The organism is Hydrogenophaga soli, assembly GCF_054777695.1.
On the sequence record NZ_BAAHAK010000008.1, the window covers coordinates 1 to 57,292 of the forward strand.

Below are 57,292 nucleotides of genomic sequence, written 5' to 3' on the forward strand. Positions count from 1 at the left end.
ACGCCGATTGGGGGCATCCCTCCGGCAGAAGCTGAGGCAAACTACTGGGGGCAACTCGCCGCCAGCGACACCTCGCCAGAGGTGTCAACTTAAACCAACCGGCCTCCTTGAAACCCGGGGCGGTTCAGGGCGTCTGTCCTGTGGCGGTTGTTTAGACGGTCCATCGCCGTCTGGTAACCGGTGGTTGAAAGTTGTGTCCGATCCGCTATCGAGCGGCTCAAGGCGTTGAGCTGTGCCACCGTCTGTTCCTTTCCGGTGTGCACCGCGGAAGCCCGACTCACGCTGGAGAGTCCGAGGCTCGCGGTCCGGGGTGCGCTGGAACTCGCAACTTGTGAAGCATCGCCAAGGCCAGCCGCCGCACGTGACCTCAGCCCTTCAATGCCTTGGGTAGAACCAGAACTGCTTGTTTACGCGCTGCTGGTCCTCGCGGAGTTTGCGGTTGCGCCGACGTAGTAGCTTGGCGTTGGATACGACCGATCCATTGGCTTAAGGCAATTTCCCATTTGGCTCTCCTTTTATCCACGCAAGAAACGTTTCTGATCCACCTTGAGATTGATTCAGTCGGGTCGTACTCGTCGCCGTCAGGCCTCGGCCACCTGCGCCAGCGTGCCCACCGAGCGGTTGAAGTCCCACAGGTCGTCGGTGGATTGGCAGAGGAAGTCGCGGATCAGGGCTTGCTTTTGCACGGCCTCGTCGGCCAGCGCGTCGTTGCCGGGCTTGTATTCGCCCATTTGCATCAGCGGTTCGATCTCGTCGAACTTGGCCATGAGTTTTCGCAGCTTGCCCGCCGCCGCCTGGTGGGGCTTGGGCACGATCTGCGACATCACCCGCGACAGGCTGCCCAGCACGTCGATGGCCGGGTACTGGTTGCGGGCGGCGATCTTGCGCGACAGGATCATGTGCCCGTCCAGGATGCCTCGCACCTCTTCGGAAATGGGGTCGTTGCCGCTTTCGTCCTCGTACAGCACCGTGTAGAGCGCGGTGATGGAGCCCTTGGCCCCCATGCCCGCCCGCTCCAGCAAGCGCGGGATTTCGGCAAACACCGACGGCGGGAAACCCCGCCGTGCCGGGGGTTCCCCGGCGGCCAGGCCAATCTCGCGCTGGGCACGGGCAAAGCGGGTGAGCGAGTCCATCATCAGCAGCACCTTCAGGCCCTGGTCACGGTAGTACTCGGCCACGGCGGTGGCCACGTGGGCGGCCTTGGCGCGTTCGCTGGACGAACGGTCGGACGTGGCGCACACCACCACCGAGCGGGCCATGCCGTCTTCACCCATGATGATTTCGATGAACTCGCGCACCTCGCGCCCGCGTTCGCCAATCAGCGCAATGACGCTGATGTCGCACTGCGTGCCCCGGGCCAGCATGCCCATGAGCGTGGATTTGCCCACACCCGCCGGGGCAAAAATGCCCATGCGCTGGCCTTCGCCCAGGGTGATGAGGCCGTCGATGATCTTCACCCCGGTGGGCAAGGGGCGTTCGATCATTTCCCTTTCCATGGGGGTGGGCGGCAGCGCAAACACGGGGCGGGATTCGGTGGTGTTGACCGGGCCCTTGCCGTCGATGGGGCGGCCCAGGCTGTCGATGACGCGGCCCAGCAAGGCCTCGCCCACCGGCACGGACAGCACCTGGCCCAGCCCCATCACGCGGGTGCCGCCGCGCACCCCCAGGATGGAGCCAAAGGGCGACAGGATGCTGCGCCCGCCGGAAAAGCCCACCACCTCGGCGGTTTGCAGCACGGTGCCGTCTTCGTCCAGCACTTCGCACAGCTCGCCCAGGCGGGCGTCCAGGCCACTGACCCGCATGAGCGTGCCAATGACTTCGGTGACCTTGCCGATGCGGCCCACCATGGAGGCCGAGGCCAGCTCGGCTTCCATCAGCTCGGTGAATTGGTGCATGTCGCTCATGGCGTGTGTCAGGGGTTTCTTGTTTGGGGGGTCAAGCCGGGGTGTGCGCGTCTTCGTGCATGCCCAGGCCCAGGCTGTCGCCCTCGCCTTCGGTGATGGCTTTGCGCACGGCGCGGTCCATGGCGGCGCGCAGGCCGTCCAGCTGGGTTTGCAGGCTGGCATCCAGGATGCCCACCTCGGACTCGAACACACAGCCGCCGGGTTTGAGGGCGGGGTCCACCTTCACCTCGATGTTCAGCCCATGCATCTGCAGGGCCTTGAGCGAGTTGATGGCGGCCTGTGCATGTTCGTAATCGCCGGCATTCACCCGCAGCGCCAGGGCCGAGGCCCCCTGGGCCAGGCCCTGCACACTGCGCAAGGCCCGTTGGTACAGCGCCCCACGTTCTTCGGTGTGCACGATGCGTTCCACCGCCGCGGTGACGATGGTGGCCAGCTTCTCGTGCATGCCGCGCACCATTTGCGCCTTGTCGATCACCCGCCCGGTTTGCTGTTCGTGCCATTCGAGCGCGGCTTTTCGGAGGCCATCTTCGTACGCCTCCTGGCGCAGGCGTTCGGCATCGGCCTGGGCCTGGGCCCGCAGCTGCTCGGCCTCCTGGCGGGCCTGGGCCAACAAGGCCTGAGCCTCGTCGTGTGCGGTTTGCACGATGTGGTCGTGGCGTTCTTCCAGGGCGTGGCGCAGCCGGTCGAATTCGGCCAGATCGCCCACATGGGCGGCGGGCACGATGCCGTCTTCCACGCCCACGTCGCCGGTGCGTCCGTGCAACCAGATCACCATGAGGTTTCTCCTTCAAACAGCGGGTGCAAACGCCTGAGCGCCTCGGGCGTGGGCAGGTGGGGGCTGGGCACGGCACTCAAGGACAGGGGCCAGCGCACGGGCAACACCAGGCGCACCATGCGGCGCAGGCTGCGGTGCGACCACACGCCCGCACGCCACAGGTCGGTGTAGCCCACGCAGGCCCATTGGATGGGCATCCACGCCGCCACGGGGGCGGGCACCACCGGGCCTTCGTGGGCCACGGCGCGCAAGGCCCCCAGGGCCGGGCCCAAGGCAGATTCAATGGCCAGGCGGGTGCGGCGTTCAATGCAGCAGCGCATTACCCCGGGCCGACTCAACAGCGCCAGCGCACACAGGCGCGACAACAGGGCATGCCGCTCCAGCAGCGCCAGCCGCCCGCCCGGGGTGGCCAGCTCGGGCAGTTCGGGCAGCGGGCCGCAGCGGCGGGCAAACAGCGTGGTCACGGCGCACCTGCGGGCCGCGCTGGGCTGCAGGGGCTCAAACGCCGACTGCACGTCCGCCCACGAGGTCCAGCTGGGATCCGTGCTGTGGGGCAACTGCTCCAGCCGGTGCTGAAAGGCCAGGGCCAGCTGCGCCAGGCGCAGGGGGTCGGGCGGAGCCCCTGGTGACAGGGAGGGGAGGAAGGCGTCACGAGCGCTCATGCAGCCACCTCAAGCCGCCGTGGCGGCGCTGGCCGCTGACGGGGCGGTCAGGGCGGAAGGGGTTGGGGTGGCCACGGGCGGGGGCACCGGACGCGCCAGGCCCGCGGGCAGCCACGCCGGACGACGCCATGCCACCCAGCCCACACCACCCAACAGCAGCACCAGCACGGCCAGACCCACCCACACCCAGACCGACGTGGACTCGGGCGGCGGCGCCTGCGCCACCATGGCGCCGGGCACCAGGGTGACGGACACGTTGGCGTAGGACAGGCCTTCCACGCTGCGGGCCACCATGTTCTTGATGGCGGGGGTCAGCGCGGTGAGGTTGGCCTGGGGACGGTATTTCACAAACACCGAGGCGCTGGAGGGTTTGACCTCGGGTGCCAGCGGGTCGTTGTTGGGCAGCACGATGTGCACCCGGGCGGTCACCACCCCGTCAATTTGGGCCAGCGTGGCCGACAGTTCCTGTGACACGCCGTGGATGAAGCGCACACGCTCTTCGGTGGGGGTGGAGATCAGGCCTTCCTTCTTGAACATGTCGCCCAGGTTGACGTGTTTGTCCTGTGGCAACCCTTGGGCACGCAGCACGGCCAGGGCACGGACCACATCGTCCTGCTCGACCTTGACGCTCCAGGTCTTGCCACCGTCGGGCGATTCCTTTGTGGCGGGCGTGCCGTTTTCCAGCAGCGCCGAGACCATGCTGTTGGCATCGGCCTCGGTCTGTTTGGTGTACAGGTCGGTCTTGCAGGCGGTCAGGGCCACGGCCATGCACAGGGCCAGGGCGCCGTGCAGCAAACGCAGGAAGGGGGGTCGAATGTTCATGTCGTCTCTCCAGGTCGGGGCACACGTGTCGCAAAGGCCACGCTGGGGCCGTCCATCACTGGTTTTTCATCAGCGTTTGCAGGCCGCTCTTGCTGCTTTGCGAGATGTAGACGCCCGCGTTGAATTGCACCTGAACCATGGAGAGCTGGTAGGTCAGCTCAATCTGGTGCGACGCCAGTTCGCTGGGGTTCATGGCCGGGGCTTGCAGCGAGAACGCACGCACCTTGTCGAAGGTCTGGCGCATCACGCCTTCCTGCGCCTGGATGAAGTGCGACACCACCGACTGCGAACCCACCGCGGTTTCGTTGGGCACCTGGGGAGTCGGCTGCTGCTGCACCATGCGACTGAATTGGTCTGCCAGGTTGTTCAGGGTGTCGGGGCGGGTGGCGGCCTGGTCCAGAACCTGCGAGGCGGATACCCCGCCAACGGCGGAAACGGTCATGGTCAACTCCTTGGGTAAGGGGCGCGAGGGAGCCGGTCAGGCCCTCAGGAACGCCGAGTGATGCATGGCGCGCGGGTCGTAGTCGGCAAAGCCCGTGGCCATGGCCGCGGCGGTGTCTTCGTCGTCGTTGAGGTCGTTGGCGCCAGGACCCATCAGCAGCTTCACCAGGCCGCGGGCTTCCGCGGTGGATTCACCTTCCAGCACCTCGTTGGCACTGATGCTCCAGGCGGAATCCCCCACCGCGAACTGGCAGAAGGCCATCAGGGCCTTGCCCAGGCTCCAGTTCTGCGCCGAGGCGTCGAGTTTGTGCAGGGTGCGGATCGCGTCTTGCCAATGCCCGCGCTTGATGGCGATCCAGGCTTCGAACGTGTCCAGCTCGGCCAGGCGGGGGCGCAGCACACGCACCCCGGCCAGCACGGCTTCGGCATCGTCCAGGCGGTTGTGCGAGATGGCGCTGCTGATGACTTCGATCAGCGCGGCAATGAAGGGCTTGCGGGTGAAGAACGGATCCATTGTGGGGACTCCAGTTGGGAGGGAAATGACCTGTCCTCAACGGAACACGTTCCGCTGAGGACAGGCATACAGCGCATCCGCTGCATGCCTTCCACAGGCGTTGTTCAAAACACTTTGTTGCTGCCGGTGTTGAAGATGCTGTAGAGCTGCACGCCTTGCTGCACGTCTTTATTGGTCATGTTGTCGCCACCGTTGGCCAGGGCCCATTGGCGTGCGGCTTCGGGGGTCATGTTGCCCAGGGTTGCCGACGTGTTCACGGCGTTGGTGACCATGCCGGTGGCCGGGGTGCCTGCACCGGTGGCGGCGCCCAGCAGCGTGCCCGCAGCACCGCCGACAGCTCCGCCCACTTGCGCACCCGGTGCACCACCGATGGCCCCGCCGATGGCAGAACCGATCTGGCTGCCGGCATTGCCCAGGGGGTTGGCGCCCAGACCGCCACCCAGACCACCACCCAAACCGTGGGCCAGCGAAGAGGCAGGGCCGTTGGCGCCCATGCCGCCACCGCTCAGGGCTTTCAGCAGCGGGGTCAGGGATTGCAGCAGCTCGGCAAAGCTGGCCAGCAGTCCGCCCAGGCCACCAGCACCGCCAGCACCGCCAGCACCGCCAGCACCGCCAGCGCCACCCAGGCCACCAGCACCACCCAGACCACCCATTGCGGGGCTGTGCGAAGGAGCACCACCCATGCCGCCCATGCCTTGGTTGGCTTGCTGGGCCGAGCGCAGCAGGTTCATCAGCAGCGCATTCATCAGCTGCGTCATTTGCGATGCGACATCCAGCCCCGTGGAGATGGCGTTCATCGCCGGAGATTGGTTGCCAATGTTGAGGACTTGAGGTTGGTTGGAAACAGCGGAGATGGACATGATGATTCCTTGAAGAAAGAAGAAAAAACGATGTGAAGTGAAGAAAGGTGCCCCTTCTGGCGGTGCGCTGACGCCCGCCGCGAGGGGATTGCGATCAGGCCAGACCCTTGATGGCTTCGCCGATGGCCTTGAACATCTTGGCCAGGGCTTCATTCATCTTGACGATCATCTGGATGAGGCCCATTTCGGTCTGGAACTTCATCTGCATGGCGGCCGTTTGCTGGATCTGGCCCATCATGTCGGTGCCGTCTTGGGCGGCAGCCTTGGTGCCTGCGGCGCTGAGCTGGGCTCCGCCGTTTTGCAGCATGTTCAGGCCGGAAGACATACCGACGCCGGAGCTCGAACCGACGTTGCTAGAGGTGAGGTTAGACAAAGACATGGTGATCTCCTAAAAGTGCGGTTGACCGCGTTGACATGCCACCGGGATTGGTGGCGGGTTGTTTGGGATGCCCGCCCATCGGGCACCCCAGAAAAAACTCAGTGCGCCTGTTGCAATGCCGACAGGAAGGTCAGCACGCCGTTGGCGGCTTCGCGTGCGCTTTGCTCGGAACTGGTGGCCATCACGTTGTCCAGCCAGTGCTTCCACTCCGCGTCGCCTGCAAACATCAGCGAGACGGCCATGGCCACCTTCGCGTTGTCGTCGTGGGGGTTTTGCTCCACATAACTGCCCAGTTGTTCGCGGGCGTAGCCCACTTCGCCCCCCATGCCCACGGCAATGGCGCGGCACATGCGGTAGAAGGCGGGGTCGTCGAGGGTGGCTTCCACCGCGGTGTTGACCACCTCGGCGTCGTCCATGCAGCGGTAGACCGCCCCCAGGAGTCCCACCGTCATCAAGCGGCGGTAGACCTCGGGGTAGCCACTGGCGGGCACCCCCATCGGGGTGAAGTCGGTGGCCTGATGGGCATAGGCGTGGTACATGTCGGATCTCCTGGGCTCGTGCGGTGAGGTTCAGACCACCAGCGTGGTGCTGTGCAGGGTTTCCCACACATGGCGCACGATGCGTTGTGATGCGTGGAAGCCTTCGATCAGTTGCGTGACCAATTGGCGTTCGGTGGCTGCTGCGCTGAGCAGCATGTTTTCGGCGGACTTGGCCACTTCGGTGAAGTAGCCCAGCAGGGCACGGGCGCGCTCGCCGCTGGTGTCTTCGGCCAGGGACTTCTCCAGATCGGTCAGGTCGCCGAAGACGGTTTGTTCAAGTTGTTCGTTCATGATGGTTGGGCTCCGTGTGGGTTGGGGGTTCAGCGGGAAAAAGCGGTCCGCATTTCGCCGATGCCCCTGGGCGGATCGGCCGACAGCGAGAGGTGTTTGGCCCCGTCGCGGGTTTGCACATACTTCAGCCCGTCGGTGGACAACATCGCGCCCACGGGCACGGTGTCGGGGGCGGGTGACTCGGCGGCGGCCACTTCGATGGCCCGCACCAGCGGTGCCAGGTCGGTGGCGATGCGGCTGGCGGCGCTGCGCACCTTGTCCAGGTGCATGGCGCGGCCACTCACCTCAAACACGCCCTGGCCGCGGTAGGTCACCACCAGGCCCGGGGTGCCCAGGGCGTCTGAAATGCTTTGGGCGATTTCCGATGCCGCGGCGTATTTGTGTTCGATGAGCTCTGCCGGAAAGCGGGCCAGTTGTTGGCGCAGGACCAGGGCCTCGGCGCTGTCCCGAAGCAGGCCTTCCACCCGCACACGCTCACCCACGGCCTGGACCGACACATCCTCCACGCCCACTTCGGACACCGCACGGGTCACTTGGCTGGGCAGGGGTTCGGGAACCACATTCACCTTGGGGGTCAGCTTCTGCTGCAGGGCCACCGCGGCAAACGCACCGCCAGTGGCCAGTGCTGCGGCAGCGGCCAGCACCGAGGCGGCACGTGCCCAGCTCCAGGCGGCAGCACCTTGCACCACTTGGACGGCTTTCACGGCGGGGCGCATCAGGCGCTCCAGCAGCTCCACGTCGGTGGGCCATGCCGTCCCCACCGGGCCGACGCACAGCACCACGTCGCCGAAGCGGCGGGGTTCGAAGTCGGCAAACGACGGGGTCGTGCCTTCTGCGATGTCTGCCAGCGATGAGGTGATGGTCAACACGTTGTCCTCTTCCAGTAGTTCAATGTCCAGGGGCTGCACCTGCCAGTCGACGAGTTGGATGTCTGCCTGTTCGTCTGCTGCGATGCGGTACTTCGATGGACTTAAGGTTATTTGCACACCTGCGTGGCGACCGGTCAAAACACGAAGCTGTTTCATGATTTGCGAACCTCTCAGGGGTTGGAGTGGCGGTTTGCGTACTGCACGCCACGTTCCTGGTCTGCAGCAGCCCCTTCACCCTGCAAATCCGCCGCAGAAATGCGGGTGGACATCAGGTTCATGGACCACTTCAGACGCGAAGATTCGGGGGCAGGAACAGGCACTGGCACAGGCACTGCCTCAAGCACCGGCGCAGGGGTGACCGCACCCACGTTGACAGGGGCTGGCGCAGAGCGACTGCCCACCACCTTGGGCGTGATGAGGAACATGCGTTCGGTGCGCATGCTGGTCTTGCCATTCCAGCGGAACAGCCCCCCCACCAACGGCACGTTGCGCAGGCCCGGCACACCGGATTCCTGCTCGGTCTGCGCCTCCACCATCAGGCCGCCAATGAGCAGGCTCTCGCCCTCGCGCACATGGGCCTCGGTGCGGATTTCGGTCTTCTTGACCACCGGCACCTGGTCCACCGAGCTGGCCTCAAAGTTGCCGTCCTCGATGTAGAGGGACAGCTTGATCTGGTTGCCCCCCTCATCGGCGATCACCTGGGGTGTGACCTGCATCAGCGTGCCCGCTTCGATCTGAAACAGGCGCGCGTCGAGGTTGCCCGCCACACGCACCGTGGCCACCCGCTTTTCCTTCATCATGGCGGGTCGGTTGGCCACGCCCAGCACGGACGGCTTGGACACCACCCGGGCCTTGCCTTCGCCTTGCAAGGCGTTGATGCGCATCAGCAGTTGGCGCCCGGCATCGGCCACCACGGTGCCGATGGTGTAGGTGCCCGTGCTGGTGAGCCCGGAACCGCCCCCCGACTGCGGTGCGGCACCGCCCGGCGAGGTCATGGAGAACGAGCCCTTGGAGCCTTGCAACGACCAGTCAATGCCGAGCGAGCGGGCGTTGTCCTCACTCACGTCGATGATCATGGCCTCCAGCTCCACCAGCACGGGTTTCTGGTCAAGGCGCTGGATCAGCGCCTCGTACTCTCGCATGCGGTGGGCTCGGCCCTGGACGATGACGGAGTTGGTGCCCTCATCAGCCTCGAAGGCCGGCTGGTCTTCTTCGAAATTGACCGGGCTGCGCAGGGTGCGTGTGCTGGGCGGCGTTCCCGACTTGTCGGGCGTCGGCATGCCCTCCTGGGACACCGCAGGCAGGTCCGGCATCATCTTGCCGCTGCCGTACAGCGACTGCATGGACTTGATCTTCTGGCTCACGGGCCGGGAGCCCTGCGACTCTCCGGCCCCCGCCTCGGTCCCCGTGCGGGCGTACAGCCCCCGCAGGATGGACGCGATGCCGGGCAGGTTCACGTCGCCCAGGCCGCGGTCTCCCGCGGACGCAAAACGCAGCGGGAACACACGCACCACGCGCTCGTTGCCTTCGGTGGCACCCTGGTCCAGCGATTCCAGCGCCTGCGCCACCAGTTCCACATGGCGCGGCGGCCCGTAGACCAGCAGCGTGTGCTGCGCGTCGTCAAACCGCAGCGCAAACCGCTTGTCCCCCAGGCCCAGCGACTCCAGCAGACCCAACACCTCTTCCCGGCTGTAACCCTTGAGGCGGAACAGGCGGCTCTGGATGGCGCTGGGCGGATAGAAGTACAGGGCCGTGCCGTCGTGGTACCACAGCACGCCGTAGGCCTTGGAGATGGCGTTGAGGAAGCCCTCGGCGGTGGTGTCAAAGCTGGCGCTGACCACCCCTTCCACCCCATCACCGATCACGACGGGCAAGCCCTGGCTGGCCGCAAAGTCTTGCAGCACGTCGGCCAGACGCTTGCTTTCCGCACGGTAGACAAAACGCTTGGCCCCCAGACCGCGCGGCGCGGTGGCGGCCACTCGGTCGGGTGTGTTGGCCTGGCGTGACGCCCGGACCGGCTCCGCGGCCTGGCAGCACGCGGCCACAGCCAGACAGGCGGCCACCAGCGTCCGCTGGCGAAGGGTGAATGCCGTGCGCATCACAGCGGCTCCGCGTCCGGATCGTCCTCGTCGGGCTCTTCTTCCTTGAAGAAGTTCTCCATGGCCTCTTTCATCATGCCCTGCCCGGCTTGGAGGGTGTTGGCGGCAAACTGCCCCAGCACCTTCTTCAAATCGCCACCGCCGGCGCCGGAGCTGCCGCCGACGTCGCCCAGGCCACCCGCGCCGGATGAGGGCAGGGTTTGCGACGGGGACAGGCTGCCTCCGCCGGGTTGGTTCATCGCCGAGGTGATGAAGTCAAACAGCTGCTGCGGCGACATGCCGTAGCTGCTGGCCAACTGATTGAGCAGTTGCGAGAACGTGTCTGCATCGCTGCTCTGCGGTTGCGGGGATGGCGTGAAGCCCACGGGGCTCGCGCCGGTGACGGACATGGACATGGTCAGGTCCTCCAGGAGTTGATGACCGCCTAAGGGTAGGAAGCCCCACCCGAATGCCGGTCCACCAAGGCGAAGCGGCGTGCGTCACTGCGAAGCTTTCGCCCCGAGCGACGGCGTTCCTGTTTTGCGCTTCGCATGCCTGCGCCTGGCTTCGCTTCATGCCGTGTGGGAAGAAGGGGCCTTTGCCAACATGCCTGCCATGCGCAAACAGACAGCCCATCACGGGGTTTGCGCAAAGGGTCTTTGATCGGCCGCCACGCGGTCACCACTCACAGGAGCATTTCCATGCAAGCAGCCCCCTCCATCGCCGGTTACGTCGACCTCTTTTCTTCGCTGCAATCGGTGCAAGCCACGGTCCAGGTGCAGATCGAACGGTTTCAACAGCTGATGGCCGACATCAAGGTCATCGCCGTCGCCCACCCGGACGAAGAGGGTGCTCGCGCCGTGGGCAACGTGGCGCTGAAGCTGCACCGGGCCCATGCGCTGCTGTACGGCGGTGCCCAGGCCATCCCGTCCGCCCCGACCGCTGCGGCCACCAACGCGCCTGCGGGTGAGGAGCTGGACCTGCAAAACGCCATCAACGAGTTCTCCACGCTGCTGTCCAACAGCCAGGGCACCTCACGCGAGGTGACGGAACTGCTGGACGCGGCCGAGCAAGAGCTGGCACCGCTGCGCGTCACCGCCAACTGACCGCACCCCGTGATACCGCGTCGCCCATGGCTGTGGGCCGCCGCCATGGCGGCGCTGTACACGTTCCCCAGCGAGGCCGCGCTGCGCTACCGCTGCGAAATGCCCGACGGCAGTGAACGTGTGGCCCAGTTGGACCTGTCGGTGCGGTTTGGCGGCGCAGTGCGCCAGTGCACCGCGTTTGAAACCCCCGACCCCGAGGCGGCCCCCGCCGTGTTGCGTCCCGATGGACTCTTGCCCGGCATGGAAGACAGGCCTCCTCCCTCGCCCCCGCGGTCTGCGCCGCGCGTCTTCCCCCTCACCCCGCCCTTGCCCGTCCCCGCCCCGGTGGAGCTGGCCCACTTGCAGTGGTGGCCCATGGTGACGGCGGCCAGTGTCCGCCAGGGTCTGGACCCTCGGCTGGTGGGCGCGGTCATGCACGTGGAGTCGGCGGCGCAGCCGCATGCACGCTCCCCCAAGGGGGCCTTGGGGCTGATGCAGATCATGCCCGCCACCGGGGCGCGTTACGGGGTGGACACACCGCAGGATCTGCTGGACCCCGCCACCAACATCGAGGTGGGCACACGCTATCTGCGCGACCTGCATCAGCAGTTCGATGGCCAGGTGGAACTCGTGCTGGCGGCCTACAACGCCGGAGAAGGGGCCGTCAAACGGCACGGCAACCGCATTCCCCCGTACCGCGAAACGCAAGACTACGTTCGCAAAATTTTGCGGTTGTACGCGGGGCGCTGATCAAGCCCAATGCATCAGAGGCCGGGCCGTCGGGAATGTGGATGCCGGGGGAATGAGAAATTGGGGCCATTGACCCAGCTGTGAAAGCTGGTTGTTCTCTGAAGGCATGACTTTGAAGACCGTGGGCCATGTGAAACCCACGTCAGTCATTGATTTTGGTGCGGCTGGCGGGGATCGAACCCACGACCCTTGGCTTCGGAGGCCAATACTCTATCCACTGAGCTACAGCCGCGTGGTGTGTTGCACACGCGAACCCAGGAGTTTACCCGACGCGGTGGGCCTGAACCAGGCACTGCTGAAAGAGGCGCGTGGTGCGGTCCGGCTCGGGCGAGCGGCGGGCAATGGCCGAAAAGCGGCAGGGGTAGCGAAATTCGTCGGGGCGCACCGCCCGCATCTGGCCCGCAGCCACAAAACCCTGTGCGTAGTGGTCGGGCAAAAAGCCCAGGAAGTCGCCCGACAGCACGAAGGTGGCCACCGATTCCTGGTCATAGGCCGTGGCGGTGCGCTGCAGGCGCTCGCGGTGGCTCACCTCCATGTTGGGGGAGTGGTAGCCCAGCCCGGCAAAGGCGTGCTGGCGCACCTCGGCCCAGCCCAGCGCCGCATCGTCCACCGCAAACAGCGCATGGCCCGCGCCGGCGTACAGCAGCATGGTTTCGCCAAACAGGTCGTCGTACATCAGCCGATCGCTGCGGCGATGCTCGGGAATGATGCCCAGGTGGAACTGCCCCTCCATCACCCCGCGCTCGATGGCCTGGATGGGCGCCACATGCAGGTTGAGCACCACCTCGGGGGCCTGGCGGCGAAACAGCGCCACCGCCTGCGCAATGTGGGCCTGCGGGTTGCTGGCCGTCTTGTCGAACACCGCCACATGGATGGCCCCGCCCAGGCGCTGGTGCAGCTCGTCCACGCTGGCCCGAAAACTCTGCGTGGCCGCCAGCAGCTGGCGGGTTTCGGCGTGGATGCGCTCGCCCTCGGGCGTGAGGGCAAAGCCCCCCCGGCCCCGGCGGCACAGCGTGAGGCCCAGGCGGGTTTCCAGGTCTTTGACGTGGCGGCTGATGGTGGAGGTGCTGATGTTCAGCTCCAGCTCGGCGGCGGTCATGCCGCCACAGTCGGCCACGGCCTGGAACACGCGCAGCAGGCGCAAATCGGCATCGCTGATCTGGCCCAGCACGGCGCGACGCGGCGAGCGGGGGGCTACGGCAGGGTGGGGTGAGGCGGGCTGGGGCATGGCAGGCATTGAAACTTGCAGATCCATGCAAGTGAATCTGTATTGATTTCACTTTACCGCATGCAAGTGCCCTTCCCACAATGCAACGCATGCCCGCCCTGCGCGTAACGCCTGGGCCCCGGGCTTTTCCCTGTTCCGCCCCCACCGCTTTTGGAGCCCCTCCATGGACATGACCGACCGCCAGCACCTGGCCACCCTGACGCCCGACGGCAAGCCCCGCACCGACGCCGAATGGCTGGCCGCGCACTGGATGCCCTTCACCGGCAACCGCAACTTCAAGGCCAACCCCCGCATGATCGTGGGCGCCAAGGGGGCCTACCTGACGGACGCCGACGGCAAGCAGGTGTTTGACGGCCTCTCCGGCCTGTGGACCTGCGGCCTGGGCCATGGCCGCGAGGACATCAGCCGCGCGGTGGCGCAGCAGGTGGCCACACTGGACTATTCGCCCGCCTTCCAGTTCGGGCACCCGCTGTCGTTCGAGCTGGCCAACAAGATCGTGGAGCGCATGCCCGCGGGACTCAACCGCGTGTTCTTCACCGGCTCGGGTTCTGAATCGGCCGACACCTCGCTCAAGCTGGCCCGGGCCTACTGGCGTGCCAAGGGCCAGGCCAGCAAGACGCGGCTGATCGGGCGCGTCAAGGGCTACCACGGCGTGAACTTTGGCGGCATTTCGGTGGGCGGCATCGTGGGCAACCGCAAGGTCTACGGCCAAGGCATCGACGCCGACCACCTGCCCCACACCCAGCCGCCCATGGGCAGCTTCTTCAAGGGCATGCCCCCTGCCGAAGCGCAGGCCAGCGGCTACCGGGGCGCGGCCCTGGCCGACGAGCTGCTGGACCTGATTGCCCTGCACGACGCCAGCAACATCGCCGCCGTGATCGTGGAGCCCATGTCCGGCTCGGCGGGGGTGGTCATCCCGCCCCAGGGCTACCTGAAGCGCCTGCGCGACATCTGCACCGCCCACAACATCCTGCTGATTTTTGACGAGGTCATCACCGGCTTTGGCCGCATGGGCGCCTGGACCGGGGCCGAGGCCTTTGGCGTGACGCCCGACATCCTGAACTTTGCCAAGCAGGTCACCAACGGCGCGCAGCCGCTGGGCGGCGTGGTGGCCACCCAGGAGATTTACGACACCTTCATGGCCACCGGCGGCCCCGACTACATGCTGGAGTTCGCCCACGGCTACACCTACAGCGCCCACCCCGTGGCCTGCGCCGCCGGTGTGGCCGCCATGGACCTGCTGGCCCGCGAGAACGCCCCGCAGCGCGTGGCCGAGCTGGCCCCACATTTCGAGAAAGCCGTGCACAGCCTGCAAGGGGCCAAACACGTGCTGGACATCCGCAACTACGGGCTGGCCGCGGGCTTCACCATCGCCCCCGCACCCGGCGAACCCGCCAAGCGCCCCTACGAAGTGGCCATGGCCATGCTGGCCAAGGGCTACTACGTGCGCTACGGCGGCGACACCATCCAGTTGGCCCCGCCCTTCATCAGCACCCCGGCGCAAATCGACAGCCTGCTGGCGGCCCTGGGCGACACGCTGCAAGAAACTGCATGATTTTTTGGACTCTAGCGCTTTATTTGTAAGCGCAAGCAGCTATCAAAACAGGACTGATTTGTGCACATCGCCATCCTGACGTTCGACGGCTTCAACGAGCTGGATTCGCTCATCGCCTACGGCCTGCTGGGCCGCGTGCGCCTGCTGGGCGATGCCAACTGGCGCGTGAGCATTGCCAGCCCCACGCCCCGCGTCACCTCCATGAACGGGCTGACGCTGGACGCCCACATCGGCCTGGCCGAAGCCTGCACCGCCGACGCCGTGCTGGTGGGCAGTGGCATGAAGACGCGCGACGTGGCCGCCAACGCCGACCTCATGGCCCAGCTCCGGCTGGACCCGGCGCGGCAACTGGTGGGGGCGCAGTGCTCGGGCACCTTTTTGCTGGCCCAGTTGGGCCTGCTGGGCAGCCTGCCCGCGTGCACCGACAACACCAGCAAGCCCTGGGTGCTGGCGGCGGGGGTGAACGTCAGCGCACAGCCCTTTGTGGCCCACGGCAACGTGGCCACCGCAGGCGGCTGCCTGTCGGCCCAGTACCTCAGCGCCTGGGTGCTGGCCCGGCTGAAAGGCGAAGCCACTGCCCGCGAGGTGCTGCACTACTTTGCCCCCGTGGGCGAGAAAGACCTGTTTGTGGACCGCGCCATGGGTCACATCACGCCCACGCTGCCCGCCCGGGCCACGCCCACCCCCGTTCCTGATATCGCCTGATTCATTAACCATTTTAGCCCCTGGCGCTTTATTCATAAGCGCAAGCAGCTATCAAAAACAGAGAGACTCACCGCATGACCACCATTCAGCACCTCATCAACGGCCAGATCGTTTCCGGCGGCAGCCGCACCCAGCCCGTGTTCAACCCCGCCACCGGCGCCAGCAGCAAGCAGGTGCAGTTGGCCGACAAGGCCACGGTGCAGCAGGCCATTGCCAACGCCGAAGCCGCCTTCCCCGCCTGGCGCAACACCCCGCCGCTCAAGCGCGCCCGGGTGATGAGCAAGCTCAAGGAACTGCTGGAAGCCAATGCCCAGCAGATTTGCGCCCTCATCACCGACGAGCACGGCAAGGTGCTGGCCGACAGCCTGGGCGAGTTGCAACGCGGCATCGAAAACGTGGAATACGCCAGCTACGCGCCCGAGCTGCTCAAGGGTGAACACAGCCGCAACGTGGGCCCCGGCATCGACAGCTGGAGCGAGTTCCAGCCCCTGGGCGTGACGGCGGGCATCACCCCCTTCAACTTCCCCGCCATGGTGCCGCTGTGGATGTGGCCCATGGCCGTGGCCTGCGGCAACACCTTTGTGCTCAAGCCCTCCGAGCGCGACCCGTCCAGCGCCATGCTGATTGCCGAACTGGCCCTGGCCGCCGGTCTGCCCCCCGGCGTGCTCAACGTGGTCAACGGCGACAAGGAAGCCGTGGACACGCTGCTGACCGACCCGCGCGTCAAGGCCGTGAGCTTCGTGGGCTCCACCCCCATTGCCGAATACATCTACGCCACCGGCACCGCCCACGGCAAGCGTGTGCAGGCCCTGGGCGGCGCCAAGAACCACGCCGTGGTGATGCCCGATGCCGACATCGGCAACGCCGTCAACGCGCTGATGGGTGCCGCCTTTGGCAGCTGTGGTGAACGCTGCATGGCCGTGCCCCTGGCCGTGTGTGTGGGCGACGACACCGCCAACCAGGTGGTGGAGGCGCTGAAGGTCGAAATCGCCAAGATGAAGGTCGGCCCCGGCACCGACGCTGCCTGCGACATGGGCCCGCTGGTCACCCAGCCCCACTTCGAGAAGGTGAAGGGTTATGTGGACCAGGGCGTGAAGGAAGGTGCCACCCTGGTGGTGGATGGCCGCGGCCTCAAGGTGCCCGGCCATGAAGACGGCTACTACCTGGGCCCCTGCCTGTTCGACCACGTCAAGCCCGGCATGGTGACGTACCAGGAAGAAATCTTCGGCCCCGTGCTGGGCGTGGTGCGTGTGCAAAGCCTGCAAGAGGCCATGGCCATGATCGACGCGCACGAGTACGGCAACGGCACCTGCATCTTCACCCGCGACGGCGAGGCCGCCCGCTACTTCACCGACCACATCCAGGTGGGCATGGTGGGCGTGAACGTGCCGCTGCCCGTGCCCGTGGCCTACCACTCGTTCGGCGGCTGGAAGCGCAGCCTGTTCGGCGACCTGCACGCCTACGGCCCCGACGCCGTGCGCTTCTACACCAAGCGCAAGACCATCACCCAGCGCTGGCCCAGCGCCGGGGTGCGCGAAGGCACGGTGTTCAGCTTCCCCAGCAGCCGCTGACCCGCGGGCCACGGGCGCAAAACCCACGCGGGCGGCCAATCTGTCACGGCAGCCGCCCCCGGGGTGTTCATGCCGCGGGGGGCTTGATGCATGATGGCGGCTCTTGTCCGAGCCCCTCTCACCATGACTTTCTTTCGACTCTTTCCCGCGCTGTGCCTGAGTGCCTGCCTGACCGCCGGGCTCACCGCTTGCGGCGGTGGTTACGAAGGCACGCCCAACCCCATCGACACCAGCGCCAGCGCCTTGCGGGTGGCGGGCGCCGCCTCGCTCACCCTGGTGCCCTCCGAGCTGTCCCGCCTGGACGTGACCGGCGGCACCCGCCCCTACAGCGCCGCCAGCAGCAACAGCGCGGTGGCCCTGGCCTCGGTGGCCGACGGCACCCTCAGCATTGCCGCGGTGCGAGGGGACACCACCCCGGTCAACGTGACCGTGACCGACGCCAAGGGCGCCAAGGCCACGGTCAGCGTCACCGTGACCAACAGCCCGCAGCAGGGCAGCTTCAGCATCAGCGCACGCGACATTGCCCTGCAACCCGGCGCCACCCGCACGCTGACCCTCAGCGGCGGCACCGCCCCGTTCAGCACCACCTCGCTCAGCCCCGGCATTGCCACCGCCTCGGTCAGCGGCACCAGCCTGACCATCACCGGCGTGTCGGAAGGCAGCAACGCCGAAATCCGCGTGATCGACAGCAAAGGCGTGACCCAATCGGTGCTGGTCACCGTGGCCGCGCCCATCCCGTCGGCATCGGGGCTGGCCTTCACCGTCAACATGCCCGCCAACCTGGCGCTGCGCCCCCGCAACAGCGTGACCTACACGCTGGGCGGAGGCACGCCGCCGTACAGCGTGGCCTCCAGCAACACGGCCATCGTCAACCCCACGGTGCGCGGTGCGGCGCTCATCCTGGCCACCGGCTTGGCGGGCAACGCTACCGTCACGCTCACCGATGCGGTCGGGGCCACGCTCACCCAACGGGTGTACGTGCAGACCACCTCGGCCCCGCTGGCGCTGACCCAGACCGCCGTGACGGGCACCCAGTTCACCACCGCCGACATCGGCATCACCGGCGGCATGCCGCCTTACAGCGTGGTGGCCACCAACGCCACCGCGGCGGTGGCCAGTGGGGTGCTGGTCAGTGGCGATGTGCTGCGCATCAGCCTGCAGGAGGTGGGCGGGCCCGCCTCGGTGTCGGTGCGCGACTCGGAAGGGGCCACGGCCACGGTGTCGGTCGCGGTGACGGCGGTGCTGTCCCGCATGTCGGTCTCGCCCACGGCCCTCACCATTTCGGAGCGGCTGGCGGCGGGCACGGCCATTCCGGTGCGCATCATCGGGGGCAAGGCCCCTTACCTGGTGTTCATCAGCCGCCCCAACCTGCTCACCGCCACCGTCAGCGGCGATGTGCTCACCCTCACCCCGCCCGTCACCCCGTGTGTGGACGGGGCCACGCAGGTGTTTGTCACGGTGATCGACGCCACCGGGGCCACCGCCACCATGCAGATCACGGTGGCCGACAACGGTGCATGCGGCACCTGAGTAATTTGATAAATTGAAAATTGCGCTTGTTTCATTTTTATCAAATAGGTAGAATCCCGGGCAACATTCAGACAAAGGCACACCCGCACGAAAGGCGGGGTCGCAAAGCCACCGGCCTTCGCCCTCCTGGGGCATGGCAGCGGGGTTGCCCCACCAGGCCCTGCCGCCTCCACGGCACCAGGGCCTGACGCAATCCCTGTGGTCTTGAGGCTCCTTCCGGCGCACATCGGGTCCCGATGTCCCACCTGGAGCCTCTTGATGACCGCAGTCCCCTCTCCCGCCTTCCGTCGGCCCGGCACCCCCGCCCTGCAGCGGCTGACCACGGTCTCCCTGGCCTGCCTGCTGGTGGCATGCGGCGGTGGTGGCGACACCCCCTCCAGCGTGACCCCGGCGGCGGAAATCGCCACGGCCACCACCACGTTGACCGTGGGCCACGACGGTGCCGAGCTGTCCGACACCGTGGCGCGGCCCACCTTCCACCTGGCACCGGTGCTGCTGGACGAGCCCAGTGATGTGGATGCCCTCAACCCCGGGCAGTCGGCCCACGAGCAGGCGCATGCCCAGCACATCCCCGCGGTCAACCGCAACCTGTCCACCGAGCAACTCACCCCCCAGCGCCTGCGCGACGCGGCCCAGAACCCCTTGGGCGGTGTGCAATGGCTGGACACCCCCGAGCGTGAAACCGCCCAGGCCGCCGGCACCCCGGTGGTGACCTACACCCCGGCCCAGGTGCGTGCGGCCTATGGCTTCCCGACCCTGCCTGCGTCCACCACCGGGCTGACCGCAGCGCAGGCTGCCGACCTGGGGGCGGGGCAGACCATCTACGTCATCGGGGCGAAGCACAACCCCAACATTGCCGCGGAGCTGGCGGCGTTCAACCAGAAGTTCGGGCTGCCCACCTGCACCACCAAGGCCATTGCCGCCAATGCCACCCTGCCTTTGGCGGCAGCCAATGCCAAGGCGTGTGAGGTGTCGGTGGTGTTCAGCACCCCCACCGGGGGCATGACCACCGTGGCCCCGGCCTACGACTCGGGCTGGGCCACCGAAATGGCGCTGGACGTGCAATGGGCCCACGCCACCGCCCCGCTGGCGCGGCTGGTGGTGGTGGAGGCGGCCGACCCCAGCCTCAACGCGCTGTTGGGTGCCATCAAACTGGCCAACGCCATGGGGCCGGGCATCGTGTCCATGAGCCTGGGGGCCAATGAGGGCAGCTGGACGTCCTCTGTGGAATCGGTGTTCACGGGCAACAACATGACTTACCTGGCCGCCACGGGCGATTCGGGCGCAGGCGTGTCCTGGCCCGCCGTGTCGCCCAAGGTGCTGGCTGTCAGCGGCACCTCGCTCACCTACAGCAGCGGCACACCCCGCAGCGAGGTGGTGTGGAGCGGCACCGGCGGCGGCGTTTCCGCCTACACGGCAGTGCCGTCGTACCAGACCAGCGCCGTGCCGGGCATGGGCAGCCTCAGCAAGCGGGCGGTGGCCGACGTGGCCTTCAACGCCAACCCGTCCACAGGGCAGTACGTGGCCGTGATGACGCCGGGCAGCAGCACCGTCAACTGGGTCAGCGCCGGGGGCACCAGCCTGTCCACCCCACAGTGGGCCGGCATCCTGGCCGTGACCCACGCCAAACGTGCCGCCGCAGGCAAGGCCGCGTTGGGCGCACCGCACAGCCCGCTGTACGGCCAGATTTCCACCGCCCCCACCACCTACGCCGCTGCGTTCAAGGACATCACCCAGGGCAGCAACGGCGCCTGCGCCACCTGCGTGGGCAAAACCGCCTACGACACCCCCACCGGCCTGGGCACACCCAACGTGTCGGCCCTGGTGTCCACGTTGTCGGGCGTGACGGTGGCCGTGCCTGCGCCCGTGGTCACCGCTGCCACCGTGACTGGCACCGCTGGCACGGCACTCACCTTCACCGCATCGGTCACCGCCGCCAACCCCGTGACCTACACCCTGAGCGGCGCACCGTCGGGCATGGGCGTGGCCTCCACGGGTGTGGTCAGCTGGGCCAGCCCCGTGGCGGGCACCTACGCCGTGACCCTCACCGCCAAGGACACCGTCACCGGCCAGAGCGGGCAGGGCGTGTACACCGTGAAGGTCAACCCCGCCGCCGCCCCGGTGGGGGCCGACACCACCGTCTCCGGCAAGCCCGGCGTGGGCTTGAACTTCACCGCCGCGTTCAAGTCGGCCAACGCCATGACCTTCAGCATGACCGGCGCGCCCAAAGGCATGACGATCCACAGCACCACCGGCGTGGTCAGCTGGCCCAGCCCGGTTGTGGGCACCCACACGCTCAAAATCAGTGCAAAGGACACCAAAACGGGGCTCACCGGCACCGCCACCTACACCGTCAAGATCCAGACGGCCACCACCCCAGGGCCTGTGATTGCGGTCACCCCCATCACCGGCGTGGCGGGCAAGGCGGTCAGCGGCACCATCACCATCACCGACCCCGGGGCCCTGGCCTACCAGATCTCCATCACCGGCATTCCGCTGGGCATGACCTTCTCGGTCAACGGCCCCACCATCACGGCCTCCTGGGCCAAGCCGGTGGCCGGCTCGTACATCCTGGCCATCACCGTGGTGGACAACCTGGGGCTGACGGCCAAGGCGTCTTTGCCCATCACCATTTCCAAGTGAGCTGAGTTTTTCCTCCAGCGCCTACCAGGGCTTTGGGGGCTGACCTGCGGGTCAGCCCCCTTTTCTTTTGGCACAGGTGTTGCTAGTCTGTTTGCATGTTGACCAAACGGTCAACATGCAAACATTCCAGGAGCCCCACCCGTGTCCACCCCTTCCTCGTCCGATGTGCGCGCTGGCCGACTGAGCGCCCCCCTCAGCCCCGAGGCCTGTGCCGCGGGCTTTGCCGCGGCCGCCACGCCCCCCCTTACCGCCTCCGAAGCCCTGCTGGAAGCCGAGCGCTGCCTGTACTGCTTTGACGCCCCTTGCGCCGACGCCTGCCCCACGGGCATCGACATCCCCTCGTTCATCCGCCGCATTGCCGAGGGCAACGAACGGGGTGCGGCCCGCCAGATCCTGGAAGCCAACCCCCTGGGCGGCCTGTGCGCCCGCGTGTGCCCCACCGAAGACCTGTGCGAAAAGGTCTGTGTCCGCAACACCCAGACTGGCGTGCCCGTGGCCATTGGCCGCCTGCAACGCCACGCCACCGACGCGCTGATGGCCAGCAGCCGCCCGCAGCTGTTCACCCGCGCCGCACCCACGGGCAAACGCGTGGCCGTGCTGGGGGCCGGGCCTGCCGGGTTGGCTTGCGCCCACACCCTGGCCCGCCACGGGCACGAGGTGACGGTGTTCGACGCCCGCGCCAAGGGCGGCGGCCTGAACGAATACGGTCTGGCCAGTTACAAGGTGGCCGACGACTACGCGCAGCGCGAGCTGAAGTGGCTGCTGGACATTGGCGGCATCACCCTGCAAACCGGTCACGCCGTGACCAGCGCCGCCGAACTGCACGCCCTGAAGCAGGGCTTTGACGCCCTGTTCCTGGGCGTGGGCCTGGCCAGCACCCACCAACTGGGCGTTCCGGGCGAAACGCTGGCGGGCGTGCAGGACGCGGTGGACTTCATCGCCACCCTGCGCCAGGCCGCCGACAAGTCCACCGTGCGCGTGGGCCAACGGGTGGTGGTGATTGGTGGCGGCATGACCGCCGTGGACGCCGCCGTGCAAAGCAAGCTGCTGGGGGCCGAGTCGGTCACGCTGGTGTACCGGCGCGGGCAGGCCAGCATGTCGGCCTCCAAGGACGAGCAGGACTGGGCGCTGAAACACGGCGTGGTCATCCAGCACTGGCTGGCCCCGACCGAGCTGACCGGGGCCGACGGCGCGGTGACCGGGGTGCGCTTCGCCCGCCAGCACATCAGCGGCGGCAAGCTGACCCCCACGGGCGACACGGTGGAGCTGCCCGCCGACCTGGTGCTGAAGGCCATTGGCCAGACCCTGGGCAACGCCTGGCTGGCCGACACCGGCCTGGCCCTGACCGAGGGCCGCCTGGCCACCGACGACGATGGCCGCACCAGCCTGCCGGGCGTGTGGGCCGGAGGCGACTGCCGCGCTGGCGGGCTGGACCTGACGGTGGAAGCCGTGGAACACGGCAAACGCGCCGCCCTGGCCATGCACCAGGCGCTGACCGCCTGAGCGTGCGGCCCGGAAAACTTCAAGCATTTTTGGCACCCAGCGCTTATTTAGAAAGCGCAAGCAGCTACACATTTCGGAGCAAGCACCATGGCTGACCTGAGCACCAACTTCGTGGGCATCCACAGCCCCAACCCCTTCTGGCTGGCCAGCGCGCCGCCCACCGACAAGGCCTACAACGTCAACCGCGCCTTCGAGGCGGGCTGGGGCGGTGTGGTCTGGAAAACCCTGGGCGAGGCCGGGCCGCCGGTGGTCAACGTGCACGGCCCGCGCTACGGCGCGCTGCTGTCCAACGACCGGCGGCTGCTGGGCTTCAACAACATCGAGCTCATCACCGACCGCGACCTGGAAACCAACTTGCGCGAAATTGCCGAGGTCAAACGCCTGTGGCCCGACCGTGCGCTGGTGGTCTCCCTCATGGTGCCCTGCAACGAAGACGCCTGGAAAGCCATCCTCCCCCGCGTGGAAGACACCGGCTGCGACGGCATCGAACTCAACTTCGGCTGCCCCCACGGCATGAGCGAGCGCGGCATGGGCGCCGCCGTGGGCCAGGTGCCCGAGTACATCCAGATGGTGACGGCCTGGTGCAAGCAGTACAGCAAGCTGCCGGTCATCGTGAAGCTCACGCCCAACATCACCGACGTGCGTTACCCCGCCCGCGCCGCCAAGGCCGGTGGGGCCGATGCGGTCAGCCTCATCAACACCATCAACAGCATCGTGGGCGTGGACCCCTACAGCCTGACCATGGTGCCCAGCACCGGGGGCAAGGGCAGCCACGGCGGCTACTGCGGCCCGGCGGTCAAACCCATTGCGCTCAACATGGTGGCCGAAATCGCCCGCGACCCGCAAACCGCCGGGCTGCCCATCAGCGGCATTGGCGGCGTGGGCACCTGGCGCGACGCGCTGGACTTCATCGCCCTGGGCGCGGGCAACGTGCAGGTGTGCACCGCCGCCATGGTCTACGGCTTCAAGATCGTGCAGGACATGGCCAGCGGCCTGTCCGACTACATGGACGAGGTGGGCTTCAAGAGCGTGAGCGAGATCGTGGGCCGCGCCGTGCCCACCGTGAGCGACTGGCGCTACCTCAACCTGAACCACGTCAGCAAGGCGGTGATTGACCAGGACAAGTGCATCGAGTGCGGGCGCTGTCACATCGCCTGCGAGGACACCAGTCACCAGGCCATCACTTTCGAGAAAGATGGTGTGCGCCACTTCGAGGTGAAGGAAGAGGAATGCGTGGGCTGCAACCTGTGCGTCAACGTCTGCCCCGTGCCGGAGTGCATCACCATGCGCGACCTGGTGCCCGGCGAGGTGGATCAACGCACCGGCCAGCCCGTGAGCGCCACGCCCCTGAACTGGACGCAACACCCCAACAACCCCATGCGGGGCTAAAGTGATCCCCTCCATCCCCGCACCCTTTTCCAGGAGACCTTCATGAGCACCGTGCTGATTCAGGGCGGAACCGTGGTCAATGCCGACCGCGAATTCAAAGCCGACGTGTTGTGTGTGGACGGCCAGATCGTGGCCGTGGGCAGCGGGTTGGACGCCCAGACCCTGCCTTCTGGAGCCACCAAGCTGGACGCCAGCGGCCAGTACGTGCTGCCCGGCGGCATTGACCCGCACACGCACATGCAGCTGCCCTTCATGGGCACGGTCACCATGGACGACTTCTACAGCGGCACGGCGGCGGCCATGGCGGGCGGCACCACCACCATCATCGACTTCGTCATTCCCAACCCGCAGCAGCCGCTGATGGAGGCCTACCAGACCTGGCGTGGCTGGGCTGAAAAGGCGGCATCCGACTACACCTTCCACGTCGCCATCACCTGGTGGGACGAGAGCGTGAAGCGCGACATGGGCACCCTGGTGCAGGAAGAAGGCGTCAACAGCTTCAAGCACTTCATGGCCTACAAGAACGCCATCATGTGCGACGACGAAACGCTGGTGAACAGCTTCCGCCGCTGCCTGGAGCTGGGGGCCATGCCCACCGTGCACGCCGAAAACGGCGAACTGGTGTTTCTGCTGCAACAGGAAATGAAGAACCTGGGCGTGCTCGGCCCCGAGGGCCACCCCCTGAGCCGACCGCCCGCCGTGGAGGGCGAAGCCGCCCAGCGCGCCATTGCCATTGCCAACGTGCTCAACGTGCCCATTTACGTGGTGCACGTGTCGTGTGAAGAGGCCGCCAGTGCCATCGCCCGCGCCCGCGCCGCCGGGCAGCGCGTGTATGGCGAGGTGCTGGCCGGGCACCTGGTGGTGGACGACAGCGTGTACCGCCACGCCGACTTTGCCACCGCCGCCGCCCACGTCATGAGCCCGCCTTTCCGCGAAAAAACCCACCAGGAGGCGCTGTGGCGCGGCCTGCAATCGGGCAGCCTGCACACCACCGCCACCGACCACTGCACCTTCTGCGCCGAGCAAAAGGCCGCCGGACGGTTCGACTTCTCCAAAATCCCCAACGGCACCGGCGGCGTGGAAGAACGCATGCAGGTGCTGTGGGACGCGGGCGTCAACACCGGGCGCTTCACCCGCAGCGAGTTCGTGGCCATCACCTCGGCCAACGCCGCCAAGCTGTTCAACCTGTACCCGCGCAAAGGCTGCGTGGCCGTGGGGGCCGACGCCGACCTGGTGCTGTGGGACCCCGCCGCCACGCGCACGCTGTCGGTCAAGACCCAGCACAGCAAGGGCGACTTCAACATCTTCGAAGGCCGCACCGTCACCGGCGCGCCCAGCCACACCCTGAGCCAAGGCAAGCTGGTGTTTGCCAACGGCGACCTGCGGGCCGAGCGAGGCGCGGGCCGCTACATCAAACGCCCGGCCTTCACCGGGGCCACGGGCCAGGGCAGCCACTTTGAGTCGCTGGCCCGCAAGGCCAAGCTGGCCACCCCCACGCCGGTGGCACGTTGAATTCATTCAGGAGCATTTCATGAGCACCACGGCCCCGGCCTTCGACCTCTCCACCCTGCGCATCAACGGCGACCGCCTGTGGGCCAGCCTGATGGAGCTGGCCCAGATTGGCGCCACGCCCAAGGGCGGCGTCTGCCGACTCACGCTGACCGACCTGGACAAACAAGGCCGCGACCTGGTCACGCGCTGGGCGCGCGAGGCGGGCATGAGCGTCACGGTGGACAAGATCGGCAACGTCTTCATGCGCCGCCCCGGGCGCAACAACAGCCTGCCGCCCATCATGACCGGCAGCCACATCGACACCCAGCCCACGGGCGGCAAGTTCGACGGCAACTACGGCGTGCTGGCGGGCATGGAAGTGGTGCGCACGCTCAACGACCACAACATCGAGACAGAAGCGCCCATTGAAGTGGCGTTCTGGACCAACGAGGAAGGCAGCCGCTTTGTGCCGGTGATGATGGGCTCCGGCGTGTTCGCCAAGGCCTTCACGCTGGAGCACGCCTACGCCGCCCAGGACACCGAGGGCAAGACGGTGAAGGACGAGCTGGCCCGCATTGGCTACATCGGCACCGAAGAGCCGGGCGACCACCCCATTGGCGCCTACTTCGAAGCCCACATCGAACAAGGCCCGGTGCTGGAAGACGCCGACGTGACCATCGGCGTGGTGCAAGGGGTGCTGGGCATCCGCTGGTTCGACTGCACCGTGACCGGCATGGAAGCCCACGCCGGCCCCACCCCCATGCACCTGCGCAAAGACGCCATGCAGGTGGCCACCCGCCTCATGCAAGAAGTGGTGGCCGCCGCCCACCGCCACCCGCCGCACGGGCGCGGCACCGTGGGCATGGTGCATGTGTTTCCCAACAGCCGCAACGTGATCCCGGGCCGGGTGAAGTTCAGCATCGACCTGCGCAACAGCACCGACGCGCTGGTGGACACCATGGTGGACGAGGTGAAGGCCTACGCCAAGAAGCTGGAGGCGGAAACCGGCCTGGGCATCCAGATTGATTTGGTGTCCAGCTACCCGGCCCAGGGCTTCCACCCCGACTGCATCAACGCCGTGGAACGCGCCGCCCAGGCCCTGGGCTACAGCCACATGCCCGCGGTGTCAGGCGCGGGGCACGACGCGGTGTACACCGCCCGCCTAGCCCCCAGCGGCATGATCTTCATCCCCTGCAAGGACGGCATCAGCCACAACGAGATTGAAGACGCCAAGCCCGAGCATGTGGCGGCGGGTTGCAATGTGCTGCTGCGGGCGATGTTGGAGCGGGCGGGGTGAGAACGCGTCAGTCGCACTCCACCGGAATGAAGTTCATTGACTTGGGCGCACTGTGACTGCATCCCTTGACGCAGGCATAGAAAAGCCTCGGTGGAGTGCCGCATTCATCCGTTTCGTGACGTTTGACCACAAGGGTGTACCGGGTCCCAGCCAAAGGTGACGTCCCTGACCGCCGACAGCGGTTGGCCGGAGAACGGTCATGTGTGGGGTGTGGGGGTTTTGCCCCGGCTGCGCAGCGGGACGGCCGTGCGGTTCCCGCTGTATGCGAAGCCATGCCATGTGTTGCCATGGCCAACCCTCCCTGGTTGTTTTGTTGTTCATTTTGTATTCAGTTTTAGCCCTTGCGGCATGGTGCCCGCAAGTCCGCCAGCCCAGAAAGCCGCGAGCCGCACCTGCAAGAAGGTTGGGATGTCGCTCTGGTGCCTCCACGTGCATGTGCGGGCTCAAGCCCGCATCAAGGCCTCAATCTCGTCCGCCTCCACCGGCACGCCGCGGGTGATGAGTTCGCAGCCGTCGGGGGTGACGATGGCGTCGTCCTCGATGCGGATGCCGGTGTTCCAGAAGGCTTCGGGCACGCCGTTGGCGGGGCGCACGTACAGCCCGGGCTCGATGGTCAGCACCATGCCGGGGTGCAGGATGCGGCTGGGGCGGTTGACGATGGTTTCGCCGCTCAGCGGGTCGGTGCGGGTGCTGGTGTGGCCCACCTCGGTGGGCTCCACATAACTCCCGCAGTCGTGCACGTCCATGCCCAGCCAGTGGCCGGTCCGGTGCATGTAGAACTGGAAGTAATTGCGGTTGGCAATCACGTCGTCCACCGAGCCCACCTGATCGCGGTTCAGCAACCCCAGGTCCAGCAGGCCCTGGGCCAGCACCTTCACGGTGGCGTCGTGCGGGTCGTTGAAGCGGGCCCCGGCGCGGGTGGCGGCCACCGCGGCGTGCTGGCTGGCCAGCACCAGTTGGTACAGGTCGCGCTGCGGGCCGGTGAAGCGCCCATTGGCCGGGAAGGTGCGGGTGATGTCGCTGGCGTAGCCGTCCAGCTCACACCCAGCGTCGATCAGCACCAGTTCGCCAGGGCGGATGGGGGCGGCGTCGGCCCGGTAGTGCAGGATGCAGGCGTTGGCCCCGGCGGCCACGATGCTGCCGTAGGCGGTGTGCTGGCTGCCGTGGCGGCGGAATTCATGCAGCAGTTCGGCGTCCAGGTGGTATTCACGCACGTCCTGCCCGGCCCGCACCATGCGGGCACAGGTCTGCATGGCGCGCACATGGGCACCGGCACTGATGGTGGCGGCGCGGCGCATGGTGTCCTGTTCGTGGGCGTCTTTCACCAGGCGCATGTCGTCCAGCGGGCCGCACAGGTCGCGCTGGGTGTCGGGGCACAGGGCACCGTAGCGCACCCGGGCGCGCACCTTGTGCAGCCAGCCGTCCACCCGGCCTTCCAGCCCCGGGTGGGTGGCAAACGGGTACCAGACGGTGCGGCGGTTTTCCAGCAGCTTGGGCAGTTGGGTGTCCAGCTCGGTCACGGGCAGGGCGGCATCCACGCCCAGGGCGGCGGGCGCGGCGTCGGGGCCCAGGCGCAGGCCGTCCCAGATTTCGCGCTCCAGGTCCTTGGGCTGGCAGAACAGGGTGGTGTGCCCGGTGTTGGTGATGACCAGCCAGGCGTTGGGCTCGGCAAAGCCAGACAGGTAGAAAAAGTAGCTGTCGTGGCGGTACAGGTGGTCGTTGTCGCGGTTGCGGTTGCGCTCGGGCGCGGTGGGGATGAGGGCCACGCCGCCCTCGCCCAGCTGCGCGGCCAGCCGGGCGCGGCGTTCGGCGTACAGGGCTTGGGGGGTGTCGGCGGGGTGGAGGGCTGGGGCGTTCATGGCTGGCATGGTATCGCTGTGCGCCGGGGGCGGTGGCGAGCTTCCTAAAATCCACCCCAGGAGGAAAAGCACATGACCATCACCAACCTGGCGACCTTGCCACCCGAGTCTGCGGACATCAAGGCAGCCCAAATCATTCCCTTGGAATTCACCGGCAGCGGCAGCGAGTATTTCCGCATCTGGATCGTCAACACCCTGCTGGCGGCGCTGACGCTGGGGCTGTACCTGCCCTGGGCGCGGGTGCGCAAGCTGCGGTATGTGTACGGCAACACCCTGGTCGATGGCGAACCGCTCGACTTTCATGGCGACCCGCGCAAGATGTTTCGGGGGCATGTCCTCGTCTCCGGCTTGTTCCTGGCTTACCTGATGGCGGGCAACGCATCGCCACTGGCGGAGATGGTGGCGGCCTTGCTGCTGGGGGGGCTGTGGCCATGGTTGGTCAACCTGTCCATGCGGTTTCGCCTGCACCACACCAGCTGGCGGGGGCTGCGTTTTGCGTTCACGGGTCGCACAGCCGATGCCTATGCGGCCTTTGGGTCGTTGACGGTGTGGGGGGTGTTGTCTCTGGGCATTGTTGTCTATGTGGAAGCAGACCGGGAGATGGCGGGGTGGGCTCCCCGTGTCAGCCTGTGCGTTCTGGGTGTGGGGGCACTGCTGTTCCCCTGGCTGTGGCACCGCATCAAGACCTACCAGCAAGGCCATTGCGCCTACGGCACGCTGAAGCTGCGTTTCAAAGGAACGGTGGGGGCGTTTTACGGCGTGGCGCTGAAAGCCGCGGGCATCGCCTTGGCCGGGCTGCTGCTGGCCGCGCTGGTGTTCTGGCTGGAGCTGCGCCTGTCCACGGGGCAGACCACCACGGAAAAACTCTTCTCCAAAGAAGGCCCGGCGGTGGGGCTGGTGTTGCGCCTGATGCTGGAGGTGATGGTGATCACAGGCGGGTGTTACCTGTGGTCCCTGGCGTTCTACCGGGCGGCCATGCAGAACCTGGTGTGGTCGCACACCGGCAACCAGCTGCTGCGTTTCAAAAGCCGCCTGCGGGTGGCCGATGTGATGAAGCTCACCCTCAAGAACACCCTGCTGCTGGGCCTGACGCTGGGGCTGTACTGGCCCTTTGCCTACATCGCCATGACCCGCCTGCGCCTGCAGGCGGTGCGTGTGCACACCCGTTACCCGCTGGACATGCTGCAAGCCGAGGTGCAGGCAACCACGAACGAGACGGCGGGCGACGCCGCGGGTGAGCTGCTGGGGGCCGATCTTGGCCTATGAACCGGTGCCCCCTCGTGTGCTGGCCGAGTATTTCGACGGCCAGCAGGCCCGCGGCCACCTGGTGCTGCTGGAATGGACCGACGACGCCTTGTGCCTGCGCCTGCCCAGCCCGCCCCATGCCGTGCTTCGGCGCATTCCCCACGCGCAGGTGCAGTGGTCCGAGCCCGTGCGCCACGGCGTGCCGCAGGCGCATGTGGCGGGCGGCGGGTCGCTGCGGGCGCTGGAGGCGGCCCCGTGGCACGCCTGGCTGGCGCAGCATCGGCCCCACCCGGTGTCGTGGGTGGTGCGTGCCCAGCAAAGCTGGCGCGGTGTGGCCGTGGCCCTGGTGCTGTTGTTGGCGGTGGCGGCTGGGCTGTGGCGCTGGGGCATTCCACTGGCCACCCAAGCGGTGGTGCCCCTGGTGCCCGTGGCGTTGGAGCAGCGGCTGGGGGACGAGGCCCTGGCCTGGCTGGACCGGGACCTGATGAGGCCGTCCAAACTGTCCGGGGCGCACCGCCGCGGCATCGAGCAGAGCTTTGCCGCGTTGCTGAAGGACCGCCCGCACCCGGCCTACGTGCTGCATTTCCGCAGCAGCCGCATCGGACCCAACGCGTTTGCCCTGCCCGGCGGGGCGGTGGTGTTGACCGATGAGATGGTGGACATGATGGGCGTGGACGAGGATGTGGTGCTGGGCGTGCTGGCGCACGAACTGGGCCACCTGCACCACCGCCACGGCACCCAGCAGCTGGTGCAGGGCACTTTGCTGGCGGCCATCACCACCCTGGTGCTGGGGGACGTGAGCAGTTGGCTGGTCAGCGTGCCGGTGATGCTGGGGCAGGCGGGGTACTCCCGCGAGGCCGAGCGCGAGGCCGACGCTTACGCCGCCCGCACGCTGGCGGCGGGAGGCATTTCCCCCGCCGTGATGGAGCGCCTGTTCGACGCCCTGGCGGCCCGCCAACAGGCGACGGCGCCCAAGGCGAACACCCCCTCGCAGCAAGAGGCCATGGACGTGGCGCACACGCTGGGCATTGCCATCGCCTCGCACCCGGACGACGACGAGCGCCGCCGGTTTTTCCGCGAAGCGGCCCTCAGCCTGTCGCGTTGAGCTGGGCCAGCCGTTCCGGCGTGCCCACGTCGGTCCAGGGGCCGGTGTACAGCTCGGCGGTGACACGCCCGGCATCCATGGCCCGGCGCAGCAGCGGGGCCAGGGCCGCGTGCACGCCCTGCGGGTTTCCCGCGGGAATGTCGCACCAGGGCTGCGCGAACAGCCCCGCCCGGTACAGCCCGATGGTGCTGTAGGTGTGGCGGGGCGTGGTGGTGTCGCTGGCGGGCAGGTTCAGCGCCCGGCCATCGGGGGCCAGGCCAAAGTCGCCCCGGGGGTTGTGGGCGGGGTTGGGCACCAGCCACAGGTGGGCCAGCGCGGGGCTGGCGCGAAAACGCGCCACCGCCTCGGGGCTGAAGGCAAACCCGGGCACAAACACGTCGCTCGCCACCACCCAGAACACGTCGTCTGGCGGGCTGCCGTGTGGGGCATCCGGGGTGGAGGGACACAGCATGGGCAGGGCTCGGCCAATGCCGCCCGCGGTTTCCAGCGCCCCGCCAAAGTCGGCCTGCTCGTCGGACAGGTGCAGGTTGAACACGGGTGATTGCTCTGAATTTTGTAGCTTGTGGCGCTTTTCTTGAAAGCGGTAGGGCTCAAAAAAGCTTGAGATTTTCGGGGCCAGCCAGGCGGTGTTGACCACCAGCCGCCGCACGCCACTGCCCAGCAGTGCCTGCACATGCCACATCAGCAGTGGTTGGCCGCGCACGCTCAGCAGGGGCTTGGGGCAGGTGTCGGTGAGGGGGCGCATGCGTTCGCCGCGTCCGGCGGCCAGCAGCAGGGCGGCAGGGGGGGGCGGTGGCATGGTTGGCGGCGCGTCCTGGGCGGCTGGGGTGGCCAGGCCGCGGTGCAGGGCGTGGTCGTGCCGGTGGCGGGCTTGGAACAGGGCTGCCAGCCGGTCCATCAGGGTGCGGGCCTGGGCACTGTGGTCGCCGCCAAAGTTGCACACGTACACGTCCAGCGTCACCTGCGCACGTTCGGGCCAGGTGTGCAGGCAGACATGGCTTTCGGCCAGCAGCACGGTGGCGGTCACCCCGCCAGGGCCGTGTGGGGTGGCGGGGAAGGTGTGGCACAGCCGCGCCACCGCGGTCAGCCCGCAGTCGGTCACGGCCCGTTCCACGGCGTTGCCCAGGGCGTGGGCGTCGGTCAGCCAGTGCGGGGCACACTGGCACTGGTCCAAATCGGCGGTGAGGTGCAAACCTTGCATGGGTGGCAATGTTAAGCAGTGCGGCCCTCGGGGACGGCCGCGTTGCGTGGTGTCGCTTCGTGGGACACTTTGAGGCTCATTGGAGGAAATTGGCATGACAGGTGGATTTCGGTTTTTTGGCCCCGCACCGCGAGGCATGGCGCACACCCTGGTGTGGGGGGCGTCGTTCGCGCTGATGGCGGGGGCGGCTCAGGCGGCAGGGCCCGCGGCGGGCCTGTTGGTCACGTTGCGGCCGGGGGTGGTGGCGTTGGAGTCGGTGCCCGCCGCGCCCGTGGTGGCGCGTGAGGGGGCCCAGGCCCTGCGCGACCGCGAGCACGCCACTTGGCAGCGCAACCAGGCCCTTCGCGTGTCGCACCTGGCGGCGGTGGCCGCGCAGGCCGGGGTGCCGGTGCGTGCCTTGGGCTCGGCGGGACAGGCGTTGCGGGTGGACTTGGCCGACACCTCTCCCGCGGGCCTGGAGGCCGCCAGCCGCCGCCTGCGTTTGCACCCCGACGTGCTGGACGTGGTGCCCAACGAGCGTCTGCACCGGACCCAGGTCGCACCGGTCATTCCCAACGACACCCATTTCTCGCGCCAATGGCATTTGCAAAGCCCCGCCAGCTTTGCCGGGGCGCTCAACATGCCCCCGGCCTGGGCCAAGTGGACGGGGGCCAGCCACCCGGTCACCGTGGCGGTGGTCGATTCCGGCGTGCGCCCCAACCACCCCGATCTGGCGGCCAACCTGTTGCCAGGGCATGACTTTGTGAGCGAACTTCCCTACGCCAACGATGGTGATGGTCGTGATGCCGATGCCAGCGACCCCGGCGACTGGGTCAGCGCCGCCGAGGCCAGCACGGCCCTGTTTGAGGGCTGCGATGCCGAAAACAGCTCGTGGCATGGCACCGCCATTGCCGGGGAAATTGCCGCCGTCAGCCAGAACGCCACGGGGGTGGCCGGGGTCAACTGGGGGGCCAAGGTGGTGCCGGTGCGCGTGGCCGGCAAATGTGGCGCGGTGCTGAGCGACTTGCTGGATGGTGTGCGCTGGGCCGCGGGTCTGCCAGTGGCCGGGGCCCCCAGCAACCCCCATCCGGCGCGCATCATCAACCTCAGCTACGGGGGCAGTGGCGCGTGCAACTTCGCCTACCAGACCATGGTCAACGACGTTCGCAACGCCGGTGCGCTGCTGGTGGTGGCGGCGGGCAACGATGGCGGGCCGCTCACCCGCCCGGCCGACTGTTCAGGGGTGATGGCCGTGACCGCCGTGCGTGGGGACGGTGCCAAGGCCAGCTACGGCAACTACGGGACCCAGGTCGCCCTGGCCGCCCCGGGAGGCTCTGCGGTGCCCGGCACCGACTTCGGGTTGGCCGCCACCCTGGACAGTGGGGCGCAAGGTCCCGTGGCCCCGGCCTATGCGGAGGTGGCGGGCACCAGTTTCTCGGCCCCGCTGGTGGCGGGTGTGGCCAGCCTGGTGCTGGGCATCCAGCCCAACCTCAGTGTGTCGCAGCTGGAAGGTTTGCTCAAGGGCGCAGTGCGCCCGCACACCGTGCAGGCCACGCTGGCGCAGTGTTCGGCCACGACGCTGTCTCAGGGGGAGTGCAACTGCACCACGCAAACCTGCGGCGCGGGTTTGCTGGACGCCGACCTGGCGGTGACGGCGGCGCAGGCCATGGGATCTTCGTCAGGGGACGGCGCGGGTACGGGTTCGTCAGACACTCCGGGTGTCGCGGTGTCGGCCAGCGGCGGCGGCGGGGCCACCGGTTGGTGGTGGGGCGGCGCCTTGTGGCTGTGGCTGGCGGGGGTGGCCTGGGTGGGGCGCCGTCGCGCTCAGGGACAGGGCTGAAGCGGCTTGCCTTCCAGTCCCTCGTCGCCCAGGCGTTTGACGAGGGCCTGCACCTGCTCCTTCAGCCCCTCGTTGGCTTTGGGCCACTGCACGGTGGTCAGGAGGGTCTCAGGGCGCTCCTGCACCACCCTGGCTCCTTTCACGCCGGCCCGTGTCACGTCCTTCAGGGCGTGCTGGGCACGCTCCTCAGACGAGTAAGTGCCCATGGCCAAGCCCGGTTGCAAGGCCGGGGTGGTGACTTCGCGGAACTCCACCTTCAGCTCGCGCAGCTCGGCCTTTTTGGTGGCCATGATGTCGGGGCTGCTCAGCTTGCCGCTGTACACCAGCCAGCGTGCCGCCTGGGTGGAGTGCTTCAACACCCACCCCGAATTGGGCAGGGCGGATGCCAGCGCCGTGCGCAGCACGCCGTACTGTTTGTCGTTCATTCCCGAGATTTGCAGGCACTGGGTGGACTCGGTTTTTGGCGCGGCTTCCGCCTTGGCGGTGGGCGGTGGTTCTTCGGTCGGGGCCAAGGGGCTGGCCGATGGCGTGGCATCGGGTGCGGTGCCGACATCCGGGGTGGGGCTGGGGTCCGCGGTGGGTGCCGTCGCAGGCGTGTCCTTGGGCGGCTCGGCGGAGGCTGTGTGCAACACCTGCACGCGCTCCGGCGTGATTTGCTGCGCCAGGCGTTCGGGTTCACGCGTGGGGGTGGGGTCGGGCAGCCACCCCGGTGGCAGCGTCCACCACGCCTGGCTCCAGGCGGCATAGGCCAGGTTGGCAAGCAGCAACACCAGCACCAGCCGCCTCAGCATGTGGGGCCTCCGGTTTGGCCCAGCGCCGATGTGGGGCGCACGCTCACTTCGGCGCTGGTGACGGTGTGCATGCCCTGGGCGGTGTCCACGCGCAGTTCTCCCGTGGGGTTGACGCCCGCAGCCACCCCTTCCACCCCATCGGACAGCACCACGGCCTGCCCGTGCAGCGCATCCAACGTGGCAAAGGCCTGACGGAAAGGCTCAAAGCCGTGGGATTCAAAGGTCAGCAGGCTGTCCAGCAGGGGCAGGGCCACGGCCTGCAACACCGCGGCGGCATCCAGCGCGGGGAGCAGGCTTTGCAGGTGGGCCGGGGGCATGGGCGGCAGGTTGATGGGGCCTTGGGCCGAGGGCACATGGGCCACGCTTGGGGAGGCCGGTGCCGTCCACTGCGGGGCCCGCACGTTGATGCCCACGCCCACCACCGCATAGCGCTGCCCACCGACATGGGCCGTTTCCACCAGGATGCCCGCCAGCTTGGCCTGGCCCAGCCACAGGTCGTTGGGCCATTTCAGGCGCACGGCGGGGGCGTTGGCGTCGCTCCCGAGCAGCGTGTTCAGCCCTTGGGCCACGGCCACGCCCACGGCCAGCGAGAGACCGCTCCACTGCGGCGGGGACAGGGGCAAGCCCAGTGAGAAGGTGAGGCTGTCGCCCGGCGTGCTGTGCCAGGCTTTGCCCATGCGGCCGCGTCCGGCGGTTTGCGCCAGCGCCACCATCAGCGCGGGGGCGGTGTCGCCGCCGCGGGCGCGCTGCATCAGCGCGGTGTTGGTGGAGTCGATGGAGGCCACCACGTCGAGCGACAGGCTGCCAGGGCCGTGGCGCTGCCAGCGGTCGTTGAGGGCGGGCCACAAACCTTCACACACACCGTTGAAACGGTGGTGCAGGGCGGCGCTGGCCGCGTCGGTGGATGGGGCGTTCGGGGTCATGAGCCGGAGGATGCGCCCGACGTGCCCTTGGCCTTGCGCCGCCGCTTGGGGTTGAGCAGCGTGCCGGTGCACTGCGTGTGGCCGCACCAGCAGGGGTACTGGCGTTTGAGGGTGGGCGTCAGCGGCTCGTCGATGAACAGGCCGTAGTTGTAGAACAGCTCTTCGCCCGCGGCGATGTCGCGCAGGGCGTCGATGAACACCCGGTGGCCCTCCTGGGTGGCCACGCAGTTGGGGTTGCAGCTGTGGTTGATCCAGCGCGAGCTGTTGCCGCCGTGTTTGGCATCGATCACGCGCCCGTCGTCGATGTGGAAGTAGAACGTGTGGTTGGGGTCCGCCGGGTCGTGCGGGTGGCGGTCCAGCGCTTGCTGCCAGGAGATGATTTCGCCGGTGTACTCGATCAGCCGTTCGCCAGCACGAAGGTCTTGCAGCGCGTAGACCCCCCGGCCATGGACGCCGGAGCGGCGCACCTGCAACCGGCGTTGGCCCGCAAGGCGAGGGGGTTGGGGGGCTTGTTTGGCCGACGCAACGGCAGGGGCGGCAGCGGCAGGGCGGCGAGCGGGCATGTCGGCAAATTTTGATAAGGTTTTGACATGCATGTGCGCACGAGCGCACACCTGTGTGTGAGCGCGCCCGCATGTGCGGGGGCGCGAGACGGTCTGGATTCTATCGAGATGACAACGAACAATTTGGCCAAAACCCTGGTGATCGCCGAGAAGCCCTCCGTGGCGCAAGACATCGTGCGTGCCCTCACGCCCGTGAGCGGCAAGTTTGACAAGCACGATGACCATTTCGAGAACGAGCACTACGTGGTGTCGTCGGCCGTGGGCCATTTGGTGGAGATCGCCGCGCCCGAGGAATTTGACGTCAAGCGCGGCAAATGGAGCTTTGCCCACCTGCCGGTGCTGCCGCCGTATTTCGACCTCAAACCCATCGACAAGACCAAGTCGCGCCTGGCGGCGGTGGTCAAGCTGGCCAAGCGCAAGGACGTGGGCGCCCTGGTCAACGCCTGTGACGCGGGCCGCGAAGGGGAGCTGATCTTCCGCCTCATCGAGCAGTACGCCGGTGGCAAGAAGCCGCTGGGCAAGCCCGTGCAGCGGCTGTGGTTGCAGTCCATGACGCCGCAGGCCATCCGCGACGGGTTTGACCACCTGCGCACCGACGAGCAGATGCGCCCGCTGGCCGACGCCGCCCGCAGCCGCTCCGAGGCCGACTGGATGGTGGGCATCAACGGCACGCGGGCCATGACGGCCTTCAACAGCCGCGACGGCGGCTTCTTCCTCACCACCGTGGGCCGGGTGCAGACCCCCACGCTGGCCGTGGTGGTGGAGCGCGAGGAAAAGATCCGCAAGTTCGTCAGCCGCGACTACTGGGAAGTGCACGCCAGCTTCCAGGCCCAAGCCGGGGACTACCCGGCCAAGTGGTTCGACCCGGCCTTCAAAAAGCCCTCTGGCAAAACCGCCGAAGAAGGCGCCGACCCCGAGCAGCGGGCCGACCGCGTGTGGAACGAAGCCGCCGCCCGCGCCATTGCCGACGCCTCGCGCCTGCAGCCCGCCCGTGTGAGCGAGGAAAGCAAGCCCACCACGCAAGCCAGCGGCCTGCTGTACGACCTGACCAGCCTGCAACGCGAGGCCAACGGGCGCTTCGGCTTTTCCGCCAAGACCACGCTGGCGCTGGCCCAGAGCCTGTACGAAAAACACAAGGCCCTGACCTACCCCCGGACCGACAGCCGGGCCCTGCCCGAGGACTACCTGCCCACCGTGCGCCAGACCTTCGAGATGCTGGCGCACAGCGGCATGAGCCATCTGGCCCCGCACGCCCAGACGGCGCTGGCCAACGGCTACGTCAAGCCCACCAAGCGGGTGTTTGACAACAGCAAGGTGAGCGACCACTTTGCCATCATCCCCACGCTGCAAGCGCCCAGCGGCCTGTCCGAAGCCGAGCAGAAGCTGTACGACCTGGTGGTGCGTCGCTTCCTGGCCGTGTTCTTCCCGTCGGCTGAATTCACCGTCACCACCCGCATCACCACCGTGCTGAATGCGGGCAAGGAATTCAACTTCAAGACCGAAGGCAAGGTGCTGGTCAAGCCGGGCTGGATGGCCGTGTACGGCAAGGAAGCCGCCGAGGACGTGGAAGGGGCCAAGGAGGGGGACAAGGGCCAGAACCTGGTGCCCGTGCAACCCGGCGAGACCGTGCACAACCTGCAGGCCGACGCCAAGGGCCTCAAGACCAAGCCCCCGGCCCGCTACTCCGAAGCCACGCTGCTGGGCGCCATGGAAGGCGCGGGCAAGCTGGTGGAAGACGACGAGCTGCGCGAGGCCATGCAGGAAAAAGGCCTGGGCACGCCCGCCACCCGCGCCGCCATCATCGAAGGTCTGTTGGCCGAGAAGTACATGCTGCGCGAAGGCCGCGAACTGATCCCCACCGCCAAGGCGTTCCAGTTGATGACGCTGCTGCGTGGCCTGGCGGTGGAAGAGCTGTCGCGCCCCGAGCTGACCGGCGAGTGGGAGCACAAGCTGTCGCTGATGGAACGCGGGCAACTCAGCCGCGAGGCCTTCATGCGCGACATCGCCGAGATGACCCAGCGCATGGTGCAAAAGGCCAAGGAGTACGACCGCGACACCATCCCGGGCGACTACGCCACCCTGTCCACCCCCTGCCCGAACTGCGGCGGGGTGGTCAAGGAGAACTACCGGCGTTTTGCCTGCACGGGGGCTGATGGGCATGGTGAGGGCTGCGGCTTCTCGTTCACCAAGTCGCCTGCCGGGCGCACCTTCGAAACCGCCGAGGCCGAAGCCTTTCTGCGTGACCGCCACATCGGCCCGCTGGACGGCTTCCGCTCCAAGGCCGGTTGGCCCTTTGTGGCCGAAATGGCCCTGAAGTACAGCGAGGACGACAAGAACTGGCGCCTGGAGTTCGACTTCGGCGACGACAAGGCCGACGACGAGACCGGCGAATTGGTGGACTTTGCGGGCAGCGATTCACTGGGCGCCTGCCCCAAGTGCGGCGGTGCGGTGCACGCCCACGGCAGCAACTACGTGTGTGAAAGTGCCGTGCCCACGGCGGCCCAGCCCACGCCCAGCTGCGACTTCAAGAGCGGCCAGGTCATCCTGCAGCAGACCATTGCGCCCGAGCAGATGCACAAGCTGCTGGCCGAGGGCAAGACCGACCTGCTGGACAAGTTCGTGTCCAACAAGACGCGCCGGGCGTTCAAGGCCTTTCTGGTGTGGGACGCCAAGGCGGGCAAGGTGGGCTTTGAATTCGAGGCCCGCGAAAGCAAGTTCCCGCCCCGCAAGACCGCCGGGGCGGCTGGCGCTGCCACCGGGGCCACCGCCAAGGCCGCGCCCGCCAAACGCGTGGCCCGAAAGGCTGCTCCTAAAAAGTGAGCTGCTTGCGCTTTGTTTAAAAGCGCTGGGTGCCAAAAAAGCTTTGAATTCACTCGCCCGGTGCGCGTTGTCGGTTGGCAAAGCGCACCCCCACACGCAGGCCCGGCGGGTCGCGGCCGGGGTGGGCGTCTTCCATCTTCAGCTCGGCCCCGTGCTGCTGGACGATTTCGTGCACGATGGCCAGGCCCAGGCCCGAGCCATCGACGTTGGTGCCCAGTGCCCGGTAAAAGGGTTGCAGCACCAGCTCACGCTCGTTCTCGGGAATGCCCGGGCCGGTGTCTTCCACCTGCAGGATTTGCACGCCGCTGAACGGGTCCACCAGCACCCGGGCGGTGACCACGCCGCCCGCCGGGGTGTAGTGGATGGCGTTGTCCACCAGGTTGCGCACCAGCTCGCTCAGCAGCGTGGGGTTGCCGTCCATCAGGCACTCGGGGGGCACGTTCTGGGGGCCGTCGTAGCCCAGGTCGATGTGCTTGTCCATGGCCCGGGTCACCGAGTCCTGCACCACGTCGGTCACGATGCGCGCCAGGTCGATGGTGGCCGTGGGCAGCGTGCGGCCCGTGGTTTCGGCCCGGGCCAGCGCCAGCAACTGGTTGACGGTGTGGGTGGCGCGGATGCTGGAACGGGCAATCTGCTGCAGGGAGCGGCGGATTTCGTCCTGCCGCTCTTCGCGCTGGGCCATGTCGGCCTGCATGCGCAAGCCCGCCAGCGGGGTCTTGAGCTGGTGGGCGGCGTCGGCCAGGAAGCGTTTTTGCGTGGTCAGCGAGGTTTTCAGGCGTTCCAGCAGGTCGTTGACCGACGACACCAGCGGGGCCACCTCTTCGGGCACGGCGGATTCGTCCAGCGGGCTCAGGTCGTCGGGCTTGCGGGCGCGGATGCGCAGCTCCAGGTCGTTGAGGGGGCGGATGCCCCGCACCAGCGCCATCCACACCAGCAGCACGGCCAACGGCAGGATGACAAACTGCGGCACCATCACCCCTTTGATGATTTCGGTGGCCAGCGTGGATCGTTTGGTCAGGGTTTCGGCCACCTGCACCAGCACCAGGCGGTCGTTGCCGGCCTCGGGCTGCACCCAGGCGTAGGCCACGCGCACGTCGTCGCCGTGGATGGTGTCGTTGCGCATCAGCACCTTGCCGGGCACGGGCGGAGCCTCGTCCGTGGGGGCCGGGAAGTCGGCTTCGCCACTGACGTATTCGCCCTTGAATCCTCGCACCTGGTAATACACCAGGTCCGCTTCATCGGCGCGCAGGATGTCGCGGGCTTGCCCCACCAGCTTGAGCTGGACGCGGTCACCGTGCACCCCCAGGTACTGCCCAATGGATTGGACGTTGTGTTCCAGCCCGCGGTCGAACGGCTTGCCGGCAATGCCCTGTGCCACCCACCACGTCAGGGCCAGGCTCAGGGGCCACAGCAGCAGCAGGGGCGTGAGCATCCAGTCGAGGATTTCCCCGAACAGGCTGCGCTTTTCGCGCTGGAACAGCCCGAACCCGGTCAGGCCGTGGGCGTCGTCAGCCGGGGATTTTTTCAAGGCAGTAGCCCAGGCCGCGCACGGTGGCGATGCGGATGGGGCCTTTCTCGATCTTCTTGCGCAGGCGGTGGATGTACACCTCGATGGCGTTGTTGCTCACCTCTTCGCCCCATTCGCACAGGCGCTCCACCAGCTGGTCCTTGCTGACCAGGCGACCCGCACGCTGCAGCAGCACCTCCAGCAGGCCCAGCTCGCGGGCGGACAGTTCCACCATGCGCCCGTCGATGGTGGCCACCCGGCCGGCCTGGTCGTAGGTCAGTGGGCCGTGTTTGATGGTGCTGCTGGCCCCGCCCATGCCGCGGCGGGTGAGGGCGCGCACGCGGGCTTCCAGCTCTTGCAGGCTGAAGGGCTTGGCCATGTAGTCGTCGGCCCCCAGGTCCAGGCCCTTGACGCGTTCTTCGATGCTGTCGGCCGCGGTGAGGATGAGCACGGGCAGCGTGGAACCCCGCGAGCGCAGGCGCTTGAGCACTTCCAGCCCGTGCATGCGGGGCAGGCCCAGATCGAGGATGAGCAGGTCGAATTCGTTGTTGGTCATCAGGGCCGCATCGGCTTCGCTGCCGCTGGACACGTGGTCCACGGCAGCGCCGTTGGCCCTGAGGGTGCGCAAAAGACCGTCGGCCAGAACCTGATCGTCTTCGGCAATGAGGATGCGCATGCTTGTCTCCTGGGGTGACCTGAAACCCATTTTAGTGACCCGCGCAACCCCTGGAGCGCTCAGCCGCCGCTGCCATAGGTCTCCAGCCCCAGCAGCACCACGGTGGCCACGTCGTCGCCCACGGCATCGCGGAATTCCGCCTGGGCCTGGTTCACGGCGTCCCGGTACACCTGCAGCCAGGTTGTGCCCAACGGCGTGTAGACGATGCGCCGCGCCCGCCCGTCGTCGGGGTCGGGGTGGGACTCGACCAGGCCCCAGGCCATGCACTGGCTCACCGCCGCCGCCATGGCCTGCTTGGTCATGCCCACGGCTTGGGCCAATGTGGTCAGGCGGCAGCCTTCGGCGGGCAGGTGTTGCAGCAGGTGCAGGTGGGCGCTGCCGATCTGGTCGCGTTCGGCCAGCCGGGTGAGGGTCAGGGGGGTTTGGGGATTCAAAGCCACCAGTTCGCGCACACGGTGGGTGAAACGCTGTTCCGACAGGTTGAGCATGCGCCCCAGGTGGGCATGCCGCCACAGGGCGTGGGGGCCTGAATCGGGTGGCAAGGAGGCGGGATTGGTCATGCTGCATATTAGTCATGCAAACTGACTAAAAACAAACACTGATGGCTGAATTTGCTCCTTAGAATACTGTTCATCCATCCACGCTGGATGTTTATCAGGATCGTTTGTCCAACCTTTCTCTCACAGGTGAGCGCCATGGAAGCTGCTGTCAAATCCGCCAACCCCGAAAAAGCCAAGGCTCTGCAAGCCGCCCTCGCGCAAATTGAAAAGCAGTTTGGCAAGGGCACCATCATGCGGCTGGGGGCCGGTGAGGTGATCGAGGACATCCAGGTGGTCTCCACCGGCTCACTGGGCTTGGATGTCGCCCTGGGCGTGGGCGGTTTGCCGCGCGGGCGGGTCATCGAGATCTATGGCCCGGAGTCGTCCGGCAAGACCACGCTCACCTTGCAGGTGGTGGCCGAAATGCAAAAGCTGGGCGGCGTGTGTGCTTTTGTGGATGCCGAGCATGCGCTGGACATCCAATACGCCCAGGCGTTGGGCGTCAACCTGCAAGACATGCTCATTTCCCAGCCCGACACGGGCGAACAGGCGCTTGAAATCGTGGACAGCCTGGTGCGCTCCGCCGCCATCGACCTCATCGTGGTGGACTCGGTGGCTGCGCTCACGCCCAAGGCCGAACTGGAAGGTGAAATGGGCGACTCGTTGCCCGGCCTGCAAGCCCGCCTGATGAGCCAGGCACTGCGCAAGCTCACCGCCACCATCAAGAAGGCCAACTGCACGGTCATCTTCATCAACCAGATCCGCATGAAGATCGGTGTGATGTTCGGCAGCCCCGAAACCACCACGGGCGGCAACGCGCTCAAGTTCTATTCGTCGGTGCGTCTGGACATCCGCCGCGTGGGGTCCCTCAAGAAGGGCGAAGACGTGGTGGGCAGCGAAACCAAGGTCAAGGTGGTCAAGAACAAGGTGGCCCCGCCGTTCAAGACGGCCGAGTTCGACATCATGTACGGACAGGGCATCAGCCGCGAGGGGGAAATCATCGACCTGGCCGTGTCGGCCAGCATCGTTGAAAAGTCCGGGGCCTGGTATGCCTACCAGGGCGAAAAAATCGGCCAAGGCCGCGACAACGCCAAGGAGTTCCTCAAAGAGAACCCTGAGCTGGCCTTCGAAATCGAAAACAAGGTCCGCGCGGCCCTGGGGGTGCCCCTGCTGCCCGCGTCGTCCGAAGGCAGCGCTGCGGAGTGAGGTTGCGGATGCGTGAGCCATCCTCCTCACGCCCGGGGGCCGCCTTGAGCCTGAAGGGGCGCGCCCTGCGCTGGCTGTCGCAGCGTGAGCACACCCGCCAAGAGCTGGCGCGCAAGCTCGCGGCGCACGCCGAACCCGGTGATGACCTGGATGCCCTGCTGGACGGCTTGACGGCCCAGGGCTGGTTGTCCGACGCGAGGGCCGCCGACAGCGTGGTGCATCGCCTGTCGGCCAGGCACGGGATGTTGCGCATTCGGCAGGCCCTCAAAAGCAAAGGCGTTGCACCTGAGCTGACGGAAGACGCTTTGGCGGCACTCAAGGCCACCGAACTCGATCGGGCCGCGGCCATTTGGCAACGAAAGTTCGGTGTCCCGCCTGCCGATCCCAAGGAGCGAGCCAAACAACTCCGGTTCCTGATGGCCCGGGGTTTTGATGCGACCGTGGCAGGTCGGGTGGTGGGGGGCGTCCAGCGTCCATTGGACGAGGACGGCGACCTCAGAGGTTGAACATCAACTTCAGGTTTTGTACCGCCGCACCGCTGGCACCTTTGCCCAGGTTGTCCAGCCGGGCCACGGCCACTGCGTGCCGGTGCGTGGGGTTGGCAAACACCCGGATTTCCAGGCGGTTGGTGCCATTCAGGGCCAGGGCGTCCAGCTTGGCGTCTGCGGGGTTGTCTTCCACGCTGACCATGCCTCCCCAGGCTTGGCTGGGTGCGTAGTGCTTGAGGTAGGCCTGTTTGAGGTCATCGGCATGGACCTGTCCGGGCAAGTCGGCCAGGTGCAAGGGCAACTGAACCAGCATGCCCTGGCGGAAGTTGCCCACCGACGGCACGAACAGCGGGCGGCGGGTCAGCCCTGACAGGGCCATGATTTCAGGGATGTGTTTGTGGGACAGCCCCAGTCCATACAGTTCGAACAGCGGCGCGGTGCCGGCTTCGTAGGCTTCGATCATGGTCCGCCCGCCGCCGGAGTAACCGCTGACGCTTGGCAAGGTCACTGGGTGGTCGGCGGGCAGCAGCCCTGCTGCAATCAAGGGCGTCAGCAAGGCAATGGCGCCGGTGGCGTAACAGCCGGGGTTGGCCACGCGGGTGGCCTGAACCACGGCATCTCGTTGCGCGTTGGACAGTTCCGGGAAGCCGTACACCCAGCCCGGAGTCACCCGGTGGGCGGTGGAGGCGTCGATGATCCGGGGGGCTTTCAGTCCTTGCGCGGTCAGGGCATCGACCATGGCCACGGTGTCTTTGGCCGCGTTGTCGTGCAAACACAGCAGGGTGACATCGGATCGGGCCAGCAACGCCTGTTTGGCCGCAGGGTCCTTGCGTCGCTCGGGGTCAATGCTCAGCAGCTCTATCTCGGGCAACACAGCGAGCTGTTCCCGGATTTGCAGCCCGGTGGTGCCTGCTTCGCCGTCGATGAAAACCTTGACCATCAAATACCTCTGTTGGTGTGCCGCATGCACCATGCGGCTGACAAAATCCGTCAGATTCGCACAAGATTTGTGCTGTGCAGCATGATACAGTGCGCATTGGTGCGTCAAACGCCCTGCAAGTGCGAGTCCGTCCAGCGGCCAACCACAAGCCATGCCGATGGTTCCCTCCTTCGCTGCCCAGGCCGACGCGTTCACTGTCGACTCTTGAGAGACCATCCATGAAGATTCACGAGTACCAAGGCAAGGAAATCTTGCGTCAGTTCGGTGTGCCCGTTCCCCGCGGCATTCCGGCATTCACGGTTCAGGAAGCTGTTGAGGCAGCGCAAAAGCTCGGCGGTCCGGTTTGGGTGGTCAAAGCCCAAATTCACGCCGGTGGCCGTGGCAAAGGCGGCGGCGTCAAAGTGGCCAAGAGCATTGATCAGGTCAAGGAACTGGCTGCCCAGATCCTGGGCATGCAGCTCAAGACCCACCAGACCGGTCCTGAAGGCCAGAAGGTTCGCCGCCTGTACATCGAAGACGGTGCCGACATCCAGAAAGAGTACTACCTGTCTGCCGTGACCGACCGTGGCACGCAGAAGGTTGCGTTCATTGCCTCCAGCGAAGGCGGCATGGACATCGAGGAAGTGGCCCACGCCACCCCCGAAAAAATCGTCAAGATTTTTGTGGACCCCGCCACCGGCCTGACCCAGGCCCAAGGTGAAGAGCTGGCCAAGGGCGTGGGCATGCCCGCCGACTCCGTGGCCCAATTCATCGACGTGTGCCAGAAGCTGTACAAGTGCTACATGGACACCGATGCGTCGCTGGTGGAAATCAACCCCCTGAACCGCGACAGCAAGGGCAACATCATCGCCCTGGACGCCAAGTTCAACTTCGACGCCAACGCCCTGTTCCGCCACCCCGAAATCGTGGCCCTGCGCGACCTGGACGAAGAAGATCCTGCCGAAATCGAAGCTTCCAAATTCGACCTGGCCTACATCAGCCTGGACGGCAACATCGGCTGCCTGGTCAACGGTGCCGGTCTGGCCATGGCCACCATGGACACCATCAAGCTGTTCGGCGCCGAGCCGGCCAACTTCCTGGACGTGGGCGGCGGAGCCACCCCCGAGAAGGTCACCGAAGCCTTCAAGATCATGTTGAAGAACGACAAGGTCAAGGCCATTCTGGTCAACATCTTCGGCGGCATCATGAAGTGCGACACCATCGCCACCGGCGTGATCACCGCCTGCCGTGCCGTGAACCTGTCCGTGCCCCTGGTGGTGCGCATGAAGGGCACCAACGAAGAGCTGGGCAAGAAGATGCTGGCCGAATCCGGCCTGCCCATCATCAGCGCCGACACCATGGCCGAAGCCGCCCAAAAAGTGGTGGCTGCCGTCAACGCCTGATAGCCCGGTTCACCAGAAAAGCGAGAACACGTCATGTCGATCTACATCAACAAAGACACCAAGGTCATCACCCAGGGCATCACCGGCAAGACCGGCCAGTTCCACACCGAGAAGTGCCAGGAATACGCGAACGGCAAGAACTGCTTCGTGGCGGGTGTGAACCCCAAAAAGGCTGGCGAAAAGATTTTCGACATCCCAATCTACGCCAGCGTGAAGGAAGCCGCTTCCGAAACCGGCGCCACCGTGTCGGTGATTTATGTGCCGCCCGCAGGCGCCGCTGCAGCCATCTGGGAAGCCGTCGAGGCCGACCTGGACCTGGCCATCTGCATCACCGAAGGCATTCCGGTCAAGGACATGCTGGAGGTGCGCAACCGCATGAAGGCCAAGGAAGCCGCTGGCGGCAAGAAGACCCTGCTGCTGGGCCCCAACTGCCCTGGCCTGATCACGCCCGACGAAATCAAGATCGGCATCATGCCCGGTCACATCCACCGCAAGGGCCGCATTGGTGTGGTGTCCCGCTCCGGCACGCTGACCTATGAAGCCGTGGCACAGCTGACCGAAATCGGCCTGGGCCAGTCCAGCGCCGTGGGCATCGGTGGCGACCCCATCAATGGCCTCAAGCACATCGACGTCATGAAGGCATTCAACGACGATCCTGACACCGATGCCGTGATCATGATCGGTGAAATCGGCGGTCCCGACGAAGCCGAAGCCGCTCAGTGGTGCAAGGCCAACATGAAGAAGCCCATTGTCGGCTTCATCGCTGGCGTGACCGCTCCGGCTGGCAAGCGCATGGGCCACGCCGGTGCGCTGATCAGCGGCGGTGCCGACACGGCCGATGCCAAGCTGGCCATCATGGAGGAGTGCGGCTTCAAGGTCACGCGCAACCCGTCCGAAATGGGCAAGCTGCTCAAGTCTTTGCTCTGATCAGTCCTCGCTGCGGCTTTCCACAAGGAAATGCCGCATCGTGTTGTGCACAATGGCAGCGCCTTTGGCGTTGCCATTTTTATTTGGAGAATTGGACGTGGAAGAGTTCTTGACGACGCAGTTCTGGCTGGCCGTGGGGCAGATCATCATGATCGACATCCTGCTGGGTGGCGACAACGCGGTGGTGATCGCCTTGGCATGCCGCAGGCTCCCGCCGACCCAGCGCCGAAAAGGCATCCTGTGGGGAACCGCGGGAGCCATCGCCTTGCGGGTGGTGCTGATTGTGTTTGCGTTGGCGCTGCTGTCCATTCCCTATTTGAAGGTGGTGGGGGCGGCCTTGCTGCTGTGGATCGGTGTCAAGCTCCTGGCGCCGGATGACGAGGATGACCACGGCAACATCGAGTCCAGCGACAAGCTGTGGTCCGCTGTCAAAACGGTGATCGTGGCCGATCTGGTGATGAGCATCGACAACGTGATTGCCATCGCCGGTGCCGCAGAGGGGGCGGGATCGGGGCACAAAATTCCCTTGGTGGTGTTCGGTTTGCTGGTCAGCATCCCGGTGATCGTCTGGGGCAGCCAAATGGTCATCAAGCTGATGGAGCGTTTCCCCGTCATCATCGTCCTGGGTGGCATGTTGCTGGGATGGATTGCCGGCACCATGGTGGTCACCGACCCTGGACTGATGCCTTACTTCCTCACCGAGGTTGCAGTGGATGGCAAAGCCGCACACGTCAGCGCCTGGGTGAACCATGGGGCCGGTATTGCCGGGGCTGCGCTGGTGTTGCTGGTGGGCAGCATTTTGAAGCGGCGACAGTCCGGCGCCGCTTGATTTGGGCCGCGACTTCAGGGCGCTTTTGAAGCCGGCGCATTTGTCGGCCATACTTGCGGGAGCCCATTTTCCACCGCCAGCATGAAGCCTTCCCAATCGGGTCGAAGTCGCCCTCACCGTCAAATCCTCAGCTCTGACGCCTGGGTCGGGTTGGGTTTGCTGGTGCTGGTGTGGGTTTTAAACCACTACACCGGGCTGTTCACGGTCTTGGAGAACCGGTACTTTGACAGTGCATCCGGCCTCACGGGCCGCGTGCCGTCGGACCAGGTGGTGATTCTGGCCATCGATGACGCCAGTGTGGCGCGCATTGGGCGTTGGCCTTGGCCCCGGGACGTGCATGCCAAGGTCATTGACCAACTGACCGAGGCCAAAGCCAAGGTGGTGGCATCGACCATCTTCTACTTTGAGCCCCAGGTGGATCGTGGGTCGAGTCACTTGGGCCGGATTCGCGATGCCTTGTTGCCCTTGACGAGTGTGGATGCCTCGCTTCATCCGGTGTTGCGAATGGCTGAAGACGGGTTGAAGGAGCTGGACACCGACTCGACGCTGGCCCAAAGTTTGACTCGCTCTGGGAAGGTGGTTTTGCCGCTGGTTTTTGAACTGGGGCCAGCGTATGGCTCTCCGGAGGAGCCCTTGCCCGCCTTTGCGCAAAAGAGTGTGGTGCCGACCAGTCCTGGCATTGATTTGCCGCAGGGCGTGAAGGTCCAATGGCCACTGCAAACCTTGGGTAACGCGGCACGGTCGGTGGGGCACCTCAACCATGAGCAGGATGAGGTGGATGGGGTGGTGCGCCGTGAGCCCCTGTTGGTTCAGTATGGGGATCAGTGGATGCCCAGCCTGGCGTTGGTGACGGCCATGCAGGCGTTGAACCTGAATTCCAAAGATGTGCGCTTCGCAGGGCCTGGACGTTTGCAATTGGGCGGGTTGCCGATTCCGGTGGACGAAATGGGCCGCCTGTTGCCACAGTTTTATCCGGACCAAGAAGGTCGCCCCCCGTTCGCCGTTGATTCCTTTTACGACCTTTATTCCGGGAAGATCCCGCCCAGCCGTTATGCGGGGAAGGTGGTGCTCATCGGCACCACGGCGGTAGGTGTGGGCACGGCGTTTCCCACGCCTGTATCGACGGTGACCAATCCGGTGCAAGTGCTGGCGCACAACACCTCCAGCTTGTTGAGCGGGCACTTTTTTGCTCAACCCGCTTGGGTGTCATCGTTCACCGGGGTCACCCTGCTGTGTGTGGCGTTGCTGGTTTCTGTTGGGTTGCCACGCTTGTCTGCGGCATGGGCGGCGGTGGTCACTGGGGTGACCGCCAGTCTGCTGCTGTTGGTTGGGTTTGTGTCCATCGCGGCGGTGCAGCTGTGGCTGCCCACTGTGTTGCCCGTGGGGGCATTGCTGGTGGCCTATGTGGGCTTGACCACCAAGCGCTTCCTGTTCACGGAAGCCAGCAAAATCCGCTCAGATGAAGAATCTGCAGAAACGAACCGAATGATGGGTTTGGCCCTGCAAGGTCAGGGGCAGCTGGACATGGCGTTCGACCGCTTCCGTCGGGTGCCCTTGAGCGATGGCGTGATGGACAACCTCGCCAATCTGGCATTGGACTTTGAGCGAAAGCGCCAGTTCAACAAGGCCCAGGCGGTGTACGAGTGGATGGCCACCCACAATCCCCAGTACAAGGACTTGAAGGCTCGCCTCAAGCGGGTTCGCTCGTTGTCCGAAACCGTGATGCTGGGTGGTGGCACAGGCGGCAAGACGGTCTCACTGGTCCAGCCCGATGGCGACGTGGCGCAGCCCATGTTGGGGCGTTACCGCATCGAAAAGGAGTTGGGCAAGGGGGCCATGGGGGTGGTGTACCAAGGGCGTGACCCCAAGATCGGGCGGGTGGTGGCCATCAAGACCATGGCGTTGGCCCAGGAGTTTGATGGCAGCGAGCTGGACGATGCCCGGCAGCGGTTCTTTCGGGAAGCCGAGACGGCCGGGCGTTTGCAGCATCCCCACATCGTGACCATTTACGATGCCGGTGAAGACCAGGAGTTGGCCTACATCGCCATGGAGTTCCTGAAGGGGCAGGACTTGGTGGTGTTCACGCAGCGAGGGCATTTGCTGCCGGTGGATCGCGTGTTGTCCATTGCCGCTCGCGTGGCCGATGCGCTGCATTACGCCCATGCGCTGAATGTGGTTCACCGCGACATCAAGCCCGCCAACATCATGTACGAGCCTGAAGCCGATGTGGTGAAGGTCACCGACTTCGGCATTGCCCGCATCACCGACGCCAGCCGCACCCGCACGGGCATGGTGTTGGGGACCCCCAGTTTCATGTCTCCCGAGCAGATCGCGGGCAAGAAAGTGGATGGTCGATCCGACCTGTACTCGTTGGGCGTGACGCTGTTTCAGCTGCTCAGCGGGGTGTTGCCTTACCGCGCCGAATCCATGGCCGAGTTGATGTACAAGATTGCCAATGAGCCTCCCCCTGACATTCGCCAAACCAATCCAGCCATCACACCTGCGGTGGCTGCTGTGGTGATGCGCGCCATGACCAAAGATTTGTCGGTTCGCTATGCCACAGGCCGGGACATGGCCACAGACCTGCGCAGTTGCCTGTCACAGCGGCCAGATGAGGACCGCCCATGATGTTTGAATTCAGCAGTGCGACCGATCCGGGCCGGGTGCGTGAAAACAACGAAGATGCCGTTGCGTTTGACGAGGTGTCGGGCGTGGCGGTGTTGGCCGATGGCATGGGCGGTTACAACGCCGGAGAGATTGCCAGTGCCATGGCGGTGACCTATGTCCGGACGGAGGCCAGCCACTGGCTGCAAGGGGTGGGTGCCAGGGCTGCGGACGAAGACGTTCGACGTGCTTTGGAGCAGTGTGTGGCGCGAGCCAACCTCAGCATCTACAACGCGGCCATGGCCAACACCCAATACAGTGGCATGGGCACCACCATCGTCGCCGGTGTGTTCGATCCGCGGCGGGTCATTCTGGCCCATGTGGGGGACTCTCGCTGCTACTTGCTCAGAGAGGGGCGGTTGACGCAACTGACCCGCGATCATTCGCTGTTGCAGGAGCAGATTGATGCGGGGCTGATCTCCTTGGAGCAGGCCAAGGTCGCCACCCACAAGAACCTGGTCACCCGCGCGCTTGGGGTGGACACCTCCGTACAGGTGGACGTGCAACAACACCTTCCGCGGGAAGGTGACCTGTACCTGATGTGCTCCGACGGGCTGACTGACATGGTGGATGATTCAGAGATCCAGGCGTTGCTCACGGTGCCTGGAACGTTGCAGGACCAAGCCCATGCACTGGTGCGTGAGGCCAACGGAGCGGGCGGTCGCGACAATATTTCCGTCCTGCTGGTGCAAGTCAGGGCAAAATCGGAGCCTTTGGGCTTGTTTGCCCGCATGCTGCGCAAGCCATGACGCTTGTGAGCCAGAAAACAAGAATGGACAGGAGTCGGCCGTGCCGAAAATGATCATCTCGATAGATGGTGTGGTGGTCAAAGAAGTGCAATTGACCAAGGACCGCACGACGCTGGGCCGTCGTCCCTACAACGACGTGGTGATCGACAACTTGGCCGTCAGTGGGGAACATGCGGTGCTGCAAATGAGCGGGGTCGATGTCCACATCGAAGACCTCAACAGCACCAATGGCACCTACGTCAATGGCAAGGCCGTCAAGAAACAGTTGCTCAAGCACAACGACACCATCGAGGTCGGCAAGCACAAAATCAAGTTTTTGAACGAGCAGGCCGGAGCGGGTTTTGAACGCACGCAGGTCATTCGGCATCCCGTGGCCCCTGCAGACCAGTCGCCCCTGGGGGGTGCTGCCATCAAGGTGCTGTCTGGCGCGGCGGCTGGACGGGAGGTGACCCTGGTCAAGGTGGTCACCACCATTGGCAAGCCGGGTGTGGCGGTGGCGTCCATCACCCGCCGTCCGCACGGCTATGTGGTGGCCAAGGTGGAAGGCAGCTCTCCTCCCACGCTCAATGGCCAGGCCCTGGATGCCGAGCCCCAAATGCTCCACCACGGTGACACGCTGGAGCTGGCGGGAACCAAAATGCAGTTTGTGATGATTTAAGCCTCCACCGCTTTTTGCGTGGAGGTTTTGTGCTATTTATTTTGAAGTATTGGGTGCGAGGGCTTGTGGCCGTCGTGCCGCTGGTGGTGACGTTGCTGCACGTCACCGGTTGGGTGAGGTTGACGCCCCTGGACTGGGCTGACAACCTCGCTCATGACATGCGTTTGCGTGCCACCATGCCCCGCACGCTGGACGAGCGCATTGTCATCGTTGACATCGACGAAAAGAGTTTGGCCGAGCAAGGTCGGTGGCCTTGGTCTCGCACGGTGTTGGCTGATCTGACGGACCGCCTGTTTGATGACCAGCACGTGGCGGTGGTCGGTTTTGACATGGTGTTTGCCGAACCCGAGCAGTCATCCGACACCCTGTTGCCCGATGAGCGTTTCGCCCAGAGCATGACGGGCCGCCGGGTGGTGCTCGGGCATTACTTCAGCTCGGATCGCCAGGGGCAGCATGGTGGGCAACTTCCTCGTTCCGTCATGACCACTCACGATCTCCGTGGGGCACGTGTGGTGTCTTGGGACGGCTACGGTGCCAATGTGCCCGGTCTCATGTCTGCCGCATGGGATGGGGGTGCGTTCAATGCCCTGGTGGATGATGACGGCGTCATCCGGGCGGTGCCCTTGGTGTCCGAATACCGGGGGCACATTTACGCGTCGTTCGCGTTGAGCGTGTTTCGTGCTTTGTTGGGCCCCACGTCCGTCGAGCCGGGTTTTGCCGGGGGGGGCGTGGATCGTTTGGTGTTGCGCCAGGCGGCACAGGCGCTTGCCGTCCCCGTGGACGCACGGCTCAGCACGCTGGTGCCTTACCGGGGTCCAGGCGGACCCAGCGGCGGCTCTTACACGTATGTGTCAGCGTCCGACATCCTCCATCGACGGGTGCCCGCGAACGCACTGCAAGGCAAGGTGGTGTTGGTGGGCACTTCGGTGCCGGGTTTGCAGGATGTGCGCGTCACCCCTGTCGGCCCAGCGTACCCTGGGGTGGAAGTACACGCCAACCTGATTTCAGGTTTTCTGGATGGCAACGCCCCCACGCGGCCCGACTACGCGCCCGGATACGAACTGGTGGTGGTGGCCTTGAGCGGGCTGCTGCTGGCCGTGGTTCTGCCGCTGGTGTCGCCGTGGTCAGCCGTGGGCTTGCTGTTGGGTGTGTGGGGTTGTTTGGTTGGGTTGAACACCTGGCTGTACATGGTCCATGGCCTGGTCATGCCCTTGGCGGGCGGCCTGTTCATGGTGGTGTTGTCGTTCGGGCTTCACATGGCCCATGGGTACCTGACGGAGAGCCGATCCAAGCGCCATTTGGCGGAGCTGTTTGGCAGCTATGTGCCGCCGGAACTGGTCAATGAAATGCTCAAAGACCCAGGCCGCTACACCATGCAGGCCGAAGAGCGTGACCTGACGGTGATGTTCTGCGACATCCAGGGCTTTACCCTCATGGCCGAAAGCCTTCCCCCCTCCACACTCCAAGCCCTGTTGAACCATGTGTTCAATGAACTGGGTCATGTCATTCGGGCCCATGGCGGCACCATCGACAAACACATGGGGGACTGTGTCATGGCGTTCTGGGGGGCACCCGTGCCATGTGAGGACCACGCCCACCAAGCCGTTAAAGCGGCCTTGGCCATCGTGGATGCCATGGAGTCCATCAACCGCCACGGTCAGGCAGTGGGTTGGCCGTTTCTGCGGGTGGGTGTGGGCATCAACACCGGCAAGGTGCTGGTGGGTGACATGGGCTCAGACGTGCGGCGGGCGTACACGGTGATTGGAGATGCGGTGAACGTGGCCGCACGATTGCAAGAGTTGACGCGTGTGCATGGCGCAGATGTGTTGGTGGGCGAGGCCACACAGCGGCAAGTGATGCGTTTCCATCCAAAGGGATGGCTTTGGACGGATCGGGGCGAGGCGGTCTTGCGGGGGAAAGCGGGCGGCGTGTGTGTGTTTGGCGTGAGTCGTGGGGATCAAGGATTCTGAAGGACAAAAAATGTCAGTCCTCTGCGACCTTGCTCAGTGTCGTTGCACAAAAACGTTTGCCAACACTGGGTGTAAACGCTCAAACAGGGTCCAAAAATGTCATCTTTTCAGCGCATCAGGTGTGGCACGGATGATGCTGTAGGTATCACGCGTCGATGTTGACGGTGACTCAACCAGGAGTGTGGAAATGAGAAAGACGGTTCAAAAGGGTTTCACCCTGATCGAATTGATGATCGTCGTGGCGATCATCGGTATTTTGGCTGCAGTGGCATTGCCTGCGTATCAGGATTACACGGTGCGCGGTCGCGTCAGTGAACTTGCCATTATGGCTTCTGCCGCCAAGGTTACTGTTACAGAAAATATTTCTTCTAATGGGGGGACAATTGCCGCTGGTTCGTGTTTGGGTGTTGCCACATTCAGCACACCATCCAAGAACACTGCTAGCTTGGCGTGCGCTGATGCTAGTGGCGTTGTCACTGTTACCGGAACAGCTGCCGCTCAGAACGTTGTGCTGACTTACACCCCGGTTGTTGATACTGGAAAGGTAAAGTGGACCTGCACTACGCCAGCAGGGAATTTTAAGTATGTTCCCACTGAGTGCCGTGCCAGCTGAATATCGTCTAGCTGAAAAAAAGCCCCGCAGTGATGCGGGGCTTTTTTTGCATATGTCTTACCCATATATTTCGCAGATTTGGATTTTATTTCTGCTTTCCCCTAATCTAATATGGGCATATTTTGCTAATAATTTTTTTGATTCACTAATTCGTGGTGTGCCACCGTCTTTCGCGTTGGTAGTGGTGGTATTGGCGTGGTTTAGACGTTTAAAGTGGTTTTTTTTGATATTTCTTCCATTTTACGCCTTGCTTCCATTTGAGGTATTTTATGTGATTAGGTATCACGAGCCAAGTAACTCTAATGTATTGGCTGTAATTTTTGAGTCAAGTTATTCTGAGGCAAGTCAATACGTAGGCTTGCTATGGATTGTGGTACTTGTGCTGGCTATGTTGGCTATTGTTGCTTTGACGATAAAGATATCGAGAAGAAATGATGTATTTCAAAGAAGTAGAGCTTTGCAGTGGATTGGTTACGCAGGTCTGCTTCCTTTGATTCAATACGGATGGCTGGAATGGGATTGGAATGCGAAAAAAGACAATTTTTTCGATATTCAAACGGATGGTGTAAAGGAAAATATATCCCCTGTCACCGATGTTTCCACTCCTGCAGGGGCGATGCTAAGTGATTCTTATCCTGTTGGCGTGTTTTTTAGATTTCGGGATTATTTGGGAGAGCGGACTCGAACTAAGGCGGCAGCTACAGCAATTCAAACATACAAATTTCATGTTGTATCGAATAATGACATCGCTCGTGAGGAGGTGTATGTGCTGATAATTGGAGAGTCTTCCAGGCCGGATCATTGGGGTTTAAATGGATATTCACGAGATACGACACCCAGGCTGAATTCCATGTCCAATTTGGTGAGTTTCCGAAATGTAGTGTCTTCTTGGCAAGCAACCCGTCGTGCGGTACCTGTAATTTTGGTGGGATTTCAAGCTAATAACCATGTGGCCGCGGCAGGGAGGCCATCAATTGTCAGTCTCTTTAAGCAGGCTGGGTTTAAAACATATTGGATATCCAATCAAGCCAAACTGGGAATCCATGATTCGATCATTTCGGTGCATTCGCATGAGGCTGATGAGGTATATTTTACGAATCTGGCTGATCATACACAGCAAGGTAACTTCGATTACGAGGTTGTGAATATATTTAGGAAAAAGGCTATGGAGAGGCCTGGAAAGAAGTTTTTTGTGATTCACACAATGGGGAGTCACAAAGAGTATCGCAATAGATATCCGGATGAGTTTTCCAGATATGGCGGATTAATGCCTTATAACTCAGATGTGGCGCAAGTTGATGCATATGATAATAGTGTGTTTTATACGGATAATGTGGTGTCGGAGATAATAAAAGTCGTCAATGGGGTTGGTAATTCCTACTCGGCCGTATTCTATATATCCGATCATGGGGAGAATCTGCCGGAAAATGGCTGTTCCGAAGATGGACATGGGCGTCAAAATGAAGCTGACTTCAGGGTTGCATCGTTTATTTGGTTTTCAGACGATTTGCTGAGAAATCGTCCGGAGCTCTTAATCGCGGCCAAGCGAGGAGTAGAGTTTCCATATGAATCGGTAGGTGTCCTGCACACGCTTTCAGATGTTGCGAATCTTGCATTTCCAGAATTGGATGTGAGCAGGAGTTGGATTTCAGATTCCTGGATGAGTCGCGTTCGGTGGGTGAATGCGGTTCCTGACTTTGATTTGGCCAAACGGGTGGGCGAATGCAAAAGACTGAGAATAAAGTAATTTGGATATTGGTTGTGCTTTTTTTTATATCGGGATTTTGCGCTCTGCTCTATCAAATCGCGTGGCAGAGAATGTTGTTTGCATATCTTGGGATTGAGTTGTCAGTTGTAACTGTTGTGATTTCGTCCTTTATGCTAGGACTGGGTGGGGGGGGGCTTCTGGGGGGGGTTATTGCGGATAAATTCCCAGTTAAGGCAATTGAACTGTTTGCGGCTGCTGAAGTGGGGGTCGGGATTTTTGGTTTCCTTAGTCCTGTGCTCTTTCGAGTTGTGGGGGTTAATTTGCTCGGCGAGAATATATTTGTGGTGGCATTGTTCTTGTTCTTGTTATTGCTTACGCCGACCGCGCTGATGGGGGCAACGTTGCCCATCTTGGTAACTCACGCGACCCGATGTTGGCAGCATGTAGGAAAGTCCACTGGTAGCTTCTATTCCGCAAACACGCTGGGTGCGGCACTTGGGGCAGTCTTTACTGGTTTTGGGGCCTTTAATTTTCTGACATTAAACTGGGTCGTTTGCTGTGCGGCATGTGGGAATCTGATCATTGGCTCGAGTCTATTTGTATTTTTTATTCGAAAGCCATAGATGTGCGTAATTAGAGTTGTCTCATTTTTGGTTGGCTTTGTCAGTCTCTCGCTGGAGATAGTATGGCTTCGGGTGATTGGGTTTTATGAAGGGAATACTGCGCAGGTGCTATCGTTGGTACTTGGTGTTTATTTGATTGGAATTGCAGTTGGCGCCTTGGTGGGGAGGCATATTACAAATGGTCGTGAAACTCCTGCCATACGAAGGTATGCGGGGAGGGTGCTAATTGCTTCAGGTTGCATCGATGTATCTGCGCCTCTGATATTGATTGCTCTTAATTCTTCTTTTTGGACCAACTCGGTATTAATTGTTCTTGTTTTTCTTTGTTCGACGTCGAAGGCGGCAGTATTTCCCGTGGTTCATCACTTGGGAACCATTCCTGGTGCCGGGGATACAGGGCGTTCTCTCTCAAAGATTTATTTCTTTAACATTCTGGGTTCGACCGCTGGCCCGCTGCTTGTTGGATTTCTTGCGTATGACGTGCTCACAAGTCAGCAGATCATGGCATTACTTGGAATTTTGACAGTCGTTGCGGGTGTTGTGCTATTTGTGGATACAGGCTCTGTGTGCGTGGCAAGTTTAGTTGCTGTTTTAGGTCTTTTTCTT

Annotated in this window: 51 protein-coding genes, 1 tRNA gene, 1 pseudogene and 1 riboswitch (1 of these 54 cut by a window edge); of the genes and pseudogenes, 28 read left to right on the forward strand and 25 right to left on the reverse strand. The window is 64.9% G+C overall.

From position 1 onward, the window contains the following. Positions 1-581: 581 nt before the first annotated feature. From sctN to ACYVB7_RS14390, 13 genes are all read right to left on the reverse strand, one after another. Entirely contained in the window at positions 582-1,904 is a 1,323-nt protein-coding gene (sctN, locus tag ACYVB7_RS14330) for a type III secretion system ATPase SctN (protein WP_460508894.1), read from the reverse strand. Positions 1,905-1,935: 31 nt separating this feature from the next. Then, positions 1,936-2,679, reverse strand: coding sequence for a type III secretion system stator protein SctL (gene sctL, locus ACYVB7_RS14335; RefSeq protein WP_460508896.1), 744 nt, complete (start codon positions 2,677-2,679; stop codon positions 1,936-1,938). After that, complete coding sequence (locus ACYVB7_RS14340) at positions 2,673-3,341, reverse strand: type III secretion protein HrpB4 (RefSeq protein WP_460508898.1); 669 nt, start codon at positions 3,339-3,341, stop codon at positions 2,673-2,675. The genes sctL and ACYVB7_RS14340 overlap by 7 nt, the downstream gene beginning before the upstream one ends. Positions 3,342-3,350: 9 nt before the next feature. Beyond that, positions 3,351-4,163, reverse strand: a complete 813-nt coding sequence (sctJ, locus tag ACYVB7_RS14345; protein ID WP_460508899.1) for a type III secretion system inner membrane ring lipoprotein SctJ — start codon at positions 4,161-4,163, stop codon at positions 3,351-3,353. Between the two features lie 55 nt (positions 4,164-4,218). Continuing rightward, on the reverse strand, positions 4,219-4,605 hold the full coding sequence (locus ACYVB7_RS14350) for a hypothetical protein (protein WP_460508902.1): 387 nt from the start codon (positions 4,603-4,605) through the stop codon (positions 4,219-4,221). A 36-nt stretch (positions 4,606-4,641) separates the two neighbouring features. Beyond that, positions 4,642-5,118 carry an HrpB1 family type III secretion system apparatus protein gene (locus tag ACYVB7_RS14355; protein ID WP_460508904.1) on the reverse strand — a complete coding sequence of 159 codons (477 nt, stop codon included), beginning with the start codon at positions 5,116-5,118 and terminating at the stop codon, positions 4,642-4,644. A 104-nt stretch (positions 5,119-5,222) separates the two neighbouring features. After that, entirely contained in the window at positions 5,223-5,978 is a 756-nt protein-coding gene (locus ACYVB7_RS14360) for a hypothetical protein (protein ID WP_460508906.1), read from the reverse strand. A gap of 94 nt (positions 5,979-6,072) precedes the next feature. After that, entirely contained in the window at positions 6,073-6,357 is a 285-nt protein-coding gene (locus ACYVB7_RS14365) for a hypothetical protein (RefSeq protein WP_460508909.1), read from the reverse strand. A gap of 98 nt (positions 6,358-6,455) precedes the next feature. Then, positions 6,456-6,896 (reverse strand): hypothetical protein, encoded by a 441-nt coding sequence (locus tag ACYVB7_RS14370; protein ID WP_460508911.1) that lies wholly within the window; start codon positions 6,894-6,896, stop codon positions 6,456-6,458. A 30-nt stretch (positions 6,897-6,926) separates the two neighbouring features. Further along, the gene (locus tag ACYVB7_RS14375; protein ID WP_460508913.1) at positions 6,927-7,187 is read right to left on the reverse strand and encodes a hypothetical protein; all 261 of its coding nucleotides are present in this window, start codon (positions 7,185-7,187) and stop codon (positions 6,927-6,929) included. Positions 7,188-7,216: 29 nt separating this feature from the next. After that, positions 7,217-8,212, reverse strand: a complete 996-nt coding sequence (gene hrpD5 / locus ACYVB7_RS14380) for an HrpD5 family protein (protein WP_460508915.1) — start codon at positions 8,210-8,212, stop codon at positions 7,217-7,219. Positions 8,213-8,226: 14 nt separating this feature from the next. Next, complete coding sequence (sctC, locus tag ACYVB7_RS14385; protein WP_460508917.1) at positions 8,227-10,155, reverse strand: type III secretion system outer membrane ring subunit SctC; 1,929 nt, start codon at positions 10,153-10,155, stop codon at positions 8,227-8,229. Further along, on the reverse strand, positions 10,155-10,550 hold the full coding sequence (locus tag ACYVB7_RS14390) for a hypothetical protein (protein ID WP_460508919.1): 396 nt from the start codon (positions 10,548-10,550) through the stop codon (positions 10,155-10,157). The genes sctC and ACYVB7_RS14390 overlap by 1 nt, the downstream gene beginning before the upstream one ends. A 285-nt stretch (positions 10,551-10,835) precedes the next feature. Between ACYVB7_RS14390 and ACYVB7_RS14395 the strand changes: the two genes are divergently transcribed. Next, complete coding sequence (locus ACYVB7_RS14395; protein ID WP_460508921.1) at positions 10,836-11,240, forward strand: hypothetical protein; 405 nt, start codon at positions 10,836-10,838, stop codon at positions 11,238-11,240. 9 nt (positions 11,241-11,249) lie between these two features. Beyond that, positions 11,250-11,969 (forward strand): lytic transglycosylase domain-containing protein, encoded by a 720-nt coding sequence (locus tag ACYVB7_RS14400; protein ID WP_460508924.1) that lies wholly within the window; start codon positions 11,250-11,252, stop codon positions 11,967-11,969. A gap of 156 nt (positions 11,970-12,125) precedes the next feature. Here the strand turns inward: ACYVB7_RS14400 and ACYVB7_RS14405 are convergent. Next, positions 12,126-12,201, reverse strand: a tRNA-Arg gene (locus ACYVB7_RS14405). A gap of 30 nt (positions 12,202-12,231) precedes the next feature. Further along, a complete protein-coding gene (locus ACYVB7_RS14410) occupies positions 12,232-13,197 on the reverse strand; it encodes a LysR family transcriptional regulator (protein ID WP_460508926.1) in 966 nt (321 codons plus the stop codon). Positions 13,198-13,360: 163 nt separating this feature from the next. On the opposite strand from ACYVB7_RS14410, the gene aptA reads away from it, so the two are divergent. The 9 genes from aptA to ACYVB7_RS14455 all read left to right on the forward strand — a co-directional run bounded on the left by aptA (position 13,361) and on the right by ACYVB7_RS14455 (position 26,881). Further along, positions 13,361-14,752: an aspartate aminotransferase family protein gene (aptA, locus tag ACYVB7_RS14415; RefSeq protein WP_460508928.1), complete on the forward strand. Its 1,392-nt coding sequence runs from the start codon at positions 13,361-13,363 to the stop codon at positions 14,750-14,752. 60 nt (positions 14,753-14,812) lie between these two features. Beyond that, positions 14,813-15,457: a helix-turn-helix domain-containing protein gene (locus ACYVB7_RS14420; protein ID WP_460508930.1), complete on the forward strand. Its 645-nt coding sequence runs from the start codon at positions 14,813-14,815 to the stop codon at positions 15,455-15,457. A gap of 74 nt (positions 15,458-15,531) precedes the next feature. Beyond that, entirely contained in the window at positions 15,532-17,028 is a 1,497-nt protein-coding gene (locus ACYVB7_RS14425) for a CoA-acylating methylmalonate-semialdehyde dehydrogenase (RefSeq protein WP_460508932.1), read from the forward strand. A gap of 123 nt (positions 17,029-17,151) precedes the next feature. Then, positions 17,152-18,558, forward strand: coding sequence for a hypothetical protein (locus ACYVB7_RS14430; RefSeq protein ID WP_460508934.1), 1,407 nt, complete (start codon positions 17,152-17,154; stop codon positions 18,556-18,558). Between the two features lie 66 nt (positions 18,559-18,624). Continuing rightward, positions 18,625-18,711: riboswitch (cyclic di-GMP riboswitch) on the forward strand. 105 nt (positions 18,712-18,816) lie between these two features. Next, positions 18,817-21,201 (forward strand): putative Ig domain-containing protein, encoded by a 2,385-nt coding sequence (locus ACYVB7_RS14435; protein WP_460508935.1) that lies wholly within the window; start codon positions 18,817-18,819, stop codon positions 21,199-21,201. Positions 21,202-21,342: 141 nt separating this feature from the next. Further along, entirely contained in the window at positions 21,343-22,704 is a 1,362-nt protein-coding gene (locus ACYVB7_RS14440) for an NAD(P)-dependent oxidoreductase (RefSeq protein WP_460508937.1), read from the forward strand. A gap of 87 nt (positions 22,705-22,791) precedes the next feature. Beyond that, a complete protein-coding gene (gene preA, locus ACYVB7_RS14445) occupies positions 22,792-24,093 on the forward strand; it encodes an NAD-dependent dihydropyrimidine dehydrogenase subunit PreA (protein WP_460508940.1) in 1,302 nt (433 codons plus the stop codon). Positions 24,094-24,135: 42 nt separating this feature from the next. Beyond that, positions 24,136-25,605: a dihydropyrimidinase gene (gene hydA, locus ACYVB7_RS14450; protein WP_460508942.1), complete on the forward strand. Its 1,470-nt coding sequence runs from the start codon at positions 24,136-24,138 to the stop codon at positions 25,603-25,605. Positions 25,606-25,624: 19 nt separating this feature from the next. Next, positions 25,625-26,881 (forward strand): Zn-dependent hydrolase, encoded by a 1,257-nt coding sequence (locus ACYVB7_RS14455; RefSeq protein ID WP_460508944.1) that lies wholly within the window; start codon positions 25,625-25,627, stop codon positions 26,879-26,881. A 443-nt stretch (positions 26,882-27,324) separates the two neighbouring features. Here ACYVB7_RS14455 and ACYVB7_RS14460 read toward each other — a convergent pair whose 3' ends face one another. Beyond that, positions 27,325-28,740: a Xaa-Pro aminopeptidase gene (locus ACYVB7_RS14460; RefSeq protein WP_460508946.1), complete on the reverse strand. Its 1,416-nt coding sequence runs from the start codon at positions 28,738-28,740 to the stop codon at positions 27,325-27,327. 72 nt (positions 28,741-28,812) lie between these two features. On the opposite strand from ACYVB7_RS14460, the gene ACYVB7_RS14465 reads away from it, so the two are divergent. Continuing rightward, a complete protein-coding gene (locus tag ACYVB7_RS14465; protein ID WP_460508948.1) occupies positions 28,813-30,006 on the forward strand; it encodes a YjgN family protein in 1,194 nt (397 codons plus the stop codon). Then, positions 29,996-31,090: a M48 family metallopeptidase gene (locus ACYVB7_RS14470; RefSeq protein WP_460508950.1), complete on the forward strand. Its 1,095-nt coding sequence runs from the start codon at positions 29,996-29,998 to the stop codon at positions 31,088-31,090. Before ACYVB7_RS14465 ends, ACYVB7_RS14470 begins: the two co-directional genes overlap by 11 nt. Here ACYVB7_RS14470 and ACYVB7_RS14475 read toward each other — a convergent pair. Both ACYVB7_RS14475 and ACYVB7_RS14480 read right to left on the reverse strand, forming a co-directional pair. Next, the gene (locus ACYVB7_RS14475; protein ID WP_460509313.1) at positions 31,074-31,889 is read right to left on the reverse strand and encodes a nucleotidyltransferase family protein; all 816 of its coding nucleotides are present in this window, start codon (positions 31,887-31,889) and stop codon (positions 31,074-31,076) included. The two genes, ACYVB7_RS14470 and ACYVB7_RS14475, sit on opposite strands and share 17 nt — an antisense overlap. A 48-nt stretch (positions 31,890-31,937) precedes the next feature. Next, positions 31,938-32,429: pseudogene (locus tag ACYVB7_RS14480) on the reverse strand (S-adenosylmethionine decarboxylase family protein); the annotation flags it as partial. Between ACYVB7_RS14480 and ACYVB7_RS14485 the strand changes: the two are divergent. Beyond that, positions 32,386-34,110, forward strand: coding sequence for a S8 family peptidase (locus tag ACYVB7_RS14485; protein WP_460508952.1), 1,725 nt, complete (start codon positions 32,386-32,388; stop codon positions 34,108-34,110). The pseudogene ACYVB7_RS14480 and the gene ACYVB7_RS14485 sit on opposite strands and share 44 nt — an antisense overlap. Here the strand turns inward: ACYVB7_RS14485 and ACYVB7_RS14490 are convergent. Genes ACYVB7_RS14490 through ACYVB7_RS14500 form a run of 3 tightly spaced genes read right to left on the reverse strand, consistent with a single transcriptional unit; the run spans position 34,095 to position 36,387 of the window. Continuing rightward, complete coding sequence (locus tag ACYVB7_RS14490) at positions 34,095-34,901, reverse strand: SPOR domain-containing protein (protein WP_460508954.1); 807 nt, start codon at positions 34,899-34,901, stop codon at positions 34,095-34,097. The two genes, ACYVB7_RS14485 and ACYVB7_RS14490, sit on opposite strands and share 16 nt — an antisense overlap. Then, positions 34,895-35,824, reverse strand: coding sequence for a biotin--[acetyl-CoA-carboxylase] ligase (locus ACYVB7_RS14495; RefSeq protein WP_460508955.1), 930 nt, complete (start codon positions 35,822-35,824; stop codon positions 34,895-34,897). The genes ACYVB7_RS14490 and ACYVB7_RS14495 overlap by 7 nt, the downstream gene beginning before the upstream one ends. After that, positions 35,821-36,387, reverse strand: a complete 567-nt coding sequence (locus tag ACYVB7_RS14500) for an SET domain-containing protein (RefSeq protein WP_460508957.1) — start codon at positions 36,385-36,387, stop codon at positions 35,821-35,823. The genes ACYVB7_RS14495 and ACYVB7_RS14500 overlap by 4 nt, the downstream gene beginning before the upstream one ends. 123 nt (positions 36,388-36,510) lie before the next feature. On the opposite strand from ACYVB7_RS14500, the gene ACYVB7_RS14505 reads away from it, so the two are divergent. Next, positions 36,511-39,207, forward strand: coding sequence for a DNA topoisomerase III (locus ACYVB7_RS14505; protein WP_460509314.1), 2,697 nt, complete (start codon positions 36,511-36,513; stop codon positions 39,205-39,207). Positions 39,208-39,256: 49 nt separating this feature from the next. Here ACYVB7_RS14505 and ACYVB7_RS14510 read toward each other — a convergent pair whose 3' ends face one another. From ACYVB7_RS14510 to ACYVB7_RS14520, 3 genes are all read right to left on the reverse strand, one after another. Continuing rightward, on the reverse strand, positions 39,257-40,639 hold the full coding sequence (locus tag ACYVB7_RS14510) for a sensor histidine kinase N-terminal domain-containing protein (RefSeq protein WP_460509315.1): 1,383 nt from the start codon (positions 40,637-40,639) through the stop codon (positions 39,257-39,259). A gap of 76 nt (positions 40,640-40,715) precedes the next feature. After that, on the reverse strand, positions 40,716-41,390 hold the full coding sequence (locus ACYVB7_RS14515) for a response regulator transcription factor family protein (protein WP_460508959.1): 675 nt from the start codon (positions 41,388-41,390) through the stop codon (positions 40,716-40,718). A gap of 59 nt (positions 41,391-41,449) precedes the next feature. Next, positions 41,450-41,950, reverse strand: coding sequence for a MarR family winged helix-turn-helix transcriptional regulator (locus ACYVB7_RS14520; RefSeq protein ID WP_460508961.1), 501 nt, complete (start codon positions 41,948-41,950; stop codon positions 41,450-41,452). A gap of 135 nt (positions 41,951-42,085) precedes the next feature. Here ACYVB7_RS14520 and recA point away from each other — a divergent pair, with 135 nt between their 5' ends. Further along, positions 42,086-43,135, forward strand: a complete 1,050-nt coding sequence (gene recA, locus ACYVB7_RS14525) for a recombinase RecA (protein WP_460508963.1) — start codon at positions 42,086-42,088, stop codon at positions 43,133-43,135. Positions 43,136-43,143: 8 nt separating this feature from the next. Then, positions 43,144-43,641, forward strand: coding sequence for a regulatory protein RecX (recX, locus tag ACYVB7_RS14530; protein WP_460508965.1), 498 nt, complete (start codon positions 43,144-43,146; stop codon positions 43,639-43,641). On the opposite strand, the gene argC is transcribed toward recX, so the two are convergent. After that, positions 43,631-44,563, reverse strand: coding sequence for an N-acetyl-gamma-glutamyl-phosphate reductase (gene argC, locus ACYVB7_RS14535; RefSeq protein WP_460508967.1), 933 nt, complete (start codon positions 44,561-44,563; stop codon positions 43,631-43,633). The two genes, recX and argC, sit on opposite strands and share 11 nt — an antisense overlap. A 218-nt stretch (positions 44,564-44,781) precedes the next feature. On the opposite strand from argC, the gene sucC reads away from it, so the two are divergent. The 11 genes from sucC to ACYVB7_RS14590 all read left to right on the forward strand — a co-directional run. Next, a complete protein-coding gene (gene sucC / locus ACYVB7_RS14540) occupies positions 44,782-45,945 on the forward strand; it encodes a succinate--CoA ligase subunit beta (protein WP_460508969.1) in 1,164 nt (387 codons plus the stop codon). Positions 45,946-45,978: 33 nt separating this feature from the next. Next, the gene (sucD, locus tag ACYVB7_RS14545; RefSeq protein ID WP_460508971.1) at positions 45,979-46,872 is read left to right on the forward strand and encodes a succinate--CoA ligase subunit alpha; all 894 of its coding nucleotides are present in this window, start codon (positions 45,979-45,981) and stop codon (positions 46,870-46,872) included. Positions 46,873-46,969: 97 nt separating this feature from the next. Continuing rightward, positions 46,970-47,701, forward strand: a complete 732-nt coding sequence (locus ACYVB7_RS14550; RefSeq protein WP_460508973.1) for a TerC family protein — start codon at positions 46,970-46,972, stop codon at positions 47,699-47,701. Positions 47,702-47,782: 81 nt separating this feature from the next. Further along, positions 47,783-50,329, forward strand: a complete 2,547-nt coding sequence (locus tag ACYVB7_RS14555; protein WP_460508975.1) for a CHASE2 domain-containing serine/threonine-protein kinase — start codon at positions 47,783-47,785, stop codon at positions 50,327-50,329. Further along, complete coding sequence (locus ACYVB7_RS14560; RefSeq protein WP_460508977.1) at positions 50,326-51,114, forward strand: PP2C family serine/threonine-protein phosphatase; 789 nt, start codon at positions 50,326-50,328, stop codon at positions 51,112-51,114. The genes ACYVB7_RS14555 and ACYVB7_RS14560 overlap by 4 nt, the downstream gene beginning before the upstream one ends. A 40-nt stretch (positions 51,115-51,154) precedes the next feature. Further along, complete coding sequence (locus ACYVB7_RS14565) at positions 51,155-51,772, forward strand: FHA domain-containing protein (RefSeq protein ID WP_460508979.1); 618 nt, start codon at positions 51,155-51,157, stop codon at positions 51,770-51,772. Positions 51,773-51,825: 53 nt separating this feature from the next. Then, positions 51,826-53,742 (forward strand): CHASE2 domain-containing protein, encoded by a 1,917-nt coding sequence (locus ACYVB7_RS14570; RefSeq protein WP_460508981.1) that lies wholly within the window; start codon positions 51,826-51,828, stop codon positions 53,740-53,742. A gap of 187 nt (positions 53,743-53,929) precedes the next feature. Then, positions 53,930-54,355, forward strand: a complete 426-nt coding sequence (locus ACYVB7_RS14575) for a pilin (RefSeq protein ID WP_460508983.1) — start codon at positions 53,930-53,932, stop codon at positions 54,353-54,355. Beyond that, positions 54,327-56,102, forward strand: coding sequence for a sulfatase-like hydrolase/transferase (locus ACYVB7_RS14580; RefSeq protein WP_460508985.1), 1,776 nt, complete (start codon positions 54,327-54,329; stop codon positions 56,100-56,102). Before ACYVB7_RS14575 ends, ACYVB7_RS14580 begins: the two co-directional genes overlap by 29 nt. Further along, positions 56,078-56,686, forward strand: coding sequence for a fused MFS/spermidine synthase (locus ACYVB7_RS14585; RefSeq protein ID WP_460508988.1), 609 nt, complete (start codon positions 56,078-56,080; stop codon positions 56,684-56,686). The genes ACYVB7_RS14580 and ACYVB7_RS14585 overlap by 25 nt, the downstream gene beginning before the upstream one ends. Before the next feature lie 27 nt (positions 56,687-56,713). After that, positions 56,714-57,292: the 5' portion of a spermine/spermidine synthase domain-containing protein gene (locus ACYVB7_RS14590; protein WP_460508990.1), read on the forward strand. It continues 891 nt past the right edge of the window; the window shows 579 of its 1,470 coding nt (coding positions 1-579); its start codon is at positions 56,714-56,716; its stop codon lies off the right edge, out of view.

Bases quoted from the DNA above. Each gene is read 5' to 3' on its own strand.
- recX (WP_460508965.1), top strand. From the start codon at position 43,144: ATGCGTGAGCCATCCTCCTCACGCCCGGGGGCCGCCTTGAGCCTGAAG.
- sctN (WP_460508894.1), bottom strand. From the start codon at position 1,904: ATGAGCGACATGCACCAATTCACCGAGCTGATGGAAGCCGAGCTGGCC.
- ACYVB7_RS14390 (WP_460508919.1), bottom strand. From the start codon at position 10,550: ATGTCCATGTCCGTCACCGGCGCGAGCCCCGTGGGCTTCACGCCATCC.
- ACYVB7_RS14360 (WP_460508906.1), bottom strand. From the start codon at position 5,978: ATGTCCATCTCCGCTGTTTCCAACCAACCTCAAGTCCTCAACATTGGC.
- ACYVB7_RS14355 (WP_460508904.1), bottom strand. From the start codon at position 5,118: ATGGATCCGTTCTTCACCCGCAAGCCCTTCATTGCCGCGCTGATCGAA.
- ACYVB7_RS14495 (WP_460508955.1), bottom strand. From the start codon at position 35,824: ATGACCCCGAACGCCCCATCCACCGACGCGGCCAGCGCCGCCCTGCAC.
- ACYVB7_RS14350 (WP_460508902.1), bottom strand. From the start codon at position 4,605: ATGACCGTTTCCGCCGTTGGCGGGGTATCCGCCTCGCAGGTTCTGGAC.
- preA (WP_460508940.1), top strand. From the start codon at position 22,792: ATGGCTGACCTGAGCACCAACTTCGTGGGCATCCACAGCCCCAACCCC.
- ACYVB7_RS14430 (WP_460508934.1), top strand. From the start codon at position 17,152: ATGACTTTCTTTCGACTCTTTCCCGCGCTGTGCCTGAGTGCCTGCCTG.
- ACYVB7_RS14520 (WP_460508961.1), bottom strand. From the start codon at position 41,950: ATGACCAATCCCGCCTCCTTGCCACCCGATTCAGGCCCCCACGCCCTG.
- ACYVB7_RS14500 (WP_460508957.1), bottom strand. From the start codon at position 36,387: ATGCCCGCTCGCCGCCCTGCCGCTGCCGCCCCTGCCGTTGCGTCGGCC.
- ACYVB7_RS14410 (WP_460508926.1), bottom strand. From the start codon at position 13,197: ATGCCCCAGCCCGCCTCACCCCACCCTGCCGTAGCCCCCCGCTCGCCG.
- ACYVB7_RS14465 (WP_460508948.1), top strand. From the start codon at position 28,813: ATGACCATCACCAACCTGGCGACCTTGCCACCCGAGTCTGCGGACATC.
- hrpD5 (WP_460508915.1), bottom strand. From the start codon at position 8,212: ATGAAACAGCTTCGTGTTTTGACCGGTCGCCACGCAGGTGTGCAAATA.
- sctL (WP_460508896.1), bottom strand. From the start codon at position 2,679: ATGGTGATCTGGTTGCACGGACGCACCGGCGACGTGGGCGTGGAAGAC.
- ACYVB7_RS14340 (WP_460508898.1), bottom strand. From the start codon at position 3,341: ATGAGCGCTCGTGACGCCTTCCTCCCCTCCCTGTCACCAGGGGCTCCG.
- ACYVB7_RS14510 (WP_460509315.1), bottom strand. From the start codon at position 40,639: ATGCTCACGCCCCTGCTGCTGCTGTGGCCCCTGAGCCTGGCCCTGACG.
- sctC (WP_460508917.1), bottom strand. From the start codon at position 10,155: ATGCGCACGGCATTCACCCTTCGCCAGCGGACGCTGGTGGCCGCCTGT.
- ACYVB7_RS14485 (WP_460508952.1), top strand. From the start codon at position 32,386: ATGACAGGTGGATTTCGGTTTTTTGGCCCCGCACCGCGAGGCATGGCG.
- aptA (WP_460508928.1), top strand. From the start codon at position 13,361: ATGGACATGACCGACCGCCAGCACCTGGCCACCCTGACGCCCGACGGC.
- ACYVB7_RS14555 (WP_460508975.1), top strand. From the start codon at position 47,783: ATGAAGCCTTCCCAATCGGGTCGAAGTCGCCCTCACCGTCAAATCCTC.
- ACYVB7_RS14560 (WP_460508977.1), top strand. From the start codon at position 50,326: ATGATGTTTGAATTCAGCAGTGCGACCGATCCGGGCCGGGTGCGTGAA.
- sctJ (WP_460508899.1), bottom strand. From the start codon at position 4,163: ATGAACATTCGACCCCCCTTCCTGCGTTTGCTGCACGGCGCCCTGGCC.
- argC (WP_460508967.1), bottom strand. From the start codon at position 44,563: ATGGTCAAGGTTTTCATCGACGGCGAAGCAGGCACCACCGGGCTGCAA.
- ACYVB7_RS14585 (WP_460508988.1), top strand. From the start codon at position 56,078: ATGCAAAAGACTGAGAATAAAGTAATTTGGATATTGGTTGTGCTTTTT.
- ACYVB7_RS14460 (WP_460508946.1), bottom strand. From the start codon at position 28,740: ATGAACGCCCCAGCCCTCCACCCCGCCGACACCCCCCAAGCCCTGTAC.
- ACYVB7_RS14435 (WP_460508935.1), top strand. From the start codon at position 18,817: ATGACCGCAGTCCCCTCTCCCGCCTTCCGTCGGCCCGGCACCCCCGCC.
- ACYVB7_RS14475 (WP_460509313.1), bottom strand. From the start codon at position 31,889: ATGCCACCGCCCCCCCCTGCCGCCCTGCTGCTGGCCGCCGGACGCGGC.
- ACYVB7_RS14395 (WP_460508921.1), top strand. From the start codon at position 10,836: ATGCAAGCAGCCCCCTCCATCGCCGGTTACGTCGACCTCTTTTCTTCG.
- hydA (WP_460508942.1), top strand. From the start codon at position 24,136: ATGAGCACCGTGCTGATTCAGGGCGGAACCGTGGTCAATGCCGACCGC.
- sucD (WP_460508971.1), top strand. From the start codon at position 45,979: ATGTCGATCTACATCAACAAAGACACCAAGGTCATCACCCAGGGCATC.
- sucC (WP_460508969.1), top strand. From the start codon at position 44,782: ATGAAGATTCACGAGTACCAAGGCAAGGAAATCTTGCGTCAGTTCGGT.
- ACYVB7_RS14425 (WP_460508932.1), top strand. From the start codon at position 15,532: ATGACCACCATTCAGCACCTCATCAACGGCCAGATCGTTTCCGGCGGC.
- ACYVB7_RS14575 (WP_460508983.1), top strand. From the start codon at position 53,930: ATGAGAAAGACGGTTCAAAAGGGTTTCACCCTGATCGAATTGATGATC.
- ACYVB7_RS14580 (WP_460508985.1), top strand. From the start codon at position 54,327: ATGTTCCCACTGAGTGCCGTGCCAGCTGAATATCGTCTAGCTGAAAAA.
- ACYVB7_RS14375 (WP_460508913.1), bottom strand. From the start codon at position 7,187: ATGAACGAACAACTTGAACAAACCGTCTTCGGCGACCTGACCGATCTG.
- ACYVB7_RS14455 (WP_460508944.1), top strand. From the start codon at position 25,625: ATGAGCACCACGGCCCCGGCCTTCGACCTCTCCACCCTGCGCATCAAC.
- recA (WP_460508963.1), top strand. From the start codon at position 42,086: ATGGAAGCTGCTGTCAAATCCGCCAACCCCGAAAAAGCCAAGGCTCTG.
- ACYVB7_RS14515 (WP_460508959.1), bottom strand. From the start codon at position 41,390: ATGCGCATCCTCATTGCCGAAGACGATCAGGTTCTGGCCGACGGTCTT.
- ACYVB7_RS14365 (WP_460508909.1), bottom strand. From the start codon at position 6,357: ATGTCTTTGTCTAACCTCACCTCTAGCAACGTCGGTTCGAGCTCCGGC.
- ACYVB7_RS14490 (WP_460508954.1), bottom strand. From the start codon at position 34,901: ATGCTGAGGCGGCTGGTGCTGGTGTTGCTGCTTGCCAACCTGGCCTAT.
- ACYVB7_RS14370 (WP_460508911.1), bottom strand. From the start codon at position 6,896: ATGTACCACGCCTATGCCCATCAGGCCACCGACTTCACCCCGATGGGG.